Annotated in this window: 31 protein-coding genes and 4 pseudogenes; 10 read left to right on the forward strand and 25 right to left on the reverse strand. The window is 73.7% G+C overall.

Annotation, left to right across the window (positions count from 1 at the left end; genetic code table 11):
* The 16 genes and pseudogenes from IE269_RS37885 to IE269_RS37955 form a co-directional block, all read right to left on the reverse strand.
* On the reverse strand, positions 1 to 3,779 hold a 3,779-nt coding region (locus tag IE269_RS37885), incomplete at its 3' end, for a non-ribosomal peptide synthetase (protein ID WP_189827868.1).
* A 129-nt stretch (positions 3,780 to 3,908) separates the two neighbouring features.
* Positions 3,909 to 4,940: a guanitoxin biosynthesis L-enduracididine beta-hydroxylase GntD gene (gntD, locus tag IE269_RS37890; RefSeq protein ID WP_189827869.1), complete on the reverse strand. Its 1,032-nt coding sequence runs from the start codon at positions 4,938 to 4,940 to the stop codon at positions 3,909 to 3,911.
* 78 nt (positions 4,941 to 5,018) lie between these two features.
* Positions 5,019 to 6,134 carry a capreomycidine synthase gene (gene vioD / locus IE269_RS37895; RefSeq protein WP_189827870.1) on the reverse strand — a complete coding sequence of 372 codons (1,116 nt, stop codon included), beginning with the start codon at positions 6,132 to 6,134 and terminating at the stop codon, positions 5,019 to 5,021.
* Positions 6,135 to 6,384: 250 nt separating this feature from the next.
* The gene (locus IE269_RS37900; RefSeq protein WP_189827871.1) at positions 6,385 to 12,435 is read right to left on the reverse strand and encodes a non-ribosomal peptide synthetase; all 6,051 of its coding nucleotides are present in this window, start codon (positions 12,433 to 12,435) and stop codon (positions 6,385 to 6,387) included.
* Positions 12,366 to 13,799, reverse strand: a pseudogene (locus IE269_RS43485) (condensation domain-containing protein); the annotation flags it as partial. The gene IE269_RS37900 and the pseudogene IE269_RS43485, both read right to left, overlap by 70 nt.
* 49 nt (positions 13,800 to 13,848) lie before the next feature.
* Positions 13,849 to 15,204, reverse strand: coding sequence for a serine hydroxymethyltransferase (locus IE269_RS37905; protein WP_189827872.1), 1,356 nt, complete (start codon positions 15,202 to 15,204; stop codon positions 13,849 to 13,851).
* Positions 15,201 to 18,692, reverse strand: a complete 3,492-nt coding sequence (locus tag IE269_RS37910) for a non-ribosomal peptide synthetase (RefSeq protein ID WP_189827873.1) — start codon at positions 18,690 to 18,692, stop codon at positions 15,201 to 15,203. The genes IE269_RS37905 and IE269_RS37910 overlap by 4 nt, the downstream gene beginning before the upstream one ends.
* Positions 18,689 to 24,088 carry a non-ribosomal peptide synthetase gene (locus IE269_RS37915; protein ID WP_189827874.1) on the reverse strand — a complete coding sequence of 1,800 codons (5,400 nt, stop codon included), beginning with the start codon at positions 24,086 to 24,088 and terminating at the stop codon, positions 18,689 to 18,691. The genes IE269_RS37910 and IE269_RS37915 overlap by 4 nt, the downstream gene beginning before the upstream one ends.
* Before the next feature lie 85 nt (positions 24,089 to 24,173).
* Entirely contained in the window at positions 24,174 to 24,410 is a 237-nt protein-coding gene (locus tag IE269_RS37920) for an MbtH family protein (RefSeq protein ID WP_189827875.1), read from the reverse strand.
* 259 nt (positions 24,411 to 24,669) lie between these two features.
* Positions 24,670 to 25,860, reverse strand: coding sequence for a tryptophan 2,3-dioxygenase (locus IE269_RS37925; protein WP_189827876.1), 1,191 nt, complete (start codon positions 25,858 to 25,860; stop codon positions 24,670 to 24,672).
* Between the two features lie 130 nt (positions 25,861 to 25,990).
* Positions 25,991 to 27,022 carry a TauD/TfdA family dioxygenase gene (locus tag IE269_RS37930; RefSeq protein WP_438817657.1) on the reverse strand — a complete coding sequence of 344 codons (1,032 nt, stop codon included), beginning with the start codon at positions 27,020 to 27,022 and terminating at the stop codon, positions 25,991 to 25,993.
* A gap of 42 nt (positions 27,023 to 27,064) precedes the next feature.
* The gene (locus IE269_RS37935) at positions 27,065 to 28,699 is read right to left on the reverse strand and encodes a phosphopantetheine-binding protein (RefSeq protein WP_189827877.1); all 1,635 of its coding nucleotides are present in this window, start codon (positions 28,697 to 28,699) and stop codon (positions 27,065 to 27,067) included.
* The gene (locus tag IE269_RS37940) at positions 28,689 to 30,443 is read right to left on the reverse strand and encodes a class I adenylate-forming enzyme family protein (RefSeq protein WP_189827878.1); all 1,755 of its coding nucleotides are present in this window, start codon (positions 30,441 to 30,443) and stop codon (positions 28,689 to 28,691) included. Before IE269_RS37940 ends, IE269_RS37935 begins: the two co-directional genes overlap by 11 nt.
* A complete protein-coding gene (locus IE269_RS37945) occupies positions 30,440 to 31,501 on the reverse strand; it encodes a ketoacyl-ACP synthase III family protein (RefSeq protein ID WP_189827879.1) in 1,062 nt (353 codons plus the stop codon). The genes IE269_RS37940 and IE269_RS37945 overlap by 4 nt, the downstream gene beginning before the upstream one ends.
* Positions 31,502 to 31,849: 348 nt before the next feature.
* Positions 31,850 to 34,558, reverse strand: a complete 2,709-nt coding sequence (locus tag IE269_RS37950; RefSeq protein ID WP_189827880.1) for a penicillin acylase family protein — start codon at positions 34,556 to 34,558, stop codon at positions 31,850 to 31,852.
* 137 nt (positions 34,559 to 34,695) lie between these two features.
* On the reverse strand, positions 34,696 to 35,709 hold the full coding sequence (locus tag IE269_RS37955; RefSeq protein ID WP_189827881.1) for an AfsR/SARP family transcriptional regulator: 1,014 nt from the start codon (positions 35,707 to 35,709) through the stop codon (positions 34,696 to 34,698).
* 386 nt (positions 35,710 to 36,095) lie between these two features.
* On the opposite strand from IE269_RS37955, the gene IE269_RS37960 reads away from it, so the two are divergent.
* Positions 36,096 to 36,278, forward strand: a complete 183-nt coding sequence (locus IE269_RS37960) for a hypothetical protein (protein ID WP_189827882.1) — start codon at positions 36,096 to 36,098, stop codon at positions 36,276 to 36,278.
* Positions 36,279 to 36,425: 147 nt separating this feature from the next.
* Here the strand turns inward: IE269_RS37960 and IE269_RS37965 are convergent, their stop codons facing one another.
* Both IE269_RS37965 and IE269_RS37970 read right to left on the reverse strand, forming a co-directional pair.
* Positions 36,426 to 39,485, reverse strand: a complete 3,060-nt coding sequence (locus IE269_RS37965) for an AfsR/SARP family transcriptional regulator (protein WP_189827883.1) — start codon at positions 39,483 to 39,485, stop codon at positions 36,426 to 36,428.
* A gap of 431 nt (positions 39,486 to 39,916) precedes the next feature.
* Positions 39,917 to 40,405 (reverse strand): annotated as a pseudogene (locus IE269_RS37970) (metallophosphoesterase); the annotation flags it as partial.
* Between the two features lie 245 nt (positions 40,406 to 40,650).
* On the opposite strand from IE269_RS37970, the gene IE269_RS37975 reads away from it, so the two are divergent.
* Positions 40,651 to 40,884: a hypothetical protein gene (locus IE269_RS37975; protein ID WP_189827884.1), complete on the forward strand. Its 234-nt coding sequence runs from the start codon at positions 40,651 to 40,653 to the stop codon at positions 40,882 to 40,884.
* 861 nt (positions 40,885 to 41,745) lie between these two features.
* Here IE269_RS37975 and IE269_RS37980 read toward each other — a convergent pair.
* Entirely contained in the window at positions 41,746 to 41,928 is a 183-nt protein-coding gene (locus IE269_RS37980; protein ID WP_189827885.1) for a hypothetical protein, read from the reverse strand.
* 236 nt (positions 41,929 to 42,164) lie between these two features.
* On the opposite strand from IE269_RS37980, the gene IE269_RS37985 reads away from it, so the two are divergent.
* The gene (locus tag IE269_RS37985; protein WP_189827886.1) at positions 42,165 to 43,505 is read left to right on the forward strand and encodes a M14 family metallopeptidase; all 1,341 of its coding nucleotides are present in this window, start codon (positions 42,165 to 42,167) and stop codon (positions 43,503 to 43,505) included.
* 215 nt (positions 43,506 to 43,720) lie between these two features.
* Here IE269_RS37985 and IE269_RS37990 read toward each other — a convergent pair.
* Both IE269_RS37990 and IE269_RS37995 read right to left on the reverse strand, forming a co-directional pair.
* A pseudogene (locus IE269_RS37990) lies at positions 43,721 to 43,897 on the reverse strand (transposase family protein); the annotation flags it as partial.
* A 1,945-nt stretch (positions 43,898 to 45,842) separates the two neighbouring features.
* Positions 45,843 to 46,202: a WhiB family transcriptional regulator gene (locus tag IE269_RS37995; protein WP_308437004.1), complete on the reverse strand. Its 360-nt coding sequence runs from the start codon at positions 46,200 to 46,202 to the stop codon at positions 45,843 to 45,845.
* A gap of 1,252 nt (positions 46,203 to 47,454) precedes the next feature.
* Between IE269_RS37995 and IE269_RS38000 the strand changes: the two are divergent.
* A pseudogene (locus IE269_RS38000) lies at positions 47,455 to 47,643 on the forward strand (helix-turn-helix domain-containing protein); the annotation flags it as partial.
* 79 nt (positions 47,644 to 47,722) lie between these two features.
* Here the strand turns inward: IE269_RS38000 and IE269_RS38005 are convergent.
* Positions 47,723 to 49,396, reverse strand: coding sequence for a cryptochrome/photolyase family protein (locus tag IE269_RS38005; RefSeq protein WP_438817658.1), 1,674 nt, complete (start codon positions 49,394 to 49,396; stop codon positions 47,723 to 47,725).
* 297 nt (positions 49,397 to 49,693) lie between these two features.
* Here IE269_RS38005 and IE269_RS38010 point away from each other — a divergent pair, with 297 nt between their 5' ends.
* The 3 genes from IE269_RS38010 to IE269_RS38020 all read left to right on the forward strand — a co-directional run bounded on the left by IE269_RS38010 (position 49,694) and on the right by IE269_RS38020 (position 51,558).
* On the forward strand, positions 49,694 to 50,188 hold the full coding sequence (locus IE269_RS38010; RefSeq protein ID WP_189827888.1) for a hypothetical protein: 495 nt from the start codon (positions 49,694 to 49,696) through the stop codon (positions 50,186 to 50,188).
* Between the two features lie 251 nt (positions 50,189 to 50,439).
* The gene (locus IE269_RS38015; protein WP_229898466.1) at positions 50,440 to 51,123 is read left to right on the forward strand and encodes a M15 family metallopeptidase; all 684 of its coding nucleotides are present in this window, start codon (positions 50,440 to 50,442) and stop codon (positions 51,121 to 51,123) included.
* A 54-nt stretch (positions 51,124 to 51,177) separates the two neighbouring features.
* The gene (locus tag IE269_RS38020; RefSeq protein ID WP_189827889.1) at positions 51,178 to 51,558 is read left to right on the forward strand and encodes a hypothetical protein; all 381 of its coding nucleotides are present in this window, start codon (positions 51,178 to 51,180) and stop codon (positions 51,556 to 51,558) included.
* Between the two features lie 88 nt (positions 51,559 to 51,646).
* On the opposite strand, the gene IE269_RS43490 is transcribed toward IE269_RS38020, so the two are convergent.
* The 3 genes from IE269_RS43490 to IE269_RS38030 form a co-directional block, all read right to left on the reverse strand.
* Positions 51,647 to 51,772: a hypothetical protein gene (locus IE269_RS43490; protein WP_268253643.1), complete on the reverse strand. Its 126-nt coding sequence runs from the start codon at positions 51,770 to 51,772 to the stop codon at positions 51,647 to 51,649.
* A gap of 3 nt (positions 51,773 to 51,775) precedes the next feature.
* On the reverse strand, positions 51,776 to 52,192 hold the full coding sequence (locus IE269_RS38025) for a vitamin K epoxide reductase family protein (RefSeq protein WP_189827890.1): 417 nt from the start codon (positions 52,190 to 52,192) through the stop codon (positions 51,776 to 51,778).
* A 124-nt stretch (positions 52,193 to 52,316) separates the two neighbouring features.
* Positions 52,317 to 53,027, reverse strand: a complete 711-nt coding sequence (locus IE269_RS38030) for an oligopeptide:H+ symporter (RefSeq protein ID WP_189827926.1) — start codon at positions 53,025 to 53,027, stop codon at positions 52,317 to 52,319.
* Between the two features lie 730 nt (positions 53,028 to 53,757).
* Between IE269_RS38030 and IE269_RS38035 the strand changes: the two genes are divergently transcribed.
* The 3 genes from IE269_RS38035 (at position 53,758) to IE269_RS38045 (ending at position 57,632) form a co-directional block, all read left to right on the forward strand.
* Positions 53,758 to 56,169: a polysaccharide lyase 8 family protein gene (locus tag IE269_RS38035; protein ID WP_189827891.1), complete on the forward strand. Its 2,412-nt coding sequence runs from the start codon at positions 53,758 to 53,760 to the stop codon at positions 56,167 to 56,169.
* Positions 56,170 to 56,407: 238 nt separating this feature from the next.
* Positions 56,408 to 56,851: a hypothetical protein gene (locus tag IE269_RS38040; RefSeq protein WP_189827892.1), complete on the forward strand. Its 444-nt coding sequence runs from the start codon at positions 56,408 to 56,410 to the stop codon at positions 56,849 to 56,851.
* A gap of 121 nt (positions 56,852 to 56,972) precedes the next feature.
* On the forward strand, positions 56,973 to 57,632 hold the full coding sequence (locus tag IE269_RS38045; protein WP_229898467.1) for a class F sortase: 660 nt from the start codon (positions 56,973 to 56,975) through the stop codon (positions 57,630 to 57,632).
* Positions 57,633 to 57,671 lie beyond the last annotated feature (39 nt).

Genomic DNA, 57,671 nt, shown 5'->3' on the forward strand with positions numbered 1-57,671 from the left:
TCATAAGCGGCGGTGAGGTCCTCGGTCAGGGGACGCATGGACCAGCCGTCGCCCGCGATGTGGTGCAGGACCAGCACCAGCAGATGATCGGCCGGAGAAAGCGTGAACAGGGCCGCCCGCAAAGGGAGTTCGACCGCCAGGTCGAAGGGCAGGGCCGACAACTCCCCGATCCGCGCGTGCGCGGTGCTCTCGTCGCACTCGGCACGGTCCAGCGGCACCAGCCCCGCACCCGCGGGCAACACCCTCTGGCACGGCTCACCACCAGCCTCCGGAAACACCGTCCGCAAGCTCTCGTGCCGCGCCACGACGTCATCCAGCGCCCTCTGGAGCACATCGGCGTCCACCGCCTCCCCCAACCGCAGCACCACGGGCATGGTGTACGCACTGGCCGCGCCCTCCATACCGCTCAGGAACCACAGCCGGCGCTGGGCGAAGGAGAGCGGCAGGACCTCCGGGCGGTCGCCCGCGACCAGGAGCGGCAGCGCGGCGGCCACGGTGCCGTCCGTGGCCGCGCGCTCCAGCCGCTCCGCGAGCGCGGCCACGGACGGGGCCTCGAAGACGTCACGGACGCCGACGTCCGCGCCGAGCTCGGCGGCGACCGCACCGGCCAGGCGCATCGCGAGCAGCGAGTGGCCGCCGAGGTCGAAGAAGCTCTCGTCGATGCCGGGCTCGCGCCCGGTCTCCAGCACCTCGGCGAAGATCCGGCACAGGGCGGCCTCGCGGGCGTCGCGCGGCGCCCGTCCGGCGTCGCCCTCCTGGTGCGGCGGGACGGGCAGGGCGCGCCGGTCGAGCTTGCCGTGGGGGGTGAGCGGAAGGGCGTCGAGCGGTACGAGCGCGGAGGGGACCATGTACGCGGGCAGGGTCTTCGCCAGCTCGGCGCGCAGCGCTCCGGGGTCGGGGTCCGCTCCGGGGCGCGGGACGACGTAGCCGACGATCCGCCGGTCCCCCGGGCGGTCCTCGCGGACCACGACCGTGGCCGCGGCCACGGGTGCGAGGGCGGTCAGGGCCGCTTCCACCTCGCCGAGTTCGACGCGGAAGCCGCGGACCTTGACCTGGTCGTCGAGGCGGCCGAGGAACTCGACCGCACCGTCGGGCAGTCGGCGGGTCAGGTCGCCGGTGCGGTACATGCGGGAGCCGGGGGCGCCGGACGGGTCGGGCACGTAGCGCTCGGCGGTCAGGCCGGGGCGGCCGAGGTAACCGCGGGTGACCTGGGCGCCGCCGATGCAGAGTTCGCCCAGCACACCGACCGGCACCTGCTCGCCGTGGGCGTCGCAAACGTACGCGCGGACGTTGCCGAGGGGGCGTCCGACCGGCACGGTCGTGGCGGTGAGCGCGGCGGCGCGGGGGCGGTGGGTGGTGACGCCGACGGTGGTCTCGGTGGGCCCGTAGTGGTTGAAGACGGTGCACTCGGCACGGCTCAGCAGGTCGCGTACGAAGGTGCTGGCGGACGCCTCGCCGCCCAGGATCAGGGCCTTGCGGGGCAGTACGCGGTGCACGGCGCCGGGCCCTTCCAGGGCGGCGAGGTGCGAGGGGCTGATCTTGAGGTAGTCGACGGGGTGCTCGGCGAAGCGGGCGGCGAGGAGCCGTCCGTCCGATGCGGTGCCGGCGTCGACCATGTGCAGGGTGCCGCCGCCGAGGAGCGCGGGCGCGAGGACCGTGACGCAGGAGTCGAAGGTGAAGGGCTGCACCATGGCGTACGAGCCCGCTTCGAGGCCGAGTTCGGCGGTCACGGCGGCGTGGTAGTTGAGGACGTGGCGGTGTTCGACCACGACACCCTTGGGGCGGCCGGTGGAGCCGGAGGTGAACAGGACGTAGGCCGCCTGACCGGGGTGCACCGGCACGTCGGGGGAGGTGACGGGGTGCGTGCCGAGGTCGAGTTCCTCCAGCACGACGGCTCGTACGCCCGACGGCATGCGGCCGGTGTGGGCGGCGTGCGTGAGGACGACGGGGGCGGCGGTGTCGGCGAGTATCGCCGCCGTCCGCTCCTGCGGCTGGGCCGGGTCGACGGGCACGTAGCAGCCGCCCGCCTTGAGGACGGCGAGGAGGGCGGTCACCGTGCGGGCGCCGCGTTCCAGGCAGATGCCGACGGGGGTCTCGCGCGTCACGCCGACGGTACGCAGGTGGTGGGCCAACTGGTTGGCGAGGCGGTCGAGTTCGGCGTAGGTGTGGGTGCCGTCGGCACCGGTGACGGCGACGGCGTGGGGGGTGCGGGCGGCCTGTTCGGCGAACCGGCCGTGGAAGGTGCCGGGGGCCACGCCGAGGGCGGTGCTGTTCCAGGTGTCGAGCTGTGCGCGCTCACCGGCGCTCAGGAGGGGCAGCCGGGCGGCGGGGCGGTGCGGGTCGGCGCAGACCTCGTACAGGAGGGTGGAGTAGTGGGTGAGCAGACGTTCGGCGGAGCGCTCGTCGTAGCGGTCGGTGCGGTGGACGAGGGTGAGCGTGAGGGTGTCTCCGGTCTCCGACACGGTGAAGGTCAGGTCGCGCTTGGCGTCGGCGGGGCCTTCGGCGGTGTCGAGCGGGCGCAGGTCCAGCGCGCCGGGCCGGGGGGCGTCGGCGACGGGGGCGCCCTGGTCGAGGACGAGCATGGTGCGGGCGAGGCCCTCGGGCGAACCGGCCCGCAGTGCGGCGGCCAGCTGCTCGAAGGGGACTTCGCTGTGCTGGAAGTCGCGGCGGGTGGCCTCGGTGGTCCGGTCGAGGAGTTCGGCGAAGGTGGGTGCGCCGGTGAGGTCGCCGCGCAGCAGCAGGGTGTTGACGAAGCAGCCGATGAGGGCTTCCAGTTCGCTGCGGTCGCGTCCGCCGACGGGGGTGGCGACCACCGGGTGGGGACCGGAGCCGTAGCGGTGCAGGAGCACGTGGAGTGCCGTGAGGGCGACCGTGAAGAGGGTGCTGCGGTGACCGGCGGCCAGCGTGCGCAGTCCGGTCGCGACCTCGGCGGGCAGCTCCAGGCTGTGCGTGGCGGCGGCCGGGGCGCCCGGCGCGCGGCCGGTGGTGGTGGCGGGCGGCGGGACGTCGATCAGTCCGGCCAGCCGCTCCTGCCAGTAGCCCAGGCTGTCGCGGTGCGCGGCGGACGCGAGACGGTCGCGCTGCCAGGCGGCGAAGTCGCCGTACTGGACGGGCAGGGGCGCCGGCGCCGTGTCGTCCGGCAGGTGGTAGGCCGTCGCGGCCTCGGCGAGCAGGACGTTCACCGACCAGGCGTCCGCCACGATGTGATGGAGCGTCAGCGCCAGTACGTGGTCGTTGTCGCCCGTGCGCAGCAGCGCGGCCCGCAGCAGCGGTCCGGCCGCCAGGTCGAAGGGGGTGCGGGCCTCCTCCGCCAGCCGGTCGCGCACCCGGGCCCGGGCCTCACTCTCGGCAAGCCCCCGCAGGTCGGTCACCGGCAGCTCGAACTCGCCCTTCCGCGAGATCAGTTGGACCGGCGCCCCGTCGGCTCCGGCGGCGAAGGAGGTACGGAGCACCTCGTGCCGTTCGATCACCCCGCGGAAGGCGCGGGCCAGCCGCTCGGGGTCGAGCGGGCCCGAACAGGCCACCGCCATCGGCACGTTGTACGCCGACGACTCCGGGGCGAGCTGCTGCGCCAGCCAGATCTGCTCCTGGGTGCAGGACAGCGGCACCGGCGCGCCCTCGGGGCGGCGCGGCACCCCGGCGGGCGCGGCGGGACGCCCGGCCGCCCGTTCCCGCAGCCGGGCCTCCAGCCGGGCCCGCTGGTCGGGCGACAGCGCGGCGATGCGGCGGGCGGCCTCGGCGGCGGCGGCCTCGGCGACGGGGGTCTGGGTGGTGCTCACGGTGCTCTCCTCGGAGAAGGTTCGGACGGGCCCGCAGGCCCGGGTGAGGCCGTGGGTGGAGGTCGGGAACGGGATGCCGGTGGCGGCACGGGGCGGGGCTGCGGGCCCCGGTCGGGCGCGCGGGTGGGATCAGAACAGGACGCGGGAGGCGGCGGTGGCCCTGGTGTCCCGGGACTTGCGCAGGTCACGGACGACGTTGACGCGCTTGAGCCAGCGGTCGGTGCCGTCGAAGCGGGCCGCGAAGGAGCTGCGGCCGTGCACGGCGCGGTAGTTGTCGACGAAGACGATCTCGCCGGGGGCCAGGGCGGCCCCGCCGAGGCGCCGGTCGATCTCGTCGGACAGCCGCCCGAGCGCTTCGCGGGCCTCGTGGTCCAGCCGGTCGAGGTCCATGAAGTACGGGTCGAGGCAGAGGTACGGGTCGGCCGCCGACCCGAACAGCACCGGCACGGGGGCGGCGTCGTCGCGCATCCGCTTCAGCCGCTCGTACGCGGCGTCCAGCAGGCGGGTGCCGCCGTCCAGGGGGCGGCCGGGACCCGCGTCGAGCATCTGGAGGTGCGAGTTGTCGGGCCGCATGTAGAAGCGCGGCTCGGCCAGCACCTTGCGGTCCGCCTCGCTGATGTCGAGGTCCTGGACACCGAGGAAGGTGGTGGGCACCCGGTCCGGGTTGCGCAGGCAGAGCAGGCCGACGTAGTCACCCCGGTAGGGGTGGAAGGCGTCCTCGACGTGCCAGAAGATGGTCTGGTTGCTACCGGTGCCGATCTGCTCGTCCTCGTGGCCCTTGACCGGCAGGACGTCGTGCACCAGGTAGCCGTCCTGCTGGGTGGCCCAGCCGACCGGCTCGCCGAGCAGCGCCCCGCACAGCAGCAAGAAGATCTCCTCGCGCAGTGCCGGTGAGACGCCGGTGCGCTCCCGCCAGTGCGCCGGGGTGGCTCCGACGCGCTCCTGGTCCACGCGGTAGCCGGAGACGACGCAGGCTCCGGCCGGTTCGTGCAGCCGGAAGTCGGTGAGGAAGCGGCGCAGGGCGAGCGGCAGCCGGTGCGACTGGAGGGTCAGTTCGTGCTGGAGGGCCTGGTCCTCCACGCTGTCGTGGCGGGCGGCGAGTTCGTCGAGGAGGTCGGCGACGGCGTCGGCGTCGGCGGGGTCAAGGGTGAGGGTGTGCATGGGGTGGATCACCTCGGTGGTCGGGACTGCGGGTGGGGTGGAGGCGGACGGGGCCGGGACGGGTGGGGTGCGGGCGGGTCAGCGGGGGCCGGGGTCGGGCAGGAGGGCGGCGAGCCGGTCGAGTCCCGCGGTCAGCTCCTCGGACGCGCCGCCGAAGCCGAGCCGGATGTGCCGCGGGGCGCCGAAGCAGTGGCCGGGCACGACCAGGACTCCGTGTTCGCGGTCGAGCCGGTCGGCGAACCCGGTCACGTCCGGGACGGTGATCAGCTCCGGGAAGGCGGTGACGCCGCCCGCGGGCAGGTCGGCACGGACCCGGTCGGCGTGCGCGGTCAGCCAGTCGGCCAGTACGGCCCGATTGGCGGTGGCCTGGGCGAGCCGGGGGGCCAGCAGGGCGTCGGCGTGCCGGACGGCGTGGGTGGCGACGGCCTCGACGAGCGGGGAGAGGGCGAGGCTGGTGTAGTCGCGGCGGCGCACGCAGCCCGCCAGCACCTCGGGGGCGGCCAGCGCCCAGCCGACGCGGAGACCGGGCAGGCCGTAGGCCTTGGAGAGGGTGCCGAAGGAGATGGCCCTCGGGTAGCGGTGGGTCGGTTCGGGGAGCGGCTCGCGGTCGTACACCAGGTGCTGGAAGGCGTTGTCCCAGGCGAGCCAGGTGCCGTGCTGGGCGCAGGCGTCGATGATCGCGGTCTGCTGGTCCTCGGTGACGGTGGCGCCGGTGGGGTTGTGCGGGAAGTTGACGACGGCCATGGCGGTGTGCGGGCCGATGAGGGAGAGGAGTTCGTCGTGGTTGGTGACGACGCCGTGCTCGGTGCGCATGGTCCAGGGGACGATCCGGCAGCCGAGGGAGGCGGCGACCTCGACGAGGGCGTGGTAGGCGGGGGCCTGGACGACGACCTCGTCGCCGGGCTTCAGCAGGGCGTGCATGACGAGGTACACGGCTTCGCTGGAGCCCTGGGTGGCGATGACCGAGTCGGGGTCGGTGCGGTGGCGGTCGGCGAGTGCGGCGCGCAGCGGCTCGCCGCCGAGGGAGTGGCTGTCGCGGAAGACGATGTCGCCGAGGGAGGCGGCGGTGGTGTGGGCGAGGGAGAGGACTTCGTCGACGGTGTAGTTCTCGACGCCGCTGCTGCTGATGTCGTAGGTGGTGGTGAAGTAGCGCTCGCGGAGCCAGTCTTCGAGGAGGGCGGGGGCGATGGGCATGAGGGTCCTTTCGGGGTACGGGGTGGGGGGTGGGCCGGGCCGGTGCCGGCGGTGTCCGGGGCCGGGGAGGGCCTGCGGCGGGGGCCGCAGCCCGAGGAGGCGTGGGCGGCTCCGCCGCCAGGGAGGGGATGGTGCCCGGAGTGCGTCCGTCCAGGGGGCGGGGCTGTGTCCGTGGGCGGCTCCGCCGCGTGGGCGCGACCAGCCACCCACCCGTACGGAACAGAGACCACCGCCCCACCCGCGCGCAGAGCTACGAGGTGGGGACGTCCGCCTCCGCCTCCAGCTCCGCCAGCAGGCTGAGGAGGTCGTCCGGGTCGGCCTCCTCCGCCTGCAACTGCACGACCCGCAGGGCGAGTTCCGCCACCGTGGGCGCCTCGTAGAACACCCTCAGCGGAATCTCGGCGCGGCACACCTCCCGCACCCGCGCGGCGAAGCGGGCCGCGAGGAGCGAGTGCAGGCCGAGGTCGAAGAGGTTGTCGTGGACTCCGACGGTGTCCAGGCCGAGCAGCTCCCCGGCCAGGGCCGCGATCTCGGACTCCATGGGGGTACGGGGAGCCACCTGCGCGGTACCCGTCAGCTCGGCCCGGCCCGGCCTCGGCAGCGCGCCCCGGTCCAGCTTGCCGTTGCCGTTGAGCGGCAGCGCGGGCAGCAGCACTATCGAGGACGGCACCAGGTACGCGGGCAGCCGCTCGCGCAGCGCGGCGCGCAGCTCGAAGGCGTCGGGCTCGGCGCCGGGGGCGGCCACCGCGTAGCCGACCAGCCGCTTCTCCCCCGGCTCGTCCTCGCGGACGACGACGACGGCCGCCGCCACCCCGGGCAGTCCCGCGAGCTGCGCCTCGGCCTCGCCGGGTTCGATCCGGTGGCCGCGGATCTTCACCTGCTGGTCCGCGCGGCCGATGAACTCCACCGTCCCGTCGGCCCGGTGACGGGCCAGGTCGCCGGTGCGGTACAGGCGTGCGCCGGGTGCACCGAAGGGGTCCGGTACGAAGCGTTCGGCGGTCAGGCCGGGGCGGCCGAGGTACCCCCGGGCCAGCCCCGCGCCGCCCAGGTGGAGTTCGCCCGGGGAACCGATCGGCACGGGTGCTCCGGCGGGATCGAGGAGGTAGACGGTGGTGTTGGCGAGGGGACGGCCGATCGGCAGGCCGTCGCCGGTCACCGGTTGCGCGCCGACACGCAGGGTGGTGGAGGTGCAGGTCACCTCGGTCAGCCCGTACACGTGCACCAGGTCGACCCCCAGCCGCTGCCACGCGGCCAGCCGGTCGCGGCGCACCCGCTCGCCGCCCATCGCGACGAACCGCAGGGACGCCGGAAGCGCGGCGCCGGTGCGCTCCAGTTCGGCGGCCCAGTCGTGCCAGTAGGCGGTGGTGAGTTCGAGTCCGGTGATGCGGTGTTCGGCAAGGTAGGCGGTCAGGTCGACGCCCTCCGCGAGCAGCCGCGCGCCGGGCAGGACGACCGTGGCTCCGGCGGCCAGCGCCGGGAACAGTTCCTCCAGCAGTACGTCGAAGCCGGTGGAGGCCACTTGCAGGAAGCGGTCGCCGGGGGCGAGGCGGAACTGCTCGGCCATGGTGAGGGTGAAGTTGACCAGGCCCCGGTGGGTGAACATCGACCCCTTGGGGGTGCCGGTGGTGCCGGAGGTGAAGAAGACGCAGGCCAGTGCGTCGGGTTCCGTGGCGGCAGGACGAATGCCGGGGGCGGCCGGGGTGTCGGCCGGGTCCTCGACCAGGGCGACCGGAACCCCGTCCAGGAGCGTGCCGCAGGGGCTGCCGTCGGTGAGGACGAGCGGTGCGCCGGACAGTTCCAGGAGCAGCCGCAGCCGCTCCTCGGGCAGAGCGGGGTCGAGCGTGGCGAACGCGGCGCCCGCCTTCAGCACACCGAGCAGGGCGGTCACCAGATGGGGCGTGGGTGCCGCGTGCACCGCGACGACGCTGCCCGCGGCGACGCCGCGTTCCCGCAGGCGGGCGGCGCACCGCTCGGCGCCGGCCTCCAGCGCGGCGTAGCTCGTGGTGCGGCCCTCGCACTCCAGCGCCGGGGCGTCGGGGGTGCGGGACGCGGCGGCGGCGACCAGGTCGTGCAGGCCGCCGGACGGTACGGGGCGGTCGGTGGCGTTCCAGTCGGTGAGCACGGTACGGCGCTCGGCGGCGTCCAGCAGCGGCAGCCGGGACAGGGCGGTGTCCGGCGCCTCGGCGGCGGCGGCCAGCAGCACGCCGAAGCGGTGCGCGAGGCGGGCCGCGCTCGGCGCGTCGAAGAGGTCGGTGGCGTACTCGACGGTGAAGGAGAGGCCGCCGTCCCGCTCGGCGGCGGTGAACATGAGGTCCATCAGGCAGGACCCGGTCTGCGCGTCCACCGGTTCGACTTGGAGCTCCTGGAACCCGGCCCGCGGCGGGCGGGCGCTCTGGAGCGTCAGCATGGTCTGGAACACCGGGTGCGCGGCGGGGTTCCGTTCGGCTCCGACGGCGTCGAGGACCTGCTCGAAGGAGACGTCCTGGGCGTCGAAGTCGGCGAGGACGCGGTCCCGGGTGCGGGTCAGGAACTCGGCGAAGGCGGGGTCGCCGGAGAGGTCGCCGCGCAGGGCGAGACTGTTGACGAAGCAGCCGACCAGGCCGTCCAGTTCGGGCCGGGCGCGGCCCGCGACGGGGGTGCCGACGACGACGTCCCGGGCTCCGGAGAGCCGCCCGAGCAGGGTCTGGTATCCGGCGAGCAGCACCATGAAGAGAGTGGCGCCGTGCCGGGCGCCCAAGGCGCGCAGGCGGTCGGTCAGCTCGGCGGACAGGGTGAACTCATGGACTGCTCCGGCCAGGCTCGGGGTGGCGGGGCGGGGCCGGTCGGCGGGCAGGTCGAGCACCGGGAGGGGCCCGGCCAGTCGCTCGCGCCAGTGGCCGAGCTGCTCCTCCCAGCGGCCTTCGGCGGCCCGCTCCGCCTGCCACACGGCGTAGTCCGCGTACTGGACGGGCAGCGGGGGCAGGTCGTGGCCATCGTAGAGGGCGGCGAGGTCGTCGATGAGGACGCCCATCGACCAGCCGTCGAGTGCGATGTGGTGGATGACCAGGACCAGGAGGTGTTCGGCGGGTCCGGTGCGCAGCAGCAGGGCGCGCAGCGGCGCTTCGGAGGCCAGGTCGAAGGGGCGGGTGACGAACTCCTCGGTCAGCGCCTCCGGGCTTTCCCCCTCAGCAAGTTGACGGATCGTCAGTGCGACGTCGCCGACCGGCAGAACGCTCTGGGCCGGGGTGCCGTCCGTCTCCGGCACCACGGTGCGCAGCACCTCGTGCCGGGCGGTCAGGGCGCGCAGTGCGGCGGCCAGGGCGGCCGGGTCCAGGTCGCCGGTGATCCGTACCGCCGTGGGGACGTGGTAGGCCGGGTTGCCGGGGGCGAAGCGGTCGAAGAGCCACATCCGCTGCTGGGCGAAGGACAGGGGAAGGGCCCGGGTACGGTCCGCGGGGGCGACCGGCGGCAGCGGGGCGGCGGCCGGCGCGTCGGCGGCGCGCAGCCGCCCGACCAGTGCCGCCTGCGCGGCGACCGTGGTGGCGGCGAACACCTCGCGCAGCCGCACCTCGACGCCGAACTCCGTACGCAGGGCGCTGACCAGCCGGTTGGCGAGCAGTGAGTGCCCGCCGACGGCGAAGAAGTCGTCGAGCGCGCCGATCTCGGGCCGCTCCAGGAGGCGTCGCCAGATCGCGGCGACGGCCTCTTCGTCCGGGGTGCGGGGCGCGACGAGGTCCGCCGCGGAGTCCGCCGGGGCCGGTGCGGGGAGTGCGGACCGGTCGACCTTGCCGTTCGGGGAGAGCGGGAGGGCGGCCAGCTCCGTCCACAGCGCGGGCACGAGGTGGCCGGGGAGCCGTGCGCGCAGCCAGTCGGCGAGCTCGCTTCCGGTGACGGGGGCCGTCGCCGGGTCGGCCGGCACCCAGTAAGCCGCCAACTGGCGGTCGCCCGGGGCGGTTTCCCGCGCCACCACGACCGCGTCGGACACCGCGGGGTGGCCGAGCAGGACCGCCGACACCTCTCCCGGTTCGACGCGGAAGCCCCGGATCTTGACCTGGTTGTCGGCCCTGCCGAGCAGTTCGAGTGCGCCGTCGGGGCGGCGGCGGGCCAGGTCGCCGGTGCGGTAGAGGCGCTCGCCGGGGGTGCGGCCGTGCGGGTGCGGCACGAAGCGTGCGGCGGTCAGGCCGGGGCGGCCCAGGTAGCCGCGGGCCAGCCCCTCGCCCGCCACGCACAGTTCGCCGGGCACCCCGGCCGGTACCGGGCGCAGCAACCCGTCGAGGACCAGGAGGCGTTGGTTGAGGAGGGGGCGGCCGTACGGCACCGGCCCCTGACCGGCGTCCACGGCCACCACGTGCTCGTTGTTGCAGAAGGCGGCCTCGGCCACGCCCGCCGAGTTGACGACGCGGCAGCCGGGGGCGGCGGTGCGCAGCCGGTGCGGCAATGCCGGCGGCAGGACGTCGCCGCCGATCATGGCGGTGCGCAGGCTTTCCAGGGCCAGGCCGTGTTCGTCGGCGGCGGTCAGCATGGCCTCGGTCCCGGCCGGGCCCATCGACCACACGGTGACCCGGTGACGGGCGACGAGTTCGGCCCAGTGGCGCGGGTCGCGGGCCGCGTCCTGCGCGGGGTGGACCACGGCGGCGCCCGCGACCAGCGGGGCCAGGCAGTCGTGGACGGCCGGGTCGAAGCTCGGCGAGTGCAGGGCGATCATGCGGTCGCCGGGGCCGAAGCCGTGCGAACGGGCCAGTCCGGCGAAGGTGTTGACGATGGCGCGGTGGGACACGGCGACGCCCTTGGGGCGGCCGGTGGAGCCGGAGGTGTAGACGAGGTAGGCGAGATTGGCCTCGCCCGCCCCCGTCGCGGCTGCCTCTGCTCCGCGCCCGTACTCGGGTCCGTCCTCGGGGACGTCCTCCAGGAGCAGGACCTCGGTGCCGGGCGGGAGCGCGCCCGCCGTGGACCGGTGGGCCAGGACCACGGCCGGGGCCGCGTCGGCCAGCATGTACGCCAGCCGGTCGGCGGGGTAGGACGGGTCGAGGCCGAGGAACGCGCCGCCCGCGCGCAGCGTGCCCAGCATGGCGGCGCTGAGCCCGGACCCTCGTTCCAGGCAGAGCGCCACGGGGACGTCGGGGCCGACGCCCGCCGCACGCAGCCGGTGCGCGATGCGCGCGGCCCAGGCGTCCAGGGCGCGGTAGGAGAGGGTGCCGGACGCGTCGGTCGTGGCGGGGGCGTCGGGGGTGCGGGCGGCCTGCCGGGCGAAGAGTTCGTCGACGCGGGATCCGGCGGGGAACGGTCCGTCGGTGTCGTTCCAGCCGTCCAGTTCCTGTGCCAGCTCGGCGTCGGTCAGCAGGGGCAGCGCGGACAGGCGGGTTCCGGGTGCGCGGACGGCGGCGCCGAGCAGGGTGGTCCAGTGGCCGAGCAGCCGGGCCACGGTCGGCGCGTCGAACAGGTCGAGGGCGAACTCGGCGAACCCGGTGAAGCAGCCGTCCTCCTCGGCCAGTTGAAGGTCGAGGTCCAGGTGGGCGCTGTCGCGGGCCACGGACACCGGCTCGACGGCGAGGCCGGCCAGCGCGGGGGTGGTGGCGGGCGCGTTCTGCAGGACGAAACCGGTCTGGGCGAGGGGGTTGCGGGACAGGTCGCGGCGCGGGGCCAGTTCCTCGACGAGCCGGTCGAAGGGGAGTTCCTGATGGTCGAAGGCGTCCAGGGCCGTTTCCCTCACCCGCTCGACCAGTTCGGCGAAGGTGGGGTCACCGGCCAGGGAGGTCCGCAGCAGGACCGTGTTGACCAGCGAGCCGACGAGGAGTTCGGTGCCGGGTGCGCGGGTCGCTGGCCCGGTCGCCACCACGACGTCGTCGGTGCCCGCGTGCCGCCCCAGCACGGCCTGGAAGGCGGCGAGGAGCACCATGAACGGGGTCGCCCCCACCGACTTGCCGAGGTCGCGGACCGCCTGCGAGGCGGCGGAGTCCAGGTGGACCGGCACGCTCGCCCCGCGGAAGCTCCGTACGGCGGGCCGCGGCCGGTCGCCGGGGAGTTCCAGGGCCTGCGGTGCTCCGTCGAGCCGGCGCTTCCAGTAGGCGAGCAGCCGGTCGCCGAGGCCGCCGTTTCGGCGTACGTCAGCTGCTCCGCGCCGCAGTTCACGGCCACCGCGCCGGGCCGCAGCCGCACCTGGTCGGCGAAGGCCGCCGGGAGGCTGCGGGCGCCGGGGACCGGCGCGGTCCTGGCCGCCGCGCCCGCCGCGAGTGCGGCGGTGCGTGCGGCGTCGGCCATCAGCGGCAGCGCGTCGAGCCGGGTGTCGGGGTCGGCGACGGCGGCGGCGAGCAGGTGCAGCCACTGGTCGACGAAGCGGCGTACGGTGTGCTCCTCGTACAGCTCGGTGCTGTAGTCGGCCAGACCGGTCAGGCCCTCGGGGGTCTCGGTGACCTGGAGGTGCAGGTCGAACTTGGCGGTGCCGGTGTCGACGGCGGCCACGTCCATCCGCACCCCGGGCAGCTCGATGCGGGTCTCCGGGGTGTTCTGGAGGACCAGCAGCAGGTTGGCGAAGGGGGTGCGTCCGCCCGCGTCCCGGTCGGGGCGCACCTCCTCGACGATCCGCTCGAAGGGCACGTCCTGGTGGGCGTACGCGGCGAGCGCCGACTCCCGTACCCGGCCGAGGAGTTCGCGGAAGGTGGGGTTGCCGGAGAGGTCGGTGCGCAGTGGCAGCATGTTGACGAAGAACCCGATCAGGCCCTCGGTCTGCGGATGGTTGCGGCCCGCGACCGGTGAGCCGACCACCAGGTCCTCCTGGCCGCTCCAGCGGTGGGCGACGGCCGTGAATCCGGCCAGCAGCGCCATGTGCAGGGTGGCGTCGCCTTCGCGGGCGAGCGCGGTGAGCCGGGTGGCGAGGTCGCCGTCGAGGCGCCACGGGAAGCAGGCTCCGGCGAAGCTCTGGCGGGCGGTGCGCGGGCGGTCGGTGGGCAGGTCGACGGTGCTGGGCGCACCCGCCAGCCGCTCCCGCCAGTGCGCGAGCTGGGCGTCGAGCGCCTCGCCCGACACCCGCTCGTGCTGCCAGAGTGCGAAGTCGGCGTATTGGAGGTCCAGTTCGGGGAGGTCCGCGGCGTCGCCGCGGTAGTGGTGGGCCAGTTCGCGCACCAGGACGTCCAGGGACCAGCCGTCGGCGACGATGTGGTGGATGGCGAGCACCAGGACGTGCTCCTCGTCGGCGAGCCTGACCAGGCTGCCGCGCAGCAGCGGTCCCGTGACGAGGTCGAAGGGACGGCGGCTCTCGCGCTCGGTCAGCTCGGCGAGGGCGTCCCGGCGGGCGTCTTCGGGCAGGGCGGACAGGTCGGTGAGCGGGAGTGCGACCTCGGACCGGGCGTGCACGACCTGTTCGGGGCTGCCGTCCTCGACGCGGAAGGTGGTGCGCAGCGCCTCGTGCCGGTCCACCACCCGGCCGAGCGCGCCTTCGAGCGCGGCGGTGTCGAGCCGTCCGGTGAAGCGGACGGTGCAGGCGATGGTGTAGAGCGGGCTGGGACCGTTGAACTGCTCGACGAACCACAGGCGTTGCTGCGCGAAGGAGAGCGGCGGCCGGGTCCCCTCGGGGCGGCGCGCGATCAGGTCCGGGCCGCCCGGACGGGCGAGTCCCTGCTGCTGGAGGAGTTGGGCGAGCAGGCGGCGCTTGTCGGAGGAGAGCGCGGAGCGCTGGGGTGACTGGCTCATGGGGCGGTCCCGGGTGGGTTGGGGTGGCGGCGGGAAGGGCGGAGACGGGTCAGGCCGGGAGGTGGTGCGGAAGCGGGAACTGCCGGCACAGTCGCGTGACTTCGTCGCGCACCTCGGCGCGTACGGCGGGCGCGAGGGTGAACTCGCGTGTGCCGTGCGGTTCCAGGGCGGTGAGCACCCGGTCGATCAGTGCCGCGCAGCGGCGCATCTCGGCGCGTCCCATGCCGCGCAGGGCCGGGGTGTTGGTGCCGAAGCGGATGCCGCTGGTGACCCGGGGGCCGTGCGGGTCGCCGGGTATGCGGTTGCGGTTGACCACGATGCCGCAGTCGGCGAGGGCGGTCTCGGCGATGGCGCCGGTCAGGCCGGTGCTCCTGAGGTCGAGCAGCACCATGTGGTTGTCGGTGCCGCCGGTGACGAGGGTGTGGCCGAGTCCGGTGAAGGCGTCGGCGAGTTCCGCCGCGTCGCTGACGACCCGCTGCGCCAGGGCATGGAACCCGTCCTGGGCGGCGATGTCGAAGGCGCGTGCCTTGGCGGCGACGGCGCCCAGGTCGGGGGTGCCCTGGAGGAAGGGGAAGGTGCCGTGCGAGATCGCCTGGGCGAGGGTGCGGCGGCTGCCGGGGAGCGGGGTTTCGGCATCCCTGCCGAGGAGGACGAGGCCGCCCCGGGGCCCGTACAGCTGCTTGTAGGTGCTGGTGGTGGTGGCGTGCGCGTGGTCGACGGGGCTGGGGTGCAGTCCGGCGGCGACGAGGCCCGCGATGTGCGAGATGTCGGCGAGGAGGTACGCGCCGACCTCGTCGGCGATCTGCCGGAAGCGGGCGAAGTCGACGGTGCGGGGGTAGGCGCTGGCGCCGCAGACGATCACCTTGGGGCGGTGGGCGCGGGCAAGAGCGGCGACCTGGTCGTAGTCGAGCAGGCCCTCTGCGTCGGTGCCGTAGCCGACCGCGTGGAAGAAGCGGCCGGACACCGACGCCGGGGAGCCGTGGGTGAGGTGGCCGCCCGCGCTCAGTTCCATGCCGAGGAGGGTGTCGCCGGGCTTCATCAGGGTGCACAGCACGATCTGGTTGGCGGTGCTGCCCGAGTGCGGCTGCACATTGGCGTACGCGGCCCCGAACAGGGTCTTCGCCCGCTCCACGGCGAGCCGTTCGACCTCGTCGACGACCTCGCAGCCCGCGTGGTAGCGGGCGCCGGGGTAGCCCTCGGTGGTGACGTTGGAAATGCTCGCCCCGGCGCAGGCCAGGACGGAGGGGTCGGCGCTGCTGGAGGCGGCCACCATGGCCAGGGTGTCGTTCTGCCGGGCGTGTTCGCGCTCCAGGAGGCCGGTGAGCTGCGGGTCCGCGGCGGCGAGGCGGCGTGCGCCGATGCTCGCGAAGTCGGCGAGGACGCCGGCGCTGGTGGTGGTGCTCATGCGTTGCTCTCCTCGTGGGCGGGGTGGTGGGCGACCGGCTGGGCCGTCTTCCGCGGGGCGTCGGGCGCGGCTTCGTGGGCTGTTTCCTGCGCTGCTCGGTGGGTCTCTCGGGCCGCCTCGTGGGCCGCGAGCAGCGCCTGGGCCTCCTCGTCGGTCAGTTCCAGCAGTCCGGCGGCGACCCGGGCCACGGCGGCGACGTCGGTGCCGCTCTCGCGGCCCCGGGCGGTGAGGCGGACCGCCTGTGCGGCGAGCGTGGGCGCCTCGAACAGCTCGCGCAGCGGCACGTCGACGCCGAAGGTCTCGCGCAGTGCGGAGGCCAGCCGGGTGGCGAGCAGCGAGTGCCCGCCGAGGGCGAAGAAGTCGTCGTCCGCGCCGACGCGTTCGGTGTCCAGGAGTTCGGCCCAGAGCGCGGCGAGCACCCGCTCGGTGTCGTCGCGGGGGGCCACGTACGCGGCGTTGGCGCGGTCGGCGAGGGCGTCGGGCTCCGGCAGCGCGGCCCGGTCGACCTTGCCGTTCGGGGACAGCGGCAGCGCGTTGAGCGTGACGAAGGCCGCCGGGACCATGTGGGCGGGCAGCTCCGCGCCGAGCAGGGCGCGCAGGTCGACGGCGGACGGGACGGCCCCGGTGTCCTTGGCGGGGACGAGGTGGCCGACCAGACGGCGGTCGTCGCCGGTGCCGTACGCGGTGACCACGGCCCGCTCGATGTCCGGGTGGCGGCGCAGCACGGCCTCGATCTCGTCGAGTTCGATGCGCAGGCCGCGCAGCTTGACCTGGTGGTCGAGGCGTCCGATGAGTTCGATCACCCCGTCGGGGCGGGTGCGCGCCAGGTCGCCGGTGCGGTACAGGCGGGCTCCGGCCGGTACGGGTCCGGTGCCCGCACCCGGGTGGGGGCGGTAACGGTCGGCGGTCAGGCCGGGGCGGTGCAGGTAGCCGCGGGTCAGGCCGGTTCCGGCGAGGCAGAGCTCGCCGGGGACGCCGACGGGGGCGGGTTCGAGGACGGGGGTGAGGACGACGGCCTGTTGGTTCACCATGGGGCGGCCGTACGGGATGCTCGTCCAGGCCGGGTCGCTCTCGACGACGGGGTACGTGATCGAGTGGATCGATGCCTCGGTGGCTCCGCCGAGCGCGACGAACGTCATGTCGGGGGCGAGGCGGTGGAAGCGCCCCGGCAGGGTCACGGGAATCCAGTCCCCGCCGAAGAAGGCCGCCTTGAGCCGGGGCAGGCGCACGCCGCGTTCCTCTCCGGCGCGGACGAAGGCGTCGGCGAGCGCGGGGGCGGAGTTCCACACGGTCACCTTGTGGCGGCGCACCAGGTCCACCCAGTGGTGCGGGTCGCGGGCCTTGTCGGGGTGCGGCATGACGACGGCGCCGCCCGCGGCGAGGATGCCCAGGGTCTCGTACACGAACATGTCGAAGCTGGGCGAGGAGAGCCCGAGCACCCGGTCGCCGGGCTCGACGCCGTAGGTGCCGTTCAGGTCGAGGAGGTTGTTGACGACGCCCCGGTGGGGGACGGCGATGCCCTTGGGGGTGCCGGTGGAGCCCGAGGTGTAGATGACGTACGCCAGGTGGTCGGGGTGGACGGTCGGGCGGCGCCGGGTGGCGGGCCAGCTCTCGGCGTCCTCCATCTCCAGCAGCTCCGCCCCGGTGGCGGGCAGTTGGGGTGCGAGGGCGCGTTCGGTGAGCACGACCGGGGGTGCCGCGTCCCGGAGCATGAACTCCAGCCGGGCCGCCGGGTACGCCGGGTCGAGCGGCAGGTAGGCGCCGCCCGCCTTGAGTACGCCGAGGACGGCGGCGACCAGTGCCGGGCCCTTGGCGAGGCAGAGGCCGACGGTGGTGTCGGGGCCGACGCCCGCCTCGGTGAGCCGGGCGGCGATCCGCTCGGCGAGGGCGTCGAGGCCCGCGTAGTCCAGTTCTCCGGCGGGCCCGGCGACGGCGGGCGCCTGCGGGGTGCGGGCGAGCTGCTGCTCGAAGAGCTCGTGCAGGCAGGCGCCGCCCCGGGGGTAGGCGTGGGCGGTGTCGTTCCACTCGACCAGGGCCTGCCGCCGTTCCGGTGCGGTCAGCATCGGCAGGGCGGACAGGCGGGCGTCGGGGTGCTCGACCGCGGCGGCCAGCAGGGTGCGCCAGTGCCCGAGCAGCCGCTCGACGGTGGCCGCGTCGAACAGGTCACTCGCGTACTCGGCGGTGCCGGTGAACGTCCCCTCCACCTCCCGGATCTGGAGGTTGAGGTCGAGCTGCGCGCCGCCGCGCGGCACTTCGCGCACGGTGACGGCGAGGCCGGGGAGCGCGGGGGGCGTCAGCGGGGCGTTCTGCACCAGGAGCAGGGTCTGCACGAGCGGGTTGTGGCTGAGCGCCGGGCCGGTGTGCCGCTCCGGGAGCATCCGCTCGAAGGGGATTTCCTGGTGCTCGAAGGCGTCCAGGGCGGCGGCGCGGACCCGGTCGAGCAGTTCGCCGAAGGTCGGGTCACCGGCCAGTGAGGTCCGTACCGGGAGGATGTTGATGAAGCAGCCGATCAGCGCCTCGGTCTCGGCCGGACGCACCGCCGCCCCGGTGCCGACGACGACGTCGTCGGTTCCGCCGTGCCGGGCCAGTACAGCCTGGAAGGCGGCCAGCAGCACCATGAACGGGGTGACCCCGGCCCGTCGGCACAGGGCGCGTACGCCCGTCGACAGCTCTGCCGGGAGCACCACGGGCACGGTGGCTCCGCGCAGCGACTGCACCGGCGGACGCGGCCGGTCGCAGGGCAGCTCCAGCAGTTCGGGCGCGTCCGCGAGGGCACGCCGCCAGTGGGCGAGGGAACCGCCAAGGGCCTCGCCGTCGCCTTCGGTCTCCCCCTCGGTCCCGCCTTCGGACTCGGCGAGCGACTCCGCCTCCCAGACCGCGAAGTCGGCGTACTGGAGCGGCAGTTCGGGAAGCTCGGCGCCGTGCCCCGCGTAGTGCCGGGCGAGTTCGTCCAGCAGGATGCCGATCGACCACATGTCGGCCACGAGGTGGTGCACGGTGAGGGCGAGCACGTGCCGTTCGGGAGCCGTACGGTGCAGCACCGCACGCAGCAGCGGACCGCGTGCGAGGTCGAAGGGGCGCGCGGCGTCGGCGCTCAGCACGCCGTCCAGTCCGGCGTCCGCGCTCGCGCGCACCTCCAGCGTGAACGGGGCGTGTTCGCGGACCAGTTGGACGAGCTCGCCGTCCACCTGCTCGAAGCAGGTGCGCAGCGATTCGTGCCGCCGGATCAGCGCGTCGAGCGCGGCTTCCAGCGCGGCGGTGTCCAGCGGGCCGTCCAGGTGGAGCGCGAACGGCAGGTGGTAGGCGCTGGTGCCGGGGGTCAGCCGCTCCACCAGCCAGATCCGGCGCTGCGCCGAGGTGGCGGGAAAGGCGAACTGCTGCATGGTCTGCTCTGCTCTCTGCCGACCGGAGGGGGCGGGCTCGGGTGCGAGGTCGGGAACGGGGGCGGCGGCGAAGCCGGGTGCCTGGCCGGGGCCGGGGGCGGTCATGAGCCCGTCACCGCGTGGGCGGGCTCGTCAGGAGCGCCGGCACCGGCCGGGCGCAGCGTGCCTTCGGTGTCGCGGGTGACCGCGTAGCGGGTGCGGTCCACCCGGGTCGGGCCGCGGCGGGCGGCGGGGGCCGGTCCCGGGCGGTCGTGCGTGACGGCCGTCTCGTCGAGCAGGGCGGCCACCCCGGCCACCGTGGGCCGGTCGAAGAGCAGGCGCAGGGGCGGGGCGGTGCCGAATTCGGCGCGCAGGCGCTCGGCGAACCGGGCCAGGAGCAGGGAGTGCGCGCCCCTCTCGAAGAGGTCCTCGTGGCGGCCGAGCCCCTGTGCTCCGAGGAGTTCGGCCAGGACGGCGGCGATCCGCCGCTCGGTCTCCCCGGCCGGGGGTTCCGCGTCGCCTGCCGGGCGGGCGGCCTGCGGTGCGGGCAGGGCGCGGCGGTCCACCTTGGCGTTGGCGGTGAGCGGCAGTTCGGGGAGGGTGACGAGCAGCGAGGGCACGGCGTACGCGGGAAGGGTACGGCGCAGCAGCTCGCGCAGTTCGGCGGGGGCCGCGGGCGTTCCGAGCTGCTCCAGGTAGCCGACCAGGCGGGCCCGTGCGCCTTCGCCGTCCACGGTCACCGCGGCCCTGCGCACCGAGGGCAGCCGCTCCAGCGCTGTCTCGATCTCGCCCAGTTCGAGCCGGTGCCCGTGCAGTTTGACCTGGGTGTCGGCGCGGCCCACGAAGAGCAGTCCGCCGTCAGGACCGCGCCGCACCAGGTCTCCGGTGCGGTAGAGACGGGCGCCCGGCGTGGCGGCGAAGGGGTCGGGCACGAAGCGGTCGGCGGTCAGTCCCGGCCGGTCCAGGTAGCCGTGGGCCAGGCCGTCGCCGCCGATCAGCAGCTCGCCCGTGACGGTGGCCGGGACGGGGTTCAGGTGCGGATCGACCACGTACAGGCGGGTGTTGGCGAGCGGGGCGCCGAGCGGGAGTTCCCGGTCGGCGGCGGTGAGTTCGCCGCGCGCCGACCAGACGGTGGTCTCGGTCGGACCGTACACCTGCCACAGGCGTGCACCGCGGGAGAGGATCTCGGCGGCCTGCGGCGCGGGCAGGCGTTCGCCGCCGGACAGCGCGGTCAGTCCCGCGGTGCCCTGCCAGCCCGCGTCGAGCAGCAGCTGCCAGGTGACGGGGGTGGCCTGGAGGTGGGTGATGCCGCCGCCGTCGAGGCAGGCGCGCAGCCGGGAGCCGTCTTGGGCCGTCCCCGCGTCCGCCAGGTGGACGGTCGCGCCGGTCGCCAGGGGGAGGAAGTACTCCAGGGCGGCGATGTCGAAGGCGGGGGTGGTGACGGAGAGCCAGCCCGCGCCGGGGGCGAGGTCCAGGTCGCGCTGGAAGGAGACCAGCAGGTTGGCGAGCGCCCGGTGCGGGACGACGACGCCCTTGGGGCGGCCGGTGGAACCGGAGGTGTGCAGGACGTACGCCGGGGATTCGGGGACGGTGTGGGTGTCGCCCGTGCGCCGCGCCTCGCCGATGGCGTCCATGGCCAGCACGGTCCAGTCCCCGCCGGGGACCCGGTCGGCGGGCAGGTCGGTGAGGACCGCCGCGGCGGCCCCGTCGGCCAGCACCAGGGCCAGCCGCTCGGCGGGGTGGCCGGGGTCCAGGGGCAGGTATGCGGCCCCCGACTTGAGCACGCCGAGCAGGGCGGCGAGCAGGCGCGGGGTGCGGGGCAGCAGGACGGCGACGGTGCGGCCGGGGCCGATGCCGAGCGTGCGCAGCCGGGCGGCGACGCCGTCGGCGAGCCGGTCCAGGGCGGCGTAGTCGATCTGCTCGCCGCCCTCGGGGCCCGCGGCGCGCACGGCCACGGCGTGCGGGGTGCGGGCGGCCTGGGCCTCGAAGCGGCGGACGACGCCGTCGGCCGGGTCGTGGGCGAGGGCGGTGTCGTTGCCCTCGGCGAGTACGGCGGCCCGCTCGGCCGGGGTGAGCAGGGGGAGTTCGCCGACCGGGCGGGGGAGGTCCGCGGCCGGGCGGGCGGCGTCCTTCGCGATCTCGGCGAGCAGGGTGGCGAAGTGGGCGGCGAAGTGGGCGGCGGTCGTGGGGAGGTAGCGGTCGGTGTCGTAGCGGACCGCACCCGCCAGGCCGCCCGCGCTCTCGCCGAGGGTGAGCTGGAGGTCGAACTGGCTGCCGCCGACCGGCAGGTGAAGGGTGGAGCAGCGCAGCCCGCCGAGGGCGAAGGGGACGCCGTCGCGGCCGGTGGCCATCGCGACCAGGGCTTCGGCGTGTTCGCCGGGGGCCTGCTGGAGGCTGAACAGGGTGCGTACGAGCGGCCGTCCGCCCTGGTCGCGGTCGGGCCGGATCAGCTCGACGAGCGCGGGGAAGGGGACGTCGGAACCGTCGAGGGCGAGTCGCGCGCCGTCGCGCACCCGGGCCAGCAGGGCGGTGAAGGGCTCGGCTGTGTCGATGCGGGTGCGCAGCGGCACCGTGTTGACCAGGCAGCCGACGGTGCGGGCGAACGCGGCGTCGTCGCGGCCGTGGGTGGGGGTGCCGACGACCACGTCGCGTTCGCCGGTGCTGCGGGCCAGCAGGAGCTGGAAGGCGGCCAGCAGCACCGAGTGCAGGGTGCTGCCCTCGCGCCGGGCGAGCGCGGTGAGCGCCTCGGTGGTGGCGGCGTCGACGGTGAGCGGCACCGACGCGCCGCGCAGCCGCTGGGGGCGGGCCGGCAGGTCGGCGGGGAGCGTGGTGCCGGAGCGGACTCCGGTGAGCGCGGTGCGCCACTGGTCCAGCCGGCGCTGCCCGGCGGGGGTGCCGGTCAGGGCGCTCTGGCGGCGGGCGAACTCGGCGAACGGCGTGCTCGCGGCGGCGCTCTCCGGCTCCCCGCGCAGCGCGGCCGGGTAGGCGGCGGCCAGCTCCTCCAGGAGCAGGGACAGCGACCATAGGTCAGCCACCAGGTGGTGGGCGGTGAGGACCAGGCGGTGGCCGCCGTCGGCCCCGGTGAACAGGTGGGCGCGCAGCAGCGGTCCGGCCGCCAGGTCGAAGGGCCGCTCGGCGGCTTCGGTCATGCGGGCGTCGAGGTCGGCCTCGCTCCAGCCCGACGCGTCGGACTCCGTGAAGTCGGGCGGGAGTTCGGCGTGCACCCGCTGCACCGGTCCGTCCGCCTCCGTACGGGGGAAGGTGGTGCGCAGCACGGCGTGCCGCCGGGTCAGCGCGGTCAGTGCGGTGCGCAGCGCGTCGGCGTCGAGTGCGTCGTGCACCCGGAAGGCGGTGGAGACCAGGTAGGCGGGGCTGTCGGGGGCGACCTGGTGGAGGAGCCAAAGGGCGGCCTGGTTCGGGGAGAGCGGGTGGTCGCCCGGCGCGGTGGGCCCGGCCACGGCCTCGGGTGCGGGGGCCGCCTCCCCGATGCGGTCGGCGAGGAGTGCGGCCAGCTGGGCCAGGTCGAGGGCGAGGGCCTCGGTCAGGGTCAGGTCCACGCCCAGTGCGGTGTGCAGCTCGTGCCGGAGCCGGACCGCGCCGAGGGAGTCCAGGCCGAGTTCGGTGAGCCGTTGCCCGGGTGCGAGGTCCGTCGCGGCGAGGCCGAGGCGGGCGGCGAGCAGCCCGGACAGCGCGGAGAGCAGGAGCGCCGGGCGCTCGGCCGGGTCGGCGGCGTGCAGCACTGCGGCGTCCAGCGTCGCGGCCCGCTCCTCGGACGCGCCCTGCGGACGTCCGCTGTGCGCCAGCGCGGTGAGGTCGCCCGCGAGGTAGTCGGCGGCGCAGACGTGGCGCTGCACCTTGCCGCTGGAGGTGCGCGGCAGGGTCGCGGCGCGGATCAGCACCACCGCCGCCGGGCGTACCCCGTGGGCGTCGGCGACGGCCTCGCGCACGGTGCGGGCCAGCGCGGCCAGGTCGGCGTCCTGGTGGTCCCGGGACACCTCGTGGACGATCACCAGCTCGTCGGCGCCGGCCAGTTCGACCTGCACGGCGGCACCGCAGTTGGCGCGCAGGGCGGGGCTCGTGGCGGAGACGGTCTGCTCGATGTCCTGGGGGTAGTGGTTGCGGCCCCGGACGATGATCAGGTCCTTGAGCCGTCCGGTGACGTACAGCTCACCCTCGTGCAGGAGGCCGAGGTCGCCGGTCCGCAGGAAGCCGGTGCCGGACGCCGCGCCGGTGGCCTCGGTGGCGAGTCGTACACCGAAGGTGTCGGCGGTCTTCCGGGGCCGGTTCCAGTAGCCCTGGGCCACGCTCTGCCCCGAGAGCCAGATCTCGCCCACCGCCCCGGCGGGCACCGGCAGCCGGGTGTCCGGGTCGACGATCTCCAGGCGCTGGGAGTGGTCGGGGCGTCCGCTGCTGACGAGTTCGGTGGTGCCCTCGACGGCGTCCACCGTGTCGTCGCCCCCGGCGAGCAGCGCGTTCGGGGCCTCGTAGCGGGCCGGGGCGGTGCCGTGCGGCTTGCACGAGACGATCAGGGTGGCCTCGGCCAGCCCGTAGCAGGGGGTGAACGCGTCGGCCCGGAAGCCCGCCGGCGCGTACGCCTCGGCGAACCGGCGGAAGGTCTCGGCACGCACCGGTTCGGCCCCGTTGAACGCCACCTCCCAGCTGCTCAGGTCGAGTCCGGCGAGTACCTCGGGGGTGACCAGGTCGGCGCACAGGTCGTAGGCGAAGTTGGGGCCTCCGCTGACGGTGGCCCGGGTGCGGCTGATCTCGCGCAGCCAGCGCAGCGGGTCCTGTCCGAAGGAGGTCGGGGACATCAGGGAGCAGGAGCCCGCGTAGTACAGCGGCTGGAGCATTCCGCCGATGAGGCCCATGTCGTGGAAGAGCGGCAGCCAGGACATGCCCCGGGTGTCCGTGGTGGTGCGGAACGCCCGCTGGATGAGGGCGGAGTTGTGCAGCAGGTTGCCGTGCGTGAGCACCACGCCGCGCGGGGCGGAGGTGGAGCCCGAGGTGTACTGGAGGAAGGCCACGGTGTCGCCGCCGACCTCCGGGTGCGCCCACTCCCGGGCCTCCGACTCCGGCACCAGATCGGTCGCGAGGAGCCGCAGCACGTCCATGACCGCGCCGTCGGGGTCGTCCGGGAGCAGCCGGTCGCGGACGGCGGCGGTGGTCAGCGCCACCGTCGCCCCGCAGTCCGCGACGATGTCGATCAGCCGGTCCAGCGAGCGCGGACGCCGGTTGGGCGGGTACACCGGCACCGCGACGGCGCGGGCGTACAGGCAGCCGATGAAGGAGACGACGTAGTCCAGGCCCGGCGGCTGGAGCAGCAGCACCGGGCGGTCCGTCAGGCCGAGCCGTTGCAGCCGGGCCGCGACGGCCCTGGCCCGCAGGTCGAGCTGTCCGTAGGTCAGCCGCTCGGCCGCCTCGTCCTCCTTTCCGGAGAACTCGAAGGCCGTACGGTCCGGATCGGCCGCCGCGGTGGCGGCGATGGCCGAGATCCAGTCCTGATGCTCAAGTCGCGGGTCCACGCGTTCTTCCCTCACCGTTCGGTGTCCGATGCCCTGTTCCTGCTGCTGCCGCCGTCGGCGACCGTTCCCGTTCCGGCGCGCCCGCTCAGCCCGCGGCGGCCGGCGTGGCCTCGGCGGCCTGCCTCTCCATGGCCACGCGCAGACTGAGCGGCCTCATGTCGGTCCACACCTCGTCGATGTGGGCCAGGCACTCGGCCTTCTCGGCCCGGGGGCCCTCGGCGCGCCAGCCCGCGGGAAGTTCGCGGTCGGCGGGCCAGATCGAGTACTGCTCCTCGTCGTTGACGACGACCTGGTAGACGGTGGTGTCCTCGCTGCTGCTCATCGCTGCGCTCCGATTCGGTTCCGGGTGGATGGTGGTCGGGCCGACGGCGGGTTCGTGCCGCCGCCCGGTCGGGCCGAGGGGGCCCGCCGTGGTGTCTTCGATGCTGTCGCTGCGCCCTGACGGCACCCTTGGCCCGGCCTGCGGCCCGGCTGGGCGGTCGCGGACGTGCGTCCGGCGGTTCGCGGGGGGTCCGCCTGCGCCGGGCCGGGGGGCCGCCGACGGGCGACTGACCGCTCACTGAACGCGGGCTGAAGCCCACTCAGCCGAGGGCGGGAAACAGCCGGGCCTCGGCGGCCTCGCGGAGGTAGGAGGCGCCCGCAGTGCCGCCGGTGCCCCGGACCGCGCCGATCACCTTCATCGTGATGCCCCAGTGGGTGCGCTTCATCGCCCCCCATGCGTCGTCCAACTCCCGCATGACGGGAGTGAGTTCACCGGCCTCGACCTCGCTGCGCAACAGGGCCCGGTGCAGCTCGGGGGAGGTCGTCTCGACCGTCCGGTACGCCGTGGACTGGACGGCGCTGCGGCCGTCGGTGTTGGCCCGGATCACCGCGAAGGCGTCCTTGGGCATGGTGGTCAGCACCCGGAACACCCCGGACGTCCACGCCACGTGCCGTCGCGCACCCTCCAGCGCTTCCCGCGCCGCCTCTCCCCGGCCCGCGGCCACGGCGTCGGTGGCGGCCCCGACGGACCGGGCGACGGCCGCGAAGACGGCTTCGAAGATCTGGATGACGCGGATGAACATCAGCTCGTCGTGGCTCCTGGTGGTCGGCGTCAGCGTCAGCTCCACCGCCCGGAGCACCCCGTCCGGCACTGCCTCGCGCGCGGCTCGGACCGCCCGGGTGCAGGCTTCGGCCAGTGCGGCCGGGTCGTCCGCGCCGTTCGGGGGGACGGCCGCCGCCCCTCCCTGCGCCGTCGCCGCCAGGACACGCAGCGCGGCACGGGTACGGGCCCGCCCGTCCGGCGCCCCGGCCAGGGTGGCGGCCTCGACGGCCACCAGGTCGCCGAGCAGGGCGGCGAGCACCTGCGCGGTGGGGGTGCCGGTCCGGGCCAGCGAGGCGTACACGGGGCTGCCCAGGTAGCTGTCGTAGTCGCCGTGGGTGCCGTCCACGACCTGCGGCAGCCAGTCGGCGAGCAGCCGCGCGGCCGGTCCGGCGGGGACGGGGGCGGCTTCGGCGGCGACGGCGCGCAGGGCGCTCAGCAGTTCCGCGCCGACGGCGTTCTTGCCGACGGTCCGGTAGTGGCCGAGGACCGCGTCGTACGGGAAGCACGCGGCCTCCCGGGTCCCGGCCCGCCAGTGGGCGAGTTCGCGCAGCGCGCGGCGGGGGTCCAGGTCGGCCGGGTCGGGCCGCGCGGCGGCCAGGCTGGGGCCGCCGACGCCGGGCGCGCGGGCCGGGTCCTCGGCGGGTGCGGGCCCGGCGGCGGTGTGGGCCGGGGAGAGGGCGGTGGTCACGGGTGGCTCCGTTCGGTGGACGGCCGGGACGGGAACGTCCCGGTGCGGCCGGGGCGGTGGGCGAGACGGCGCAGCCTGGCCGGTGCGGGCCCGGGAGGGGCGCACCGGCCAGGCTGCGGGGGTGGTGGGGTCAGGCGCGGTACGGGGCCGGGTCGGCCAGCACGTAGCCGTCGCCCTCGCGGTGGGCGCGCGAGCGGCGCAGGTCGGCGAGGACGAAGGTGCGCTGGAGCCACCGGTCGGTGCCGTCGAAGCGCGGGCTGAACGCGGTGCGCCCGTGCACGGTGATCCGGTTGTCGACAACGGCGAGGTCGCCGGGCTCCAGCCGGATGGTCCTGGCGGTGCGTTCGAAGAGGTTCCCGAGTGCGGCGAGCGCGGCGGCGGCCCGCTCGGTGAGGGGTTCGGTGGCGGCCATGTCCACCCGCAGGTCGGGGTCCTCGAACGCGCCGGTGAGCACGGGGTGCGGCTCGGCGGGTCCTTCGGCGGCGCCGAACGACGGCGGCGGCGCGGTGCGGAACTCCGGCAGGTGCAGCACTGCCCGGGTGTCCGGGTCCAGCAGCGGCAGCACCTCGCGCACGCAGGAGGTGCGCAGCCCGGCCACCCCGTCGGGGTCGGCGCGCAGGCACAGCAGCATGACGAAGTCCGGCCGGTGCGGGTGGAAGGCGTTCTCGTTGTGGAAGGTGAGCAGCACGGAGCCCGCGTTGCCCTGGAACTCCTCGCGTCCCGGCACCGGGACGACGTCCTGCACGAGCGCGCCGGTCTTCTCGGGGCGGAAGGCGGCGGGGTCGCCGAGCCCGCACGCGGCGAGCACCAGGAGTGCCGCGGGTATGGCGGCGGTGCGCTGCACCGACCCCTCGGCCAGCGGGGTGCCGCCGAGCGCGGGGCCGCCGATCGGCAGTCCGCGCACCAGCAGCGCGCCGCCGGGGCCGGGGTCGCGGCGGAACCGGCGCAGGGTCCGACGCAGTCCGACGGGCAGTTCCTCCCACCGGTCACGGGCCGACGCCACCCAGGCGGGGTCGTCGACGAGGGCCCCTTCGGGCCGGTCGCCAAGCCGGGCGGCGACGCCTTCGACGGCGGCGGTCTCGGCCGGGGTGAGCACCAGGTCCGGGGCCGCCGTATCCGTACGGATGTCTGTGTCTGTGTCGAAGTTCAGTGATACCGGCACGGGTGCCAGCCCTTTCTCTCAGTGGTGGGGTGCGTCGACCGGTCAGTGCGGGGCGGCCGGGTCGAGCCGCCGGGCCACGACCTCCCAGAGGCTGCCGACGGTCTCGAACGCCTCGGGCCCCAACTCGTCGTCGGGAATGGCGATGTCGTACGCCTCCTCCAGCCGTACGAGCAGTTCGACGACGGCCATCGAGTCCAGTCCGGCGTCCCGCAGCCCGCGGCCGGCGGGCAGCGGGCGCTCCTCGGCGAGCCGGGGAAGCAGTTCGGCCAGGACGTTCTCGTACCGTTCGGCCGGGCGGTGTTCTGTGGTCACGGTGTTCAGCTCCTCGCGGGGCGACCGGTGGGGTCGCGGGGTGGGTGGGACGGTCAGTGGGGTGCGTACGAGAGCCAGCCGGTCGGCGCTGACCACCCGGCCGTCCCGGACGGTGATCTCGGCGGGGGCCGGGCGGCCGAGGAAGCCGAGGAGGCTCGCGGTCGCGCCGTACGCGCCGACGTTGGGGACGGCGAGCAGGTCGCCGGGGTGCGGCGGCACGGCCTCGGTGGCCCGGCTGATGACGTCGGCGGGGGTGCACAGCGGGCCGACCAGCGCCACCCGGCGGGTCCCGCCGGGACCCGGGTCCGCGGCGGGCCCCCGGGCCGTGAGGCGCAGCGGTTCCGCGCGCAGCGAGGGCAGCCGCCCCACCCCCGAGAGGCCGCCGAGGTGGTTGATCCCGCTGTCCAGCACGCCGTAGACGGTGCCCCGGCTCTCCTTGACCTCGGTGACGGTGCAGATCAGCCGTCCGCTGTCGCCGACCAGGTAGCGGCCGGACTCGAAGGCGGGTTCCAGCCGCTGACGCCAGCCCGGCAGGTGCGCGTCGAGCGCGGCCTCCAGGGGGGCGCGCAGCGTGTCGTAGCGCGGCCGCTCCCCCGGTGCCGCGTACGGGCAGGCGAAGCCGCCGCCGAGGTCGAGCATCCGCAGCGGTCGGCCCCAGTGGGCCTCCAGGGCGGCGGCGGTCCGGATCGAGGCGACGGCTTCCTCGAGCAGTCCCTGCGGGTCGGCGGCGTTGGTCAGCGGGAAGAAGTGCAGGCCCCACAGCTCCGTTCCCTCGACGGTGAGTTCGTCGAGGGAGGGCAGGCCGTCCGCGATGTCGTGGCCGAACTGCGAGGGGCCGCCGGTCATCCGCAGGCCGACGCCCGCTCCCGCCCCGCTGCCGTTGACGCGGAGCAGACAGCGCACGGTCACCCCGTGGGCCACGGCCTCGGCGCCGACCCGGCGCAGGTCCGCTGGCGACTCGACGGAGAAGGTGCGCACCCCGGCGGCCAGCGCCTCGCGCAGCTCCTGGGCGGTCTTCCCCGGGCCGCCGTAGAGGCAGTCCGCGCCGTCGAAGCCCGCGGCGAGCGCGGCGGCGAGTTCGCCGGTGGAGCAGATCTCCGGGCGGCACCCGGCGAGGCGCAGGGTGCGCACCAGCTCGGGGTGCGGATTGGCCTTGAGGGAGTAGTAGAGGCGGGAGCCCCGGGGGAGGGCGGCGCGCAGGTCGTCGGCGGCGCGTTCGACCCGGGTGAGGTCGTACACGTACAGCGGGCTGCCGTGCCCGCGCACCAGCTCGGCGGCGAGCAGGTCGTCGGCGGGCGGGCCGTCGCCCGGGGGCGTGGGCGGCGCCGGGGTCCGGCCGGTCGGGCCGCGGGTGTCAGTGCTCATCGGTGTCCAGTGCCTTCTTGTCGGTCTTGCCGTTGGGGGTGAGTGGCAGCCGGTCGACGATCCGGCAGCGGGCGGGCACCTTCGCCGCCTCCAGCCGCAGCGCCAGCCCGTCCAGTACCTGACGCTCCGTCAGATCGCGCTCGCCGGTGACGACGAGGCGCAGGTCGAGGCCGTCCCTCGGGGGCAGCGCGGCGGCGGTCCGCACACCGGGCACGTCCAGGGCGGCGGCCTCGATCTCGGGGGTGCTCATCCGCACGCCGCGCCGCTTGAACTGGTCGTCGACGCGTCCGCCGACGTACAGGTGGCCGTCCGCGTCCAGGTGGCCGTGGTCGCCGGTGTGCAGCCTGGTGCGGCCGGGGGCTGCCGGGTCGGGGCGGTAGCGGGCGGCGGTCTGCCCCGGCGCGTTCCAGTACCCGGACATCACGTGCGGGCCGCCGACGACGATCTCGCCGACCTGGCCCGGCCCGAGCACGCGGCCCCGGGCGTCGAGGACCGCGACGGTGGTGCCGTCCAGGGGCAGCCCGACGGCCCCGGGGCGGTCGCGGTCGGCGTCCGGCGCGGCGACGGTGACCCGCTTGCACTCGGTGATGCCGTACATGGCGACCACGGCCGCACCGGGGAACCGGGTGCGCAGCGCGTCGATGGCCGGGCCGGGCAGCGCCGCGCCGGTGCTGGTGAAGAGCCGGACGTGCGCGGGCGGCGTGCCGCGCGCGGCCAGCCGGCACAGCATCTCGGCCAGCGAGGGCACCACCGGCACCACGGTGGCCCGGTGTTCGCGCAGCAGGCTCAGCACGCGCACCGGTGCGGAGGCGTCCGCGAGCACCACCTCGCAGCCGCCGATCGCGGCCAGCAGCAACTGGTAGAGGCCGTAGTCGAAGGAGAGCGGCAGCGCCGCGAGCACCACGTCACCGGGTCCGTACCCGAGCCGTCGGGCGATGGCGCGGGCGGCGAACACCACCTGGCGGTGGGTGCAGACGACGCCCTTGGGGGCGGAGGTGCTGCCGGAGGTGTAGATCAGCTGGGCGACCGCGTCGGCGCTGCGGGGCACCGGCCCGGGGACGTACCCGCTCGCCCCGCCCGCCAGGAGTTCGGCGGGCGCGACCGCACGGGCGCCGCATCCCGCGACGACGTCCCGGACGGCCTCCGGTTCGGCCGGATCCAGCACCACGAGCGCGGGTGCGGCGTCCGCGAGCACCCCGCGCAGCACGAAGGGCTTCATCTCCGGGTTGAGGGGTACGACAACGGCTCCGGCGCGCAGGACTCCGTAGTACAGCGCGACGAACTCCCGCCGATTGCCGAGCCGCAGCACGACCCGGTCCCCGGGCCCGACCCCGGCCCGCCGCAGCCGTCCGGCCACCGCCCTGCTGGCGTCGGCGAGTCCGGCGTGACTCCAGGCCCCGCCCTCGTCCCGGACGGCGACGGAGTCGGGCCACGCGACGGCGGCGGCGTCGAGCAGGTCCGTGACGAACGGACCGCTCCCCGTCTCCTGACCGGCTCCCGCTCCTCCCGCCACGGACACCGGCGCCCCACCACCCGGCCCGGAGACGGGCGCACTGCCGTCCGCGCCGACGCAGGACGCGCCGACGGCCGTCCCCCCGTTCTCCGCACCGGGACGTCGAACACGGTCGCCCTGCCCGGAGACCTCCGCCCCCTGCCGCGGGACCGGCGTCCGTCCGACGCCCTCCCCCGCGGGCACGCGCCGCGTGCCGTCCCCCTCCGGCTCCGCCCGGACCGCCGCGCTCATGCCCAGCCGTCCGAGGTACCGGTGATCTCGACGACCGCGCTGGTGCAGCTGTAGCCGGTGCCGCCGCCGACCAGCAGCACCCGGTCGCCCGGCTCGACCTCGCCGGTCTCCAGGAGTTCGTTGAGTCCGGCGAAGTGGTCCCCCGCGCCCAGGTGGCCCACCTCGCGGCAGAAGTCCCAGTTGGACAGCTTCTCCTCGACGCCCAGCTGCTTCTCCAGCTGCCAGGTCAGCCGCTGGTGGCCGGTGGCGTTGAGCACCACCCGGGCGATGCCCTCCATCGAGGTGTCCGCGTCGGCGAGCGCGGCCCGGATCGACTCGGCCGCCACTTCGGCGGTACGCAGGGTCGCGGCCCGCATGTTGCGCTGCGCGCGGAAGTACTCCTCGGTCCGCGCCCCGAGGTCGACCGGCCTGCTCTCCTCGTCGGGGCCGGTGCGGAAACCGGTGCCCCGGGCCAGGCCCTCCAGGGAGTTGTCCACCCGGGTCGCGGTGGCCAGCAGGCGGCCCGTGGCCCCCTGGGGGGACGTGCTCAGCACCAGGGCGGTGCCGCCGTCGCCGTAGACCATGCCGCGTTCGGCCCGCCAGCGGTCGAAGGCGGGCGGTGCGAAGCGGTCGCCCGTGGTCAGCAGGACCGCCTCGGGGCGGTCCGCGGACTCGGCCGCGCGCAGGTGGCGGGCCGCCAGCTCCAGTCCGGCCAGGCCCGCGTTGCACTGCTGCAGCAGGTCGAAGGCGGGGACGGCGGGACCGACCGCGTGCTGGGCGACGTAGGAGGCGGCGGGCCACAACTCGGCCCCCTGGAACCACAGATAGCTGTGGAACACCGTGGTGACCCGCTCGGCGGCCCGGCCGGAGCGGTGCAGTGCCGTGCGGGCCGCGCGGACCGCCATCTCCGGGGCGGACAGGTCGTCCGGCCCCTCGGCCGCGGCCGAACTGACCGAGCGGATCCGGTTGACGGCGTGCTCCCCGGCGTCGTAGGCACCGGCCGCGACCGCCGCCGCGGTGTCCGCGCGGTCGGCCAGCCAGACTCCCGTACCGGCCAGGTACACCTGCTCCCAGCGCATGTCTCTCCGATCTCCGGCCCCGTGGCAGGACGCCCGGGGCGACTGTCGGTGACCATGCTGGCGACCGGTCCCTGCCGCGCGGTTGCGCTCCGCTGACGGCCGGTGGGTGCCGCGCTGCGCGCCGTCCGGTGCCGTTCCGTACGCCCTCTGGCGCGGCCCTGCGGATCGTCCGACGCGGTCCTGCGCGCCGTCGGGAGGCGCTCTGTGCACGCCCGGACGCCGGGCCGGTGTCCCGCTGCCGCGCCGCTGACGCACGACGGGCCGTCGGCGGTGACACCGCCGACGGCCCTCCTGTGCCGGTCCGGGGCCCGGCTGACGTCCCGCTGAAGGACGGCTGAACGTCCGGGCTCAGGGAGTGAGCCGCAACCGGTCGCGGGCCGCCGCGTCCACCGCGGCCTTCCCGTACGGCCAGGGCAGACTGCCGCCGTCCGCCCAGGGCCGGATCTGGTCGGTGTAGGTGTCCGCACCGGCGTGCCCGGACGCACCGGTCAGGTTGATCCAGCGGGAGCGTTCGACGTCGGCCATGTCCACCACCATCCGCATCGACGGCACCCAGATCACCTCGAAGCCCTCCTGCGGGTTCCAGCCGTTGGCCAGTACGGAGTCGGTGCCGCCGCCGACCTCGACCGGGTCGGCGTTGAGCAGCCACTTCAGCGGTGCGGGTCCGGCCGTGCCGAGGGTCGGGTTCTCCAGGGTGAGGGTGTGCAGGGCTCCCCAGCGCCAGGCGCGGGGGTCCTCGCCGAGGCGTCCGCGCAGTTCGTCGGCTGCCTGCTCCATCGCCTGCCGCAGCATCGCGTCCCGGCCGCGCACCTTGGGGTCGGTGGCGCTGGTCCACCAGACGCTGTCCGGTTCGTCCAGCAGAGCGCGCACCACGTCGAACCAGCGTCCGCCGCCGTCCGGGTAGGCGTACTCCTTGACGCCCGCCCGGGACAGCCGGTCGGTGAACGCGTTCTTCAAAAGCGTGCGCCAGACGGTGTTGAAGTAGGCGGCGGGGGCCGAGTCGACGCCCTGGCCGAAGTCCCAGCCGCGCAGGAGTTCCCTGGCCTGCTCGGCGTTCTCGCCGACCTCGGTGCGCAGCAGCCGCGGCACCAGGTTGGCGGCGTTGCCGTTCCAGCTGTCCTGACTGATCCGCTCCATCGCCGCGACGTCCAGCTTGCCGCCGCTCTCGATGAGGTGGGCGATGCGCTGACTGCGGTAGCCGGTGCCCCAGTTGCTGCCGATCAGATACGGGTACTTCGGGCCGACGACCGCGTTGTTGGCGGTGACGATGTATCCCTCGGGCGGATTGAAGCGGGTGGGCAGCTTCTCGAAGGGCAGGTAGCCGGTCCAGTCGTACGCCCCGGTCCAGCCCGGCACCGGACGGCGGCCGTCGCCCGCCTTGCGCACGGGTATCCGGCCGGGGGTCTGGTAGCCGATGTTCCCGGCGGTGTCCGCGTAGATCATGTTCTGCACCGGCGAGGCGAAGACCTTCGCCGCCGCCCGGAACTCGTCCCAGTTCCCGGCCCTGTTGAGGGCGAAGAGGGCGTCCAGGGTGGGGGCCGGGTCGAGCGCGGTCCACTGCATGGCGACGGCGTAGTCCTCCCCCGGGCCGCGCGGCGGGACGCCGGGCACCTTGCCCCGCTCGGCCACCTCGTCGGCCGACTTGAGCACGTCAGAGATCAGCGGGCCGTGGCCGGTGGAGCGGACGGTCAGGTCGACGGCGGGGCCGCCCGCCACCTTGATCCGCTCCCGGCGCACCGTCAGCGGCTTCTGCTCGCCCTCGTGTTCGTACGTGTCACCGCGCACCTTCTCCACGAAGAGGTCGGAATCGGCGGCGCCGAGGTCGGTGACGCCCCAGGAGATCTTGCCGTTGTGGCCGACGACGACGCCCGGCATGCCCGCGAAGGTGAACCCGGTGACGTCGTAGGGGCAGGCGGGCCCGACCCGGTTGCAGTGCAGGCCGACCTGGTACCAGACGCCCGGCAGCGAGGGCGTCAGGTGCGGGTCGTTCTCCAGGAGCGGCTTGCCCGTGGTGGTGCGGCTGCCCGAGACCACCCAGGAGTTGGAGCCGATGCCGATGCCCTGCGGGCCGAGGACGGCGGCCAGCACCTCGCGCACCTTCGCGCTGTCGGCCAGCGCGGCGGAGGCCCCGGCGGGAACGGCGGGCGGGGCGACGGGGGCGGAGGCCGAGGCGGGGGTGGCCGGGGTGGCCGGGTTCGCCGTTCCGGCGGCGGGGTCGCCGTCCGGGACGATCGGCGACCAGCGCGCGTAGTCGTAGCCGGGGAAAAGGTCGTCGACCGCGCCGGCGGGCAGCTTGGCCGCCAGCATCGCCTGCTGGAACTGGTCGATCATGCCGGTGTTGAGGTTCCAGGCCATCGTCTTCAGCCAGGACACCGAGTCGGCCGGGGTCCACGGCTCGGGCCGGTAGTCGCCGGAGACGAAGCCGAGCACCGGGTACTCCACGGACAGCTCGGCGCCCTCGTGCTGTTCGAGGTAGGCGTTGACCCCGGCGGAGAAGGCCGTGAGGTAGGCCCGGGTCTCGGGCTTCAGCATCTTCACCTCCTGCTCGGCCACCCGGTACCAGCCGAAGGTGCGCGCCACCTTGTCGGTCTGCACCTGGCTGGGGCCGAACATCTCGGCGAGCCTGCCCGAGGTGACGTGACGCTGGGTGTCCATCTGCCAGAACCGCTCCTGGGCCATGGCGTATCCCTGGGCCAGGAACAGGTCGTGCGCGGAGTCGGCGTAGATCTGCGGGATGCCGGACGCGTCGCGCACGATCCGCGCCTCGCCCTGGAGGCCGGGCAGACCGACGGTGCCGGAGAGCTCCGGCAGCGCCCGCTGGACGGTCCAGTAGGCGTAGCCGGAGACGCCGCCGACGGCCAGCAGCACCAGTGCGGTCAGGCCGACCGCCGTGCGCACGAGGATCCGGCGCAGGCGGCGGCGCCGGGTGGGGGGCGCGGGCGCGGGCCGTTCCTCGTCGGCGGAGGGCTCGGCGGGGGTCTCGGCCGGGGCCTGGGCCGCCGGTTCGGGGTCCGGACGGGGATCGTCCGGCGCGGCCGTGTCGGTCTGGACTGTCATGGGGTGGCGCTTCCTTGTGTCGACGGAAGTTCCGGCCATGGCGGACACCGCCGCGCACGGGCCCGAAGGCATGGCGCACGGCGGTGGAGCGGCCGAAGCAGGAGGAAGGGGAGGGTGAGGAGGGTGGGTTGCGGGGCTCAGCGGGCCAGTCGGGTCGCCCGCGTGCTCCAGGGGCCCGGGGCTGCGGGTGCCGGGGGCACGGCGAGCGGGCCCCCGCCGACCAGTGTCAGCCGGGGCCGGTCCGGCACCGGCGCTCCGGACCCGGCCGCGACGTCGGCCGGGTCCGGAGCCCACGCCGGAGCCGCGGCCCGGTCCCGGTCGGCGGCGCGGGCGAACGGGTCGGGACGGCGGGCGAGGATCGCCTCCTCGACGCCGCGCAGCTCGGGGCCGGGCAGCAGACCGAGGTTCTCCTTCAGCGCGTGCCGGGCCCGCTGGTAGGCGGCCAGCGCGTCGGCCTGGCGGCTGCCCCGGTAGAGCGCGGCCATCAGCAGCGCCCAGAGCCGTTCCCGGTAGGGGTGTTCGGCAGTGAGGACGTGCAGGTGCGGCACCAGCCGGGCGTGCCCGCCGAGTTCCAGGGCGAGTTCGGCGTGCTCCTCGACGACCGCGAGCCGCAGCTCGGCGAGCCGGGTGCGCTCCACGTCGAGCAGCGGACCGCTCACGCCGGTGAGAGCGGGGCCCGGCCAGCACGACAGGGCGGCGGCCAGGGTCCGTTCGGCGGCGTCGGGCTGCCCGGCGGTCCGCAGCGCCCGCGCGTCGGCGACCGACTGCTCGAACCGGCCGAGGTCGCACTGCTGGGGCGCGAGGGAGAGCCGGTAGGAGCCGCCGACCCTGGCGAGGACGCCGCCGGCGGTGCGCGGCGCCCGGTCGGGCTCGAAGAGCTTGCGCAGCTTGGAGACGTACGCCTGCACCAGGTTGGCGCCGTCCAGCACGGTGGTGTCGCCCCAGATGCCGTCGATCAGGTGGTCGCGGCCCACGGGGGAACCGGAGCGCAGCAGCAGGACGGCGAGCAGTGCCCGTTGGCGGGGTGCGCCGAGCGGGAGTTCGACACCGTCTCGCCAGCCCCGGACCTCGCCCAGCAGTTCGAAGCTGAGGTCGGCCGGGTGCGTGGCAGAGGAGGGGTGCGCGTTCGAAGGAGACAGGGGGTCGGTCATGGCAACCTCCGCTGGCCCGGGGCCGTCGTGTGGCGGTTCGGGGACAGCTGCTGGGAGTACGGTGCGGGGTCTGGGCGGCCGGGGCCGGGCCGGTACGGGGTCTGACCGGCCGGAGCCGGGCCGTGCGGCGTCCGCACGGACCTGGTCGGGTCCGGCGGGAGGCACCGGCTGAATTGCCGTCCACCGCACTGCACCCATGCTGCGCGGGGCACATATACGAAAGATCAACGGTTCCGCGCACCTCGGAAGAGGGGTCGGCGATCACGCGTATATCCGACGTAGAGCGGACCGGAGGAATCTCGTTCCCGAGCCGCCGGTCACACACTGGGCCCACCGGCTCACCCCCAACGCAGCCAGCACCCACTCACGAAGCGGACGGAAATCCCATGAAGCGATCCCTCAAGACCCAGATCCTGCGCAAGGCCGCCGTCCTCGTCACCGCGCTCTGCGCCGCCGCCTCGCTGTACTCCGTGGCCGCCGCCCCGCAGGAGACCGCTTCTTCCGAGCACACCGCGACCGCCCTCGCGAACGGCCCGAAGAAGCCGAACGAGTGGAACAGCCAGGGCTGAGCTCCCTCGGCGCGGAAGGGGCTGAACCTCCCTCCGCAGCAGCTCCGTCGAGCCCCCGGCCCTCATGGACCGGCCCCGGCTCCCCCCGCTCGGCCGGGGCTCCCCCGTCCCGCCCCGGCCGTCCCTTCCCCCGCCCTGCCCGCCCGGTCAGCCGCGCGCGGCCACCGGCTCCTCCAGCAAGCCCGCCAGTTCCTCGGCCTGCTCCACGTCGGGCAGCCCGAGCAGGGCGAACATGTCGCGGGCCTGCCGGGCCCTGGACAGCGCCGCCGCCGTGTCGCCGGTCTCGGCCAGCGCACGCGCCAACGCCAGCAGGCAGTGCCCGCGCTCCCGCTGCGAGCCCAGCTCCTCGCTCAGCGCCAGCGCCCGCCCCGCCTCCGCCAGCGCCTCGTCGTGGCGTCCCAGGTCCCGCAGGCTGTCGGAGAGCCGGAACCTGGCCTGCGTCTCGCGGCCCCGCAGCCGGGCCGCCGCGCAGACCTCCAGGCAGGCCGTGTAGCTGACGACGGCGTCCGCGTGCCGCCCCAGTTCGTGCAGCGCCATGCCGTGGACGTACCAGGCGTACGACGTGACGTGCGGGTCCTGGCCGCCGCGCAGCCGCTCCAGGGCCCTCTCGCACACGGCCAGCGCGTCGTCGGGCCAGCCGCTGCGCAGCCGGGCCTGGGCGGCGTTGAGTTCGGTGGTGAGTTCACCGGAGCGGTGCCCGAGGCGGCAGGCGATCTCCAGCGCACGTTCGTAGAACTCCGCCGCGTCGGAGAAGCGCCGCTGCCACTGAGCGATCAGACCCCGGTCGTTGAGGATCTGCCGCAGGACGACCTCGTCGCCCGCCCGCGTGCTGGCCTCGGTGGCCAGCCGGGTGTGCATCTCGGCCTCGGTGAGGCGGGTGTGCTGGAGTGCCGCGTTGCCGCATACGAACCGCGCGCGTGCCTCGGCCTGGTCGTCGCGGCACGCCGCCGCCGCGTCGGCCACCTTCCGCGCGGTCATGGCCAGTTGCAGGTACGGGATGTCCTGCCCGAACGGGCTGAGCGCGACCAGCAGGTCGGCCGCGGCGCGCAGCGTCCCCCGGTCGCCCTCCGGGCCCGTACGGGCCGCCAGGGCCGCGGCGTTGACGGCACAGTCGAACTCCTCGGCCACCCAGGCACGGGCCTGCGCGAGCGTGTCGAACCGGGGCCCGGTCCCCGGGCTGCCGCCGAGGATCGCGCCGACGGGGTCGCCCGGCACCATCAGCTGGAAGGCCGCACGGGCCCCGTCCAGCAGGAAGTCCAGGAGCCGCCCCAGTGCGGCGCTCCCGTCGTCGCCGCACTCGCCGGTTCCGGGCTCCCCCGGCACGGCCGCCCCCGCCTCCCCCGATCCGGCGAGCTGGAGTGCGAAGGAGCGCACCAGGTCGTGGTAGCGGTAGTGGCCGGGCAGCGGTGCCTGGAGCATGGCCGCGTCGACCAGCTCCTCCAGCAGCTGCTCGGCGTCGTACGCGTCCATGCCGAGGGCCGCCGCCGCCGCGCCGGTGCCGATGCCCTGCCGGGTCACCGGGGCGAGCAGCCGGAAGGCGCGTGCCTGGGCCCGGGTGAGCTGCCGGTAGCCGAGTTCGAAGACGGCCGCGACGGCCAGGTCGCCCGCCCGCAGCTCGCCGATGCGCAGCCGCTCGTCGGCGAGCCGCGCGGTCATCGTCGCCACCCGCCAGCGCGGCCGGGCCGCGAGCCGGGCCGCCACGATCCGCACGGCGAGCGGGAGGTGCCCGCACAGGGCGACCAGTTCGGCGGCATCCTCGGGTTCCTCGTCGACGCGGGCCGCGCCGACGATCGCCCGCAGCAGGGCGATCGACTCTCCGGTGTCGAACACGTCGAGGTCGCCCCGGACGGTGGTGGAGAGCCCGGCGAGCATCGCGCGGCTGGTGACGATGACGCCACAGTCGGCGGAGCCCGGCAGTAGCGGCCGGATCTGTGCGGGGTCGCGGGCGTTGTCCAGGAGGACCAGGATGCGGCGGCCGTCGAGGGTGGTGCGGAAGAGAAGCGCCCGGTCCTCCGTGGAGGCCGGCAGGGCCTGTCCGGAGACGCCCAGCGCGGTGAGGAAGCTGCCCAGGACCACTCCGGGGTCGGCGGGCTCCAGACCGTTGCCCCGCAGGTCGGCGTAGAGCTGGCCGCCGGGGAACTCCGGTTTGGCCTGGTGTGCGACCTGGAGGGCGAGGGTGCTTTTGCCGATGCCGCCCATGCCGGTGACGGACACCAGGGCGAGGGAGGGGCGGGCCGCGTCGGTGAGGGCCCGGTGGAGGGCCAGGACCTGGCTCTCGCGGCCGGTGAAGTCGGGGATGTCGGCGGGCAGCTGGGCGGGTCTGGTCGCGGCGGGCGCCTTCTCCGAGGGCCCCGCGGCCTTCTCCTGCCCGGCCGGGGCTCCGGCGCCGGCCCCCGCCTCCGGGGCGCCCTGCGCGGGGTCCCGGCCTTCCGTGACGTGTGCCATCAGGAGGGGGTCGTTGGCGAGGATCCGCTCGTGGAGGGCGTTCAGTTCGGGCCCGGGGTCGACGCCGAGTTCCTCGGCCAGTACGCGCCGGGCGCGGCCGAACACCCCGAGCGCGTCGCCCTGGCGCCCCATCGCGTACAGCGCCCGCATCAGGAATCCGTACGGTCGCTCCTGGAGCGGGTGCTCGTGGGTGAAGCCGATGAGGTCCGGGATGACGAGGGCGTGCCGCCCCTCCCTGAGGTCGTGCTCAAAGCGCTCCTCCATCAGCGCGAGCCGCAGTGCGGCCAGCCGGGAGCGCTGCTGCTCCGCGAACGGACCCGGCACTCCGGCCAGCGGCTCGCCGTTCCACAGGGCGAGGGCCTCGGCGAGCAGCCTGCCGCAGTCCGCCTCGCGCCCGGCGGCCCGTGCGCGGGCGGCGTCCGCGGCAAGCTCCTCGGCGTACAGCGCGTCCACCGACCGGGGCGGCACCAGCAGCTGGTAGCCGTCGCGCAGCGAGACGAGCACCTTGGGCGCGGACCGGTCCTCCTCCACGATCCGGCGCAGCCGCCAGGCGTGGGTGCGCAGGCTCGACAGGGCGGACTCCGGTGCGTCCTCGCCCCAGATCGAAGCGAGCAGCTCGTGTGCGGGCAGGGCGCGGCCGGCCCGCAGGAGAAGCGCCACCAGCAGCGCCTGCTGCTGTGGCGATCCGGTGGTCAGGACGCTGCCCTCCCGCACGACCCTTACCGCGCCGAGCACGGCGAACCGGATGCTCTCTTCCCCCATCAGTCCTGTCTTCCTTCCCCACTGGTCCATCCGATCGCGGTGGAGCGCGCCCCCGGTCCGCTCCAGCGTGTACGTCCTGGCCGTCACGCCAGGAAGGGAGACGAGAAGATCGCCGCGGAGGTTACAGCCAACAACCGCCACATTTCCGGCGTGCACGGGCCGCAAGGGCCCTGGAAGATGTCGTTCCAGTTTCCCTACCCGCCGGCGGCGGCCCGCAAGTGTTTCCTCGCGGGGAGGAAACACCCGGCAACGGCGGGCAGTTGGTACCGGGCGCACGGCCGGAGCGGGCCGGGACCGGTGCGCGCCCCCGCCCCGGCCGTGCCCTCCGAGGCTCGCGCACCTGTTCACACAATTGACAAACAACTGTCGTACAACGGCGGAATGGACGGTCGGCCGACGCACGGGTCATCGGCCTGCCCGGCGGCCGGAAGTCAGGGGTGCCCTGTGCGGGGACACTGCTTCGCCCGCGGGGAGCGAAGCACCAGCAGGGTGATCTCGCTGGACGCGAAGACGCGGAAGGGCAGGCCCCAGAAGCCGGTGCCGCGGCTGGCGCAGAGGAAGGTGCGGACGCCGTGGCGGGTGAGTCCCGCGAGGGCGGGCTGGTCGAGGCGGACCAGGTGGTGGAAGGGCCAGATCTGGCCGCCGCGGGTGTGGCCGGAGAGCTGGAAGTAGACGCCACCCGCCGCCTCGCCGACGAACGCGGGCTGGTGGGCCAGGAGCAGGACGGGAAGGTCCGGGTCCGCGCCGTTCAGGGCTCCGGCCAGGTGGGCACGGTGTCCGGGGAGGCCGCAGAACTCGGCGGTGACGTCGTCCACTCCGGCGGACACGAGCATGTCGCCGCCGCGCTCCAGCAGGAGGTGGCGGTTGCGCAGCGGCTCCCAGCCCGGCTCGTCCATCAGGTCGACCCAGCCCTGGGCCTGAACCTTTCCCACCGGATTCCCCCTCAACAAGGCGGGCACCGCAGACCCAAGGCACGGGCGCCGTGCCCCCGCCTGCCCCGGCACATGAGCCGGCCCCGAAGCCCACACCGACCACACCGACCACACCGACCACACCGACCACACCGACCACACCGACCACACCGACCACACCGGACCTGAAACCCCGCCCTGAACCAGCGCCGGATCCCACGTCGCACACCCTGACCCGGATCGGTACCGACACGGTGACCGGCTACACCGGCGAGGTACTGTTCCGGCGGCTGCAGGTGCGCACGACCGCGCCCCGCGTCCTCTTCACCCTCAACGGGCCCACAGGAGTCCGCTTCCCGGGCAACGCCACCGAAACCACCGTGACCACCGCACCGGACGGCACCGCCACCGCACCCCCGCTCGCCGCGGGCACCGCACCCGGCACCTTCCTGGTCAAGGCCACCCTGCCACGGACAGCACCGCTGTGACACTCTTCCGCGGCACCCTCACCACCCAGACCGGCACCCGGCTCGACCTCACTGTCACCGTGCACACCCCACCCCAGGTGCCCTGGCCCCAGGTGTCCTGACGCCCCGTCCCCTGTGTGCCGTCCTCCCCCCGATGCGGGATATAGAGGCATGGTCCCAGTGAGCACCCGCGCCTGACGCTCCCGGGGCCACCCCGAAGACGCGAGACGGCCGCCCGACGGGTTCGGGCCAACGCCCCTTTCCCGACCGGTACTCAGGACCGCGTGGCGATCCCGCCCGTACGCAGACACGGCCCGCTGCCCCATGCCCCTCACCCGGTACTGGTCGCGGGTCTTCCCTGACCCCGGTGGGCGAGCCCCCTGCGCTGCCGGGGCCGCCAGTCCAAGATGCGGAACACGGCCCGCACCGTCTCCCGGGCCGTGGGCAGTTCCTCGCACCCGGGGCTCCCCGCCCTCCTTCCTCCGGACCGTGCGGGACCATCGGTACTGAAGAGACTCCCTTCCCGAAGTAGTTCCCGGTCCTCACGAGCGTGGGCCGACGCCGCCTCTCTCCGCGACCCGCCCTTGCGGGTGCAGGACGCGCAGTAGTCGCCGGTGGCCAGGCTTGTCCGGGTAGACGTGCCGCTTGCAGGACGGGCAGGCCCATCGGAGCGTTTCCAGCCGCGCACGTTCCAGCGCGCGCTTCTGTTGGCGCTGTTGCTCCTCTTGCTCGTGTCGGGCTTCTTCGGCGGTCCTGCGAGCGTCCTGGCGGGCGCCGAAGGCTTCTTGGATATCCAGGTTGGTGAGGTCGTCGGAGAGGGTCTCCCCGGGCTGTGGGTGGCCATAGCGCGTCTTCCCCAGTTGGAATGGGGGGGGGACGCCATCACGTTGCCGCGTACGACGACCGAAGGACGGGCAGGGCCGTACCCCCGAGGCGCCGGCCTGGTGCGGCGAGCGGGTCTGCGACCTGCTCGGCGACAAGCACCTGCATCTCATCGATCTGAGGCACCTCGACCAGGCCGAGCTCCACGAGACCGCCGGGCGGGCCGCCCTCGGCCCTCAGCACCGCACCCACTGCCTGAGAGATGCCCAGCTCACAGTCTTGTGCAACACCCTGCAGAAGGCGCGACGGCAGACGGGGCGCAAGGGGGCGGACGTGGCCGTCGTGCCGGTCAGCACGGTGCACCGGGGTTTGGCCAAACACTGCATTGACCGGGGCATGTCACCCCTTCGATGATGAGCCCGCACCGCACGCACCGCACGCACCGCATCAAGCCCACCCCCCACCCCCGAGGAGACTTCATGCGACTTCGGATACGCGGCAGAAGATCCGCCGCGCTTGCGGCACTTCTCGCGCTCGCCGTGGCGGCACCCCTCACCGCCAACGCCTCACCGGGCCCGGCAGACCAGGCCCCCCGGAAGGCGACCACCACGGACAGCGACGAGATACGCCAGTACGAGATCCCGCTCCGCGACGACCGCGCGGCCCGCACCGCGCTCGCCCGCACCGGCGTCGCCATCGACGAGGTCGACGCCCGCGCGGTGGTCGTTTCAGCCGACCTTCGGGAAGCCGCGGAACTGCGGAAGTTGGGCTACACGCTCAAGGCCCTGGCAGGACCCCCGAAGCGTACGGACGGCCACGCGATCGAGCCCAAGGACTTCCCGCCCGCCGACGCGAGGTACCACAACTACGCCGAGATGAACGCGGAGATCGACCAGCGCATCGCGGCGTACCCGAGCCTGATGACGAAGAAGGTCATCGGCAAGTCGTACTCCGGCAGGGACATCGTCGCCATCAAGATCAGCGACAACGTCGGCACCGACGAGGCCGAGCCGGAAGTCCTCTTCACCCACCACCAGCACGCCCGCGAACACCTGACGGTCGAGATGGCGTTGTACCTCCTGCGCGAACTCGGCGCGGGCTACGGCTCCGACGCGCGCGTCAAGAAGATGGTGGACTCCCGCGAGATCTGGATCGTCCCCGACATGAACCCGGACGGCGGCGAGTACGACATCGCGACCGGCTCCTACCGCAGTTGGCGGTTGAACCGGCAGCCCAACTCGAACGGCCGCACCGGCACCGACCTGAACCGCAACTGGGGCTACAAGTGGGGCTGCTGCGGCGGCTCTTCGGGCACCCCCGGCTCCGAGACCTACCGGGGTACGGCCGCCGAGTCGGCGCCCGAGGTGAAGGTCGTCGCCGACTTCGTGCGCAGCCGCGTCGTCGGCGGCAAGCAGCAGATCAAGGCCGCGATCGACTTCCACACGTACAGCGAACTGGTGCTGTGGCCGTACGGCTACACGTACAACGACACGGCCCCCGGCCTGACCCAGGACGACCGCGACGCGCACGCCGCCGTCGGAAGGAAGATGGCCGCGAGCAACGGCTACACGCCCGAGCAGTCCAGTGACCTCTACATCACGGACGGCACGATCGACGACTGGCTGTGGGGCAACCAGAAAATCTTCAGCTACACCTTCGAGATGTACCCGAAGTCCGCGGGCAGCGGCGGCTTCTACCCGCCCGACGAGGTCATCGAACGGGAGACGTCGAGGAACCGCGACGCGGTGCTGCAACTGCTGGAAAACTCGGACTGCATGTACCGGTCGATCGGCAAGGAACAGCAGTACTGCGTGAGTTGAACGGCACATACGCGCTGAGACACGCGTACTCGACGGCCCCGGGCTCTGCGCGGTCCGGGTCCGTCGTCTGCCACACGTGCCTGGACGTCACCATCCTTGAACCCACCGTCTCCCGCGACGGCCGGAACGTCACCCCAGGTCGACTTCAGGGCTGCGGGCACTTCGTGAACATCGCCTCCGTCGGCGCCTACGAGATCTCTCCCACCCCCGCCGCCGGCCGCCGACTTCGAGACTCCAGAGAGCGGAGCGAGTTGGCGCAGCGTCAGGTTCGTGTGCCAGTAGGCCGCAACGAGCAGGAGACGGTCTTCCAGCGGGAGTCCCCACGACCTGCCGGGACTGCGCCGCGATCGGCCTGCTGCTGCTCGCCCGCCTCGCAGCGCTCGGAGGTTCACCAGCCGATGTGGCCGTGGAGGGGACCGCTCGAGAACAGGTGGTCGGTGGCTTCGTCCGGCCCTGTGGGAGCCGGCAGCACCCCGGCCCGCCCGCCGTGTCGCGCCCCACGCCTGGAGGCACAGCTGCTGCCGTGCATGGCTTCCTTGCGCGACTGCGGTGACGAACGGGGCCGTTTCCTGCACGCCTGTTTTGTCGTTGGGGATGCTGGTGCTTCCCGCAGCGCTACTCCATCAGAAGTCCCCGGGTCCGAAGAAGTGGCGGCCCGGGGACTTTTGGCACCCTCACGCCGGAGGGCGAACGCGTCGCCCTGACGGCCGTCCGGGCGATGTGCGGGGAGTTCACGGGACCAGCCCGCAACGCGTCGGCCCACAGCACCGTTGTACGACAAGGACGCCGTACGCGACGGCGTCGACCGCCCCGGCAGAAATCCTTCGAGACGGGCAGCACGCGAAGGAGCAGTGAGTGGGACGCAAAGGGCGTATGACGGTAGCGCGGCGAGCGGCAGGTGAGGCGCTACGGCGAGCCGACGCGGCCGCACGTCTGGCTGCTGCCAGGAGTGCAGTGCCTCGGCCGCGAGCGGAACCGGCAGCGCACGCTGCGCATGCAGCCGCAACTGACACGGAGTCGGCATGCGCCCCGGCATGCACGGAATGCGCGGCAGCGGCCGAGCAGTTCCGGGCAGTTCGTGAACAGTCCCTTGCCCAGCTGCCTCGCCTTGATCAGCCTGAGCGGTACCGACACGCCACCGTGGCAGACAAACAGGTTCTTCACACGGTGTCATGCAACGAGATCACGGCAGCCCTCGCGCCGATGCGAGCCGGTTCGCCGGTGCCGGATGGGGCGTTGGGTCGCTTCGCCCACGACGGCGACACCTCCGGGTGGTCGACTCAGGTACGTGTCCTGGACCAGGTGGAGACAGAGGCGTGGCTGCGCGAGCGAACTGGTCCGCGCGGTGGTCTGCGGTACCGCCTGTGCCGTCGGTGCGCTCCCCTACTCTGACCGCGACGCGCCCAGGGTGCCGTACTGTCACACCCCAGGTGACCGGCGCGCCAAGGCGTGTTCCGTGTGTCTGAAAGGCTGTGGGGCCGCGGAGACCTGGACGCCGGGCCGCTGTCGTGCTGCTGGAGAAGGTGCAGTGGCCTCGCCCGCCTTCGCCCGCAGGCCCATGCGGCGGTGGCTGGGGTGCCACGCCCGCATGGCCGCGTGCGCGGGCAAGGGACGGAAGCGACGGAAGTCTGCAACTGCTGAGGTGGGGGGCGTTCCACGCTTCGCCGTCTGCTCAACGGTGGGCACCGGCGACCAGGACAGGCAACCGCCGCCGGCACCGGGAGAAGGCGCTGCACGTCGATGACGCGGAGCCAGCAGGGATACATCAGAGGCGTTCGTGCTCCTGCACGCCCCCGCGATTACACGCAAGAGCCGGCGTACGCAACTACTTCGGGCAGCCTCTGCCGCAGGGCGGGAGGGTGCGGGACATGCCTGGTTGGCGTTCGTTCAGGTGCTTGCTTGCGTGGCGGCCTGTCAGCCAGGACAGGCGCCACCTCGATGCGCGGCCTTGGGGAGTGGGTCGGGCAGACCCCGGCGTCGGCTCGGGTTCGGAGATCGTTTGCCGCGCCCCTCACTCCCTCTCCGTACACCCGACTGTCCGGTCCGAAGCCCGGATTCGGCGATCTCAGCGATCTGCTCAACCGCCGGGCCCTGGCCGCCCCCGTGCAGAGCTCGCTGCCTGGTGACCTGGTCTTCCACTCAGGCGCCGGTCGGTACGCATCAGGGCCGCCGGTCATCGCTCATGAAGGGCACGGCGGCGTCTTCCCTGTCGGCTCTCCCGGGATCCCCCTGCACCTGGAGGGTCCTGGACCTTGGCCCGGTCGCCGCCCCGCCGTCGTCCGTACGACGTTCCTCGACCAGAGCTCCAGGCCACCCCGACGGCCTGGAGCGGGCAACTCATGCGGACCACCGCATCGGCTCGCTGGTGATCAAGTGGGTCCGCTCGTCCGTCGTGCTTTCACCGGCGTCGGCACTTCGCTCGTATTCGGCACGCGCGGTTTCGAGGAGCCTTCGCCAGGAGGTCACCAGTGGGCGGCGGCGCAACAAGGCCCGCCTTTCGCGTTCCGTCATACCGCCCCAGATGCCATGCTCGATCCGGTTGTCCAGGGCGTGTGCGAGGCATGTCGCGTGTACCGGGCATCCGGAGCAGAATGCCTTCGCCCGGTTCTGGGCGGCGCCTTCGACGAACAACTCGTCCGGGCCGACCGTCCGGCACTTGCCTCGCACGATCCAGTGCTCATCTTCGGCTTCAGCCACTGCATCTCACCTTCCCGGTCTGACGGGTCCTGCCCATGCGGACATCAACTGCACCGAAAGTACGGCAGTTTCACATCTGATCAAGGTGGCGGAGAGTCCGGCTCCGCTTGCGTGGCTGAAACTCTGCACAGCAGCCGTCGTGGGCCCGACCGGTATCGGCGGTCTGCTTCCCGAGTCGAGCGCACCGGCTCCTCGCGGACAGAAGATGATCTCCGCGGAGGGGCAACGACGGGCGTGATCGGCTTTGGCCGGGCAGTCATCGGCAACCCTGCCGGACCGTGCGGGGGCGTCGGGGACGGAGGGTTCGCCGGTCTCACCGGGCAAGAGATCCAGGCACAGATGCGCCGAGTTCCTCGTGCTCGCGTACGACGTGTTCGCGTACGACTCGACGGCCACTGCTCTGCTCCCCGGGCCCCCACCCCGGGAGCTGGACTGGTTTATGACATCTCGACGCCTGGCCGGCCGCACCATCGTCTGGGGGCATGTGACCAGGGGCATGCGAACCGTCTGGAGGTTCCTCTCCATCGAGCCGCGAGCCGGGGCGGGGCGGGAACCACGGATACCCGGACGCCTCGGCACTGTGCCGATGTCACGCGGTCCTGCCCGCTCGCGAAATCGACGGTCTCCCGTGGAGAAAGCACCAGACGGCGACCGGTGCCCTCAGTGAGGCGCTCCGCATGCCTGTACGGATCTCGTTGCAGCGCATGGACACGGCTGCACTGGCACATGCGGTCGTCCAACTGACCCGTCGTCACACAGGCGTTGCAGCGCGACTGGTGGAGTGTTCCGATGGTCTCTGCGGAGCCTGTGTGCGTGCGAACGGAGTTCCTCGTACCGGAAGCCGGCCGCGGATGAAACAGACGTGGAGACGCGTTGACCGCGGCACCGACGGACGGGTGCGGGGGGGCCGGGTAGGGCACCGGAGAGTGAGAGAAGCCGTCTCGTGGGGCAGCTGCCGGACACGTTGCAGCTCGCGGCAGCAGTTCCCTCGGCCCCCGGCACGGCTCGTGCCCGGTTTCTCAGGTCCTCGCCGCCCGCGCCCGCGCCCGTGCCCGGTCGCACGGGGGATACGGGGGATCTCGTACCGAGGAGCCCTCGGCTCAGCCGCAGCATCTGGCTCGGGCTGGTGTGGGGCATGTACGCCTCCCCGATGGCGTTTCCGATCGCGGGCAGTTGCACCGGGTCCGGATAGCACATGTACAGCGGCCGGTGGGACGTCTGGAACTTGGCCTTGAACGCCAGCAGCGATGGGCTCACCGAGTACCGCATGGACGAGGCCCGGACCCTGCTGGCCGACACCGACCTCAGCATCGCCCAGATCAGCAGGTCAGCCGGCTGTGCGGAAGCCTTCGGCTTCAGCGCAGCGTTCAAACGCCACAAGGGCATGAGCCCCAGCTCGTACCGTGCCAAAGCGGCCCGAGCAGCAGCCCCGGGATCGTAGTCCGGTCGTCCCGACGCCCCCGGTGAGGGGGTCGTCGGACGGATGGGCGGTCGTCGTTCGACAGCCTTCCGTTTCTCCGTCAGTCGCGGCGCTCGCGTTCCTGCTCCAGCAGCGCGTCGAGGTCGCTCAGCCGGTCCAGGCCCCGCACCGCCTGCGCCATCCGGGCGTTGCGCTCGAACCGCTCACGATGGCGGTGCAAAAGGTTCCAGTACCCGGCGGTGAACGGACAGGCCTCCTCGCCCACCCGCACGGTCGGCCTGTACCGACAGGAGCCGCAGAAATCGCTCATCCGGTCGATGTACGCACCACCCGAGGTGTACGGCTTGGTGGTCATGCGGCCGCCGTCGGCGTACTGCGACATGCCCACCACATTCGGGACCATGACCCAGTCGTAGCCGTCGACGAAGCTCCGGTGGAACCAGTCGGTGACCGCCCCCGGTTCCCATCCGCGCTGCAGCGCGAAGCTCCCCAGAATCATCAGACGCGGGATGTGGTGGGTCCAGCCCGTCGAGCGGACCTGATCCAGGGTGCTGGAGAGGCAGTGGGCACCGTCCGCTCCGGGAGACAGGTCGCTGAACCATCCGGGAAGGGCTCCGTGGTGGCGCAGAACGTTGCTCGCGCGGTACTGCTCCTCGAAGTACCAGTAGACGTGCCAGACGTACTCGCGCCACCCTGCGATCTGCCGGACGAAACCCTCGACGCTGTTGAGCGGCGCCTCTCCCGACCGCCAGCGCGCCTCGGCCCGTTCGACACACTCTCCGGGATCGAGGAGGCCCAGGTTGAGGGGGGCGGAGAGCAGACTGTGGCTCATCGTCGAGTCCTGGGAGAGCACGGCGTCCTCATGTGCGCCGAAGGTGGCGAGCCGGTGTTCCAGGAAGCGGGTCAGGGCGGCGAGTGCCTCACGGCGGGTGGCCGGGAAGGCGCGAGGTGCGTCCTCGCCGACGAACGCGACGTCGCCGTCGCGCTCCCACCGGTCGAGGTCGGCACGGACCTCGGCGTCGATGTCGCTCTCGCGGGGCCGGTAGGGGGCGGGGACCCCGAGGGAGGTGGCACCGCGCGGCGGTGGCTGCCGGTTGTCGTGGTCCAGGTTCCACCGCCCGCCGGCCGGGCGGTCGCCCTCCATGAGGACATCGTGCGTCTGCCGGACCCACCGGTAGAAGTCCTCCTGGCGAAGGCTCTTCGTGCCGCGGCCGTCCGCCCAGGAGCGGAACTCGTCGTGCGTCACGAGGAACCCGCGTGCGGGCAGCACCTGCACGGAGGGCAGGTCGCGTACGAGAGCGAGGGCCGCGTGGGAGGTGGGGTGGCGCACGGTCACCCGGGCGTCCCCCACCGCTTCCCGCAGGCCCTCACGGTACGTGTCCGCCTTGACGTACCGCACCCGGCTGCCCAGTTCGGCGGCCCGGTGCCGCATCGCCGAGAGCACCAGATGCGCCTTGGCCCGGTGAAATCGCCGCCGCCGGAAGACGCTCCTGGACTCGATCATCAGCAGGGGCGCGTCCCGGTGCGGGCCGCCCCGCGCCGGATCGAGGAAGTGCGGGCCCAATTGGTCGCCGAACAGCCAGTGGGGTACGGGGGACTCTTCGCCGGTGATCTCGCACGCTCCCTGGACTGCCTGTTGCCCGGTCGTCCCGCGCCCCGGCCCGGCGGGCGGCTCTTCGGCCGGGCCCGCCGCCCGGTGGGCGCGTTCGCACCGATCAAAGCGCACCGGCGTCACGGCCGTGCGCGGCACACGCCGGGCCCAGCGAACCCGCATGAATGTCCACGGGCCCTGGATGCGGCCACCGGGAAGTACCGGCCACCGGCGCGGGCAGAGCCTCCCCGTAGGGTCCGTGGGGCACCCGGTGTCGACCACGGACCACACCCAGGGAGGAGTTCCATGCCCACTCGGCACCTGAAGACGCACAGCGGAGAGCCCCGTTGCCCGGCACACCGCTCCACAGCCTCCCTCACCGTGCTCACTGCGGTACTGCTGTGTCTCGCTCCCGGTCTGACCAGGTCAGCGGCACCAGCCACAGCTCTGCCTGCCGACTCCGGAGAAGGCAGCATCGCGGTGGCTCCGCTCACCCTGAGAGGCGAGGTCGGCCAGGTCATCGAGGTCGAGATTCCCGACCCCGTCGTTCCCGGCGGCCCTCCCGCTCCCACGGCCTATCCGCCGGGGGCGGAAGGAGGCGGGGTCCGGGAACAGATCCTCACCATCCCCGACGGATTCAGCTACGTGCCCTACCGGCCCGAGGACGGCCAGACCGACTCCGGTTACTGTTCGCCGCCCGTGCTGCCGAGGGAAGACATCAGCAGATGCCCTGCCTTCGTCGAGGTCTACGGAACCGTCGTCCGGCTCCGCATCGAGAAGAAGATCGCGGGCGCCACCGGCTGGCTGGCGCTCGCCGACGTGCCCACCGAGGCCAGTCACGCAACGCCCGTCGACATCCGGATACCGGGCCCGTACGTCCCCTCCCTCGGCGACTCTCTCCGCCTGGCCGCGGGAGGATCACTGCTCGCAGTCGGCCTGCTGCGCCGACAGCACCGCAGACGACAGATCCCCTGAGAGCACACGGGCCGGACCTCCGTCGGCGGGACACGGCACCCCGGCCCCCGACATCGTCGCCGAGCGCGCGAACCTGCCCGGGCGGGCATCACCCACCACAAGGACGAACTGCCCACCAACGTCCCCCGGACCGGTGGCGCCGCCCGGACCCGGGGTGCCCCGCAGTACACGCTGAGCCGAACGGCGTCTGCCGCGCACGGCACATCGTGTCCAAGACTCCGTGATGATCATCTTGCCTTTACGTTGCGCTGGTGAAGATCAGACTGCGCCTCGTCGCCCTGGCACTGCCGCTCGCGCTCATGGCCACCGTGCCCGCGGCGGGAACCTCCTCGGCGGCCCGGCCGCATGACGCCCGATCCGCCGCGGCCCCCTCGCTCAACCTGGTGGTCTCCGCCGTGCCGTCGGCCAAGCTGCGATTCACCCACCGCCCCGGATGCCCGGTACCCGCACGGGACCTGCGACTGCTGAGCATGAACCACTGGGGCTTCGACGGGCGCCTGCACCGCGGGGAACTCATCGTCCACCGACGCGTCGTCAAGGACGTCACCCACGTGTTCGGCGCGATGTTCCACGCCCGCTTCCCCATCCGCAAGATGCGGGTCATGGCCGCATACCGCGGCAACGACGAAGCCGCCATGGCCGACGACAACACGTCCGCCTTCAACTGCCGCCGCGTCACCGGCAATCCCGCCAAGCTCTCCCGCCACTCCTACGGCGACGCCCTCGACATCAACACCGTCGAAAACCCCTACGTCGACGCCTACGGTACGGTCCACCCCGCCGCCGGACGCCGCCACCTGCGCCGCGACCGTCCCGTGAAGGGAATGATCCGGCGCGGCGACGCGGTCACCACCGCGATGGCACGCGTCGGCTGGTACTGGGGCGGCCGCTGGAACCACCCCGACTACCAGCACTTCTCCGCCAACGGCCAGTAGGTGAAAGGTCCTTTCCCCGGAGGCTGTCGCCCCTCTCCCTGTCAGGAGTCCCTCGTGTCGAACCCTGTGGCGCTGCCCTCCCCTCAGAAGCTGTACGACCTGTTCGCTCCCCTCTACCCGCTGGTCGACGAACGAGAGGCCATGGCGGAAATCGCCAGTCGGCTGCGCACCGCCACCGACCCCGATCAGCTCGCCGAACGCGACCGGGCGGGCAATCGTATGGCCGACCTCGACTACGAAATCCACGACCGCACCGCCCGGGCACTGGACCGGATCGGCCTGGAGGGCCCGGCCGCCGCGCTCGGCGCACTCCTTGAGGAGTTCCACGACGACGTGGCCGCCGCCTACAAGGCCCAACAACTCCGCGAGCACATCACGGAAGGCTTCACCACTCACGCTCCCTTCGACGTCCGCACCGTTCGCAGTACGGAATGACGTGCCGGGAAGCCGCCCCGTCCCGCTGTTGAGCAGCGCCACAGCGGCAGCGGCCGGGACGGTGACGGGCGGGGTGAGGGCACCGTGCTCAGAAGAGGCGTGCGCCGAAGTGCGTGAGGATCAGGATCACCACGACCCCGTACAGCACGAGCGGCACCAGCCAGTGCGGAAGCGACCGCAGCGCACGTGGCAGTGGCAGGACGTGTCGGCTCACGTATCAGAAGAGGGGGATGACGACCGCCCAGATCAGCATGCACCAGGGGCAGAGGGCACCGAGGACGTACAGGCACTGCGTGATGAGCCAGAGGACGAAACCGAAGGCCGCCGTGACCCCTGCCTGGAGGAGCAGCCACACGGAGCGGGGGAGCACGCCGCCCGCGCCGAGGACCAGTCCCAACGCGGCGAGGGCCGCGAATCCGGCGACGCCCAGAAGCATGTTGGGGAACCCGAGGAGGTTTCCCTGCCAGCTGTCCATCACGTCGCCGCAGCTCAGTACGGAGTTGATGTCGCAGCCCGGGGCGAAGGCGGGATCGGCGAGGGTCCTCACCCGGTCGTACATGAGGACCGCGGAGGCCAGCGTGCCGAGAAACCCGCAGATGAGAAGAAGGAGACCCAGACGGCGCGAGTTCGGCATTCCGCCGACGTCGGTTGCCCCGCGTCGCGTGCGCACGGGCCGGTGGACCCGTGTGCAGGGGGCACAGCGACCGAGTCGCTCGTCACCGGCTGCCGGGGCGGAAGCGCAGGAGTGCCGCATCCGCTCACGCCCCGATCAGCGCGCGCACCCGGGGGGTCGCCACGGCCATGGCGAGTCCGGCCAGGACCGCTGCGGCTCCGAGGCCCAGGTAGAGCGGCGCGCCGCTGAGGTGCGAGGCGATCTGGCCGCCGATGACGTCTCCGGTGGAGACGGTGAGGAAGAAAAGCCCGGCGAGCTGGGCGCCCATTCCCGGCGGTGCCAGTTTGTGACTGAGCGACAGGCCGGTGGGGCTCAGGAAGAGCTCGCCCAGGGTCTGCAACAGGTAGAGGCCCACGATCCACAGCAGCGACACCCGCGTGTCGCCGTCCGCCCTGGCGGCCGCCAGGGACAGCAGCAGGAAGGAGGCTCCGCACAGGACGAGTCCGGCGGCGAACTTCGCCGGGGCCGAGACCTCCACGCGCCGCCACACCGCCGCCATCACCCCGGCGAAGAGCACGATCATGATCGGGTTGAGCACTGCCTGCCAGGTCGAGGGCATGCCGAGCATGTCGACGTGGGCGTCGGCGAAGAGCTGCACGCTGGACGCGGCCTGGTCGAAGATGCACCAGAAGAAGACGGCGGCGACGAACAGCCACGCATAGGCGCGGATCCCCCGCGCGGGCCCGCGTGTCCAGGTCGCGCAGGCGGAACAGCTTGACGAAGTAGGCGACCGGAACCGCCAGCGCGAGGACGGCGAAGGCGCCGAGCACGCGAGGGAGGGTGAGAACGCCGGCAGCTCCGGCCAGCCCCGCCGCGAGGACGGCCGGGCCCACGGTCAGCGCCGTCAGTCGCAGGACCCTGTTCCGCTCGTCGGCGGTCAGGGGGTGGCCCGGCCGGTCGTCGACGCCGCGCAGCGAGCCGCTGGAGGCGAAGACCACCAGACTGACGGCCATCGCCACGGCCGCCGCTCCGAAGGCGAGGCCCCAGCTCACCGGCGACGCTTCCCGGCTCCCGCCTACGATCCGGCCACCCACCGCTTCCGCCAGGACCGCTGACCGCACCGCACCTGACGACCGGTCAAGGCGTTCGCCACCGTCTTCCCCGCCCCCCCCCTGCGGACTGTTCCGGGAACACGCCGCCTGACGGCTGCGTCCTCGTGCCCGCCCCCTTCTGCTCTCTCCCTCGCGCTGCTTGCCCGTGGTGGCGGCGCCTTCACGTGGTTGCCGCTGCGGCCAAGCCGCTCCCGGGCGGGCCGGGCCCGTACGTCCCGGGCTCCTGTCCGCCCGACGGGAACCGCCCACGGCGCCACCGTCTTCACCGGGGACGGCGCCACCGTAGCCCCGACGACTGGTGTTTCTTGGAACGTTTCGATCAATCGATCAAATAAGAGAGAACAGAACAACACATTGACGCGTCCGGCAATTGCATGAAAGAAATCGCACAACCACGCGCGGTTCCAGGTTTCACGACAGCCCCTTTCCCCCGAGGTGCCTTCGCTCATGCTTCCTGCCGTCTCCGCTTCCCCGATGTCCCGCCGCGGTCTGCTGCGCGCCGCCGCTGTCGGCGCCGCCCTTGCCGTCGGCCCCCTGGGCACCCCGCCCGCCGCATCGGCAGCAGCCGCCGACGTACCGGGCGCACTCGTCCCCAAGTGGCGTGCCCTGATTCTCGGTTCGGGCTTCACTCCGACCGCCGAACCTTTCGCCTCCCGGCTTGCCGCACTCGGCGCCACCGCGCGCGACCTGCGTTCCGCCATGGCCCGCGCGACCGGTTCGCTCTGGCCCGATCTGCCCTTCGCCGACCCGGACCCGGACACGGATCCGGAGTCGTACACGTACTCGGGCAATCTCCAGACCAGCTACTCCAGGCTGCGCACCCTCGCCGAGGCCCATGCCCAGCCCGGCACCGGTCTCACCGGCGACACCGGCCTGCGCGACGACATCCTGGCAGGCCTCGACCACCTCCACGACGAGGTCTACCACGCGGGGCAGACCCGGTACGGCAACTGGTACAGCTGGCAGATCGGCGCCCCGCAGGCACTGCTCGACATCGACGTCCTGCTCCACGAGCACCTCGGTGCCGACCGCATCGCACAACACTGTGCCGCCGTCGACCACTTCGTACCCGACAGCGCTGTCGCGCAGTACACCGGCACGTCCACCGGCGCCAACCGCGTCGATCTGTGTCGCGTGCTGGCCCTGCGCGGAGTCGTCGGCTCCTCGGCCGCCAAGCTCGCGCTCGCACGTGACGCGCTCTCTCCGGTCTTTCCGTACGTCACGAACGGGGACGGGCTGTACGCCGACGGCAGCTTCGTCCAGCACACCTGGGTCCCGTACGCGGGATCGTACGGATCGGTGATGCTCGGCGGACTGTCACTGCTGTTCGCGCTTCTCGAAGGGTCGGCGTGGGAGGTGAAGGACGGCAACCGGCAGATCGTCTTCGACTCGGTGGACAAGGCGTACGCACCGTTCCTCTTCAACGGGCTGGCCATGGACGCCGTCTCCGGAAGGGCCGTGAGCCGTGGTGCGAAGGCGGCCGTCGGCGGTGTCCGCCAGGACGACCAGCTCCGCGGCCAGTCGATCCTCGCGTGCATCGCGCTGCTGGCCCGCAGCGCTTCCGCCGCGGAGCAGAGCCGCTGGCGCGGCATGGTCAAGGGCTGGATCTCCCGTCAGTACTACACCCCGGCCCTCACCGCGCCCGGGCTGGGCATAGCCGCCCTCGCCCGCCTGGCCGAGGTGGCCGCCGGCGATGCCACGGCGATCCCGGAACCGGTCGGCCACCGGCTCTTCCCGGGCATGGACCGGGCCGTGCACCGGAGCGCGGGCTGGGCGGCCTGCCTCTCCATGGCCTCCCGGCGGATCACGTACTACGAGAACGGCAACGGCGAGAACCTGCGCGGCTGGCACAGTGGTTCCGGAATGCTCTACTGGTGGGGGGACGACTTCGCCAACGGCCAGTACAGCGACGACTTCTGGGCGACGGTGGACCCCTACCGCCTGCCCGGCACCACCGCTTCCCGCAAGCCGCTCGCCGATGCCGAAGGCGGCGCCTGGGGAGCGGCCAGGCCCGACGTCCGCTGGGTCGGCGGAACGACCGACGGCACGTACGCCTCCGTCGGCCAGTACCTCAAGGGGCTGTCCTCCACTCTGCTCGCCAAGAAGTCCTGGTTCCTGCTCGACGACACGGTCGTCTGCCTGGGAGCAGGCATCCACGCGCGTGACGGCGCGACCGTCGAATCGGTGGTGGAGAACCGCAACCTGGGGCTGGCCGGCGTCCATGCCTTCACCGTCGACGGCCGGGCCCAGCCCGGCGGGCTCGGTTGGAGCGCCCCTCTCGGCGGGGCGCGGTGGGCCCATCTGGCGGGGCATGCGGGTTACGTCTTCCCCGGCGGGGCACCTGCCTCGCTCAAGGCTCTGCGCCATGCGCGTACCGGCGCGTGGTCGGACATCAACCAGGGCGCTTCCCCCGACCCCATCACCCGGCGCTACCTCGCCCTCTGGTTCGACCACGGCACGGCCCCCGCCGGGGACACGTACGCCTACCTGCTGATGCCCGGTGCGAGCCCGGCGCAGACGGCGGCTCGCGCCGCGGACAACGGATGGCTGAGCCTCCTCGCCAACACCGACGACCACCAGGGTGTACGCGTGCCGTCGCGCGGATTCACCGGAGTCAACTTCTGGAACCCGGGCAGCGTGGGCGGCATCACCGTCGGCGCCCCGGCCTCGGTGACGATCCGTGAGGCGGAACGGACGGCCACGGTCTGCGTGTCCGGTCCCCTGCGCGACGGCGCCACCATCGACCTCACGTGGGACCGCCCCGTCTCCGCCGTCGTTTCCCTGGACCCGACGGTGCAACTGGTCGCTGCGGGAGCCACCCTGAAACTGCGGATCTCCCCGGGAAAACTGGGTGCCGTCCACACCGCGGTGGTCAGGCCGGGCTGAATCACCGGCAGTCTCCGCCGGCAGGGGTGGCGCACGATCAGAGCAATGGGGTGCGCCTCACATCGTGGGCGCTCGGGACACCGCTGACCTGTGTTGCTGGCGCCGACGACCTCCCCGATCGGGGCATTTCAACCGGATGCGGGCCTGCGGGAAGCCCGGAGAGCGGTTTACGTCGTGAGCACAGCGGTTCACCGGTGGCGCATGGTGTGCCGTCGCCGCTGTTTCTGGAGGACTCCTGATGCGTTCGCTGAAGATAGCCGCCGGCACCGCCCTCGCCACCACCGCTCTGCTGTTCGCCGCCCCGACGGCCTCGGCGGCCGACACCCAGTGCGACCCGGCCACCGCGGCCGCCATGGAAGCGGAGTCCGCGTACAAGGCAGCCGTCTCCGACTACCAGAAGCAGATCGACGCCGGCGGGCACCCGGGCAAGGCCGAGCAGGACAACGTCGACCAGCTCAAGCAGAAGGCCGACTCCACCGCCTCCGAGGCACAGCGGATCTGCGGCGACACCACGATGGACCCGTCGAAGAAGCAGACCCACCCCCGTGGCGCCATGCACACCGGCGTCGGCGGCACCAGCGAAAGCGACAACACCCAGACCGTCCTCGGCATCGGCGCGGCCGGTGTGCTGGCGGCCTGTGTCCTGGTGGCGGGCCGACGCCGCGGCGACGACCGCGGCTGACCTTCTCCTCGGCAGAGAACCGCCAGTGGCCGGGTCCCGCGCCCCCACCTGCCCGGGCCCGGCCACCCGGCTCTCTCCCTCCGCATTCGACGGGCTCGCCGTGGACGAGAGGACTCACCCCATGCAGGACGCGCCCCGGGAATTCCGTGCACGCGTCAGCCGCGCCGCGCAGACCGTCACGGCGGTCCTCCTCCTGTGCTGGGCCATGCCGCTGCTGAGCGGAATCGAGCCCGCGGGCCCACCGCCGCAGCCCGGTGCCGCACAAGCCCTGCTCTCCCGCCCCGCGCAGGCCGACGACGCAACCAGTGCGCATCCGCCCCTGCCGCCCGCACCACCGACGCGGGTGATCATCCCCACGATCGCCGTGGACGCTCCGCTCATGGGCCTGGCCACGGACCAGGACGGACAACTGGCCGCGCCCCCGGACAGCGACCGCAATCTCGCGGGCTGGTACCAGGACGGCACGCCTCCCGGCAGCATCGGCACCGCGATCCTCGCCGGTCACGTCGACACCGCCACCGGCCCCGCCGCCTTCTACGCCCTGGGCGCCCTCCACAAGGGGGACACCATCCACATCCCGCGCACCGACGGCATCACCGGCATCTTCACCGTCGACGCGGTCGAGGTCCACCCGATCGACGACTTCCCCGACACCCAGGTCTACGGGCCCTCATCCACCCCGCAACTGCGCCTGATCACCTGCGGCGGCGGTTACGACAAGAAGGCACGCCGGTACCTGGGAAACGTCGTCGTCTACGCACACCTCACCCACCAGACGTGACAAGGCCCACCGGCTGTCCACCGGCCGGGACCAGCCGTC

Origin of the sequence: Streptomyces spiroverticillatus (assembly GCA_014650415.1) — a bacterium.
GTDB classification, from domain to species: Bacteria; Actinomycetota; Actinomycetes; order Streptomycetales; family Streptomycetaceae; genus Streptomyces; species Streptomyces spiroverticillatus.

Excerpts from the sequence above, each read along its gene's own strand:
- IE269_RS37965 (WP_189827883.1), bottom strand. The coding sequence starts at position 39,485 with ATGGGGGAAGAGAGCATCCGGTTCGCCGTGCTCGGCGCGGTAAGGGTC.
- IE269_RS37955 (WP_189827881.1), bottom strand. The coding sequence starts at position 35,709 with ATGACCGACCCCCTGTCTCCTTCGAACGCGCACCCCTCCTCTGCCACG.
- vioD (WP_189827870.1), bottom strand. The coding sequence starts at position 6,134 with ATGCCCATCGCCCCCGCCCTCCTCGAAGACTGGCTCCGCGAGCGCTAC.
- IE269_RS38035 (WP_189827891.1), top strand. The coding sequence starts at position 53,758 with ATGTCCCGCCGCGGTCTGCTGCGCGCCGCCGCTGTCGGCGCCGCCCTT.
- IE269_RS37905 (WP_189827872.1), bottom strand. The coding sequence starts at position 15,204 with ATGAGCACCACCACCAGCGCCGGCGTCCTCGCCGACTTCGCGAGCATC.
- IE269_RS37920 (WP_189827875.1), bottom strand. The coding sequence starts at position 24,410 with ATGAGCAGCAGCGAGGACACCACCGTCTACCAGGTCGTCGTCAACGAC.
- IE269_RS37985 (WP_189827886.1), top strand. The coding sequence starts at position 42,165 with ATGCGACTTCGGATACGCGGCAGAAGATCCGCCGCGCTTGCGGCACTT.
- IE269_RS37960 (WP_189827882.1), top strand. The coding sequence starts at position 36,096 with ATGAAGCGATCCCTCAAGACCCAGATCCTGCGCAAGGCCGCCGTCCTC.
- gntD (WP_189827869.1), bottom strand. The coding sequence starts at position 4,940 with ATGCACACCCTCACCCTTGACCCCGCCGACGCCGACGCCGTCGCCGAC.
- IE269_RS38040 (WP_189827892.1), top strand. The coding sequence starts at position 56,408 with ATGCGTTCGCTGAAGATAGCCGCCGGCACCGCCCTCGCCACCACCGCT.
- IE269_RS38005 (WP_438817658.1), bottom strand. The coding sequence starts at position 49,396 with ATGCGGGTTCGCTGGGCCCGGCGTGTGCCGCGCACGGCCGTGACGCCG.
- IE269_RS37935 (WP_189827877.1), bottom strand. The coding sequence starts at position 28,699 with ATGAGCACTGACACCCGCGGCCCGACCGGCCGGACCCCGGCGCCGCCC.
- IE269_RS38045 (WP_229898467.1), top strand. The coding sequence starts at position 56,973 with ATGCAGGACGCGCCCCGGGAATTCCGTGCACGCGTCAGCCGCGCCGCG.
- IE269_RS38025 (WP_189827890.1), bottom strand. The coding sequence starts at position 52,192 with ATGCCGAACTCGCGCCGTCTGGGTCTCCTTCTTCTCATCTGCGGGTTT.
- IE269_RS37940 (WP_189827878.1), bottom strand. The coding sequence starts at position 30,443 with ATGAGCGCGGCGGTCCGGGCGGAGCCGGAGGGGGACGGCACGCGGCGC.
- IE269_RS37950 (WP_189827880.1), bottom strand. The coding sequence starts at position 34,558 with ATGACAGTCCAGACCGACACGGCCGCGCCGGACGATCCCCGTCCGGAC.
- IE269_RS37910 (WP_189827873.1), bottom strand. The coding sequence starts at position 18,692 with ATGACCGCCCCCGGCCCCGGCCAGGCACCCGGCTTCGCCGCCGCCCCC.
- IE269_RS37945 (WP_189827879.1), bottom strand. The coding sequence starts at position 31,501 with ATGCGCTGGGAGCAGGTGTACCTGGCCGGTACGGGAGTCTGGCTGGCC.